The organism is Streptomyces sp. NPDC056373 (genome assembly GCF_042262425.1).
Lineage (GTDB): Bacteria > Actinomycetota > Actinomycetes > Streptomycetales > Streptomycetaceae > Streptomyces.
In genome coordinates this window covers 263,289-319,447 of sequence record NZ_JBHJPX010000011.1, presented here as the reverse complement: position 1 = coordinate 319,447, position 56,159 = coordinate 263,289, and the positions used below count along the sequence as shown (strand labels likewise).

50 protein-coding genes, 1 tRNA gene and 3 pseudogenes are annotated in these 56,159 nt (G+C 71.4%); 19 read left to right on the top strand and 35 right to left on the bottom strand.

The genetic code is table 11. From position 1 onward, the window contains the following. Positions 1–81: 81 nt before the first annotated feature. Positions 82–915, top strand: a complete 834-nt coding sequence (locus tag ACFCXS_RS25000) for an HAD family hydrolase (protein WP_376645551.1) — start codon at positions 82–84, stop codon at positions 913–915. Positions 916–1,248: 333 nt separating this feature from the next. Here the strand turns inward: ACFCXS_RS25000 and ACFCXS_RS24995 are convergent, their stop codons facing one another. Together ACFCXS_RS24995 and ACFCXS_RS24990 are read right to left on the bottom strand one after the other, a co-directional pair. Continuing rightward, on the bottom strand, positions 1,249–2,073 hold the full coding sequence (locus ACFCXS_RS24995; protein ID WP_376645550.1) for an oxidoreductase: 825 nt from the start codon (positions 2,071–2,073) through the stop codon (positions 1,249–1,251). A gap of 176 nt (positions 2,074–2,249) precedes the next feature. Next, the gene (locus ACFCXS_RS24990; RefSeq protein WP_376645549.1) at positions 2,250–3,515 is read right to left on the bottom strand and encodes a hypothetical protein; all 1,266 of its coding nucleotides are present in this window, start codon (positions 3,513–3,515) and stop codon (positions 2,250–2,252) included. Between the two features lie 291 nt (positions 3,516–3,806). On the opposite strand from ACFCXS_RS24990, the gene ACFCXS_RS24985 reads away from it, so the two are divergent. From ACFCXS_RS24985 to ACFCXS_RS24960, 6 genes are all read left to right on the top strand, one after another. After that, positions 3,807–6,176, top strand: a complete 2,370-nt coding sequence (locus ACFCXS_RS24985; protein ID WP_376645548.1) for a SulP family inorganic anion transporter — start codon at positions 3,807–3,809, stop codon at positions 6,174–6,176. Positions 6,177–6,589: 413 nt separating this feature from the next. Beyond that, positions 6,590–8,545: an acetate--CoA ligase gene (gene acs / locus ACFCXS_RS24980; protein WP_376645547.1), complete on the top strand. Its 1,956-nt coding sequence runs from the start codon at positions 6,590–6,592 to the stop codon at positions 8,543–8,545. Between the two features lie 222 nt (positions 8,546–8,767). Further along, complete coding sequence (gene nhaA, locus ACFCXS_RS24975) at positions 8,768–10,204, top strand: Na+/H+ antiporter NhaA (protein WP_376645546.1); 1,437 nt, start codon at positions 8,768–8,770, stop codon at positions 10,202–10,204. A 120-nt stretch (positions 10,205–10,324) separates the two neighbouring features. Beyond that, positions 10,325–10,813: a phage holin family protein gene (locus ACFCXS_RS24970; RefSeq protein ID WP_376645545.1), complete on the top strand. Its 489-nt coding sequence runs from the start codon at positions 10,325–10,327 to the stop codon at positions 10,811–10,813. Next, on the top strand, positions 10,810–11,748 hold the full coding sequence (locus ACFCXS_RS24965; protein ID WP_376645544.1) for an alpha/beta fold hydrolase: 939 nt from the start codon (positions 10,810–10,812) through the stop codon (positions 11,746–11,748). Before ACFCXS_RS24970 ends, ACFCXS_RS24965 begins: the two co-directional genes overlap by 4 nt. A gap of 127 nt (positions 11,749–11,875) precedes the next feature. Beyond that, positions 11,876–12,058 (top strand): hypothetical protein, encoded by a 183-nt coding sequence (locus ACFCXS_RS24960; protein ID WP_376645543.1) that lies wholly within the window; start codon positions 11,876–11,878, stop codon positions 12,056–12,058. Positions 12,059–12,112: 54 nt separating this feature from the next. On the opposite strand, the gene ACFCXS_RS24955 is transcribed toward ACFCXS_RS24960, so the two are convergent. The 3 genes from ACFCXS_RS24955 to nth all read right to left on the bottom strand — a co-directional run bounded on the left by ACFCXS_RS24955 (position 12,113) and on the right by nth (position 15,366). Continuing rightward, entirely contained in the window at positions 12,113–13,312 is a 1,200-nt protein-coding gene (locus tag ACFCXS_RS24955; protein WP_376645542.1) for a MarP family serine protease, read from the bottom strand. Between the two features lie 13 nt (positions 13,313–13,325). Next, positions 13,326–14,021: an NUDIX hydrolase gene (locus tag ACFCXS_RS24950; protein ID WP_376645541.1), complete on the bottom strand. Its 696-nt coding sequence runs from the start codon at positions 14,019–14,021 to the stop codon at positions 13,326–13,328. A gap of 211 nt (positions 14,022–14,232) precedes the next feature. Next, positions 14,233–15,366, bottom strand: coding sequence for an endonuclease III (gene nth / locus ACFCXS_RS24945; protein WP_376645584.1), 1,134 nt, complete (start codon positions 15,364–15,366; stop codon positions 14,233–14,235). 380 nt (positions 15,367–15,746) lie between these two features. Here nth and ACFCXS_RS24940 point away from each other — a divergent pair, with 380 nt between their 5' ends. Then, complete coding sequence (locus tag ACFCXS_RS24940) at positions 15,747–16,421, top strand: Crp/Fnr family transcriptional regulator (protein WP_010031945.1); 675 nt, start codon at positions 15,747–15,749, stop codon at positions 16,419–16,421. A 107-nt stretch (positions 16,422–16,528) separates the two neighbouring features. Here ACFCXS_RS24940 and ACFCXS_RS24935 read toward each other — a convergent pair whose 3' ends face one another. From ACFCXS_RS24935 to ACFCXS_RS24920, 4 genes are all read right to left on the bottom strand, one after another. Next, complete coding sequence (locus tag ACFCXS_RS24935) at positions 16,529–17,359, bottom strand: MBL fold metallo-hydrolase (protein WP_376645540.1); 831 nt, start codon at positions 17,357–17,359, stop codon at positions 16,529–16,531. Continuing rightward, complete coding sequence (locus tag ACFCXS_RS24930; protein ID WP_376645539.1) at positions 17,356–18,225, bottom strand: NUDIX hydrolase; 870 nt, start codon at positions 18,223–18,225, stop codon at positions 17,356–17,358. The genes ACFCXS_RS24935 and ACFCXS_RS24930 overlap by 4 nt, the downstream gene beginning before the upstream one ends. Positions 18,226–18,340: 115 nt before the next feature. Beyond that, positions 18,341–18,802 carry a RidA family protein gene (locus ACFCXS_RS24925; protein ID WP_053669671.1) on the bottom strand — a complete coding sequence of 154 codons (462 nt, stop codon included), beginning with the start codon at positions 18,800–18,802 and terminating at the stop codon, positions 18,341–18,343. Then, a complete protein-coding gene (locus tag ACFCXS_RS24920) occupies positions 18,802–18,960 on the bottom strand; it encodes a DUF4177 domain-containing protein (RefSeq protein ID WP_097218487.1) in 159 nt (52 codons plus the stop codon). Before ACFCXS_RS24920 ends, ACFCXS_RS24925 begins: the two co-directional genes overlap by 1 nt. Positions 18,961–19,066: 106 nt before the next feature. Here ACFCXS_RS24920 and ACFCXS_RS24915 point away from each other — a divergent pair, with 106 nt between their 5' ends. After that, on the top strand, positions 19,067–20,044 hold the full coding sequence (locus ACFCXS_RS24915; protein ID WP_376645538.1) for an ArsA family ATPase: 978 nt from the start codon (positions 19,067–19,069) through the stop codon (positions 20,042–20,044). Between the two features lie 165 nt (positions 20,045–20,209). Further along, positions 20,210–21,640 carry an ArsA family ATPase gene (locus ACFCXS_RS24910; RefSeq protein ID WP_376645537.1) on the top strand — a complete coding sequence of 477 codons (1,431 nt, stop codon included), beginning with the start codon at positions 20,210–20,212 and terminating at the stop codon, positions 21,638–21,640. A 96-nt stretch (positions 21,641–21,736) separates the two neighbouring features. Here ACFCXS_RS24910 and wblA read toward each other — a convergent pair whose 3' ends face one another. Beyond that, positions 21,737–22,075, bottom strand: coding sequence for a transcriptional regulator WblA (wblA, locus tag ACFCXS_RS24905; RefSeq protein ID WP_376645536.1), 339 nt, complete (start codon positions 22,073–22,075; stop codon positions 21,737–21,739). 408 nt (positions 22,076–22,483) lie between these two features. On the opposite strand from wblA, the gene ACFCXS_RS24900 reads away from it, so the two are divergent. After that, complete coding sequence (locus ACFCXS_RS24900) at positions 22,484–24,775, top strand: transglycosylase domain-containing protein (protein ID WP_376645535.1); 2,292 nt, start codon at positions 22,484–22,486, stop codon at positions 24,773–24,775. Positions 24,776–25,093: 318 nt separating this feature from the next. Here the strand turns inward: ACFCXS_RS24900 and ACFCXS_RS24895 are convergent, their stop codons facing one another. Next, positions 25,094–25,558, bottom strand: a complete 465-nt coding sequence (locus ACFCXS_RS24895) for a GatB/YqeY domain-containing protein (protein WP_376645534.1) — start codon at positions 25,556–25,558, stop codon at positions 25,094–25,096. Between the two features lie 133 nt (positions 25,559–25,691). Here ACFCXS_RS24895 and ACFCXS_RS24890 point away from each other — a divergent pair, with 133 nt between their 5' ends. The 3 genes from ACFCXS_RS24890 (at position 25,692) to ACFCXS_RS24880 (ending at position 27,657) form a co-directional block, all read left to right on the top strand. Next, on the top strand, positions 25,692–26,630 hold the full coding sequence (locus tag ACFCXS_RS24890) for a metallophosphoesterase (protein ID WP_376645533.1): 939 nt from the start codon (positions 25,692–25,694) through the stop codon (positions 26,628–26,630). 135 nt (positions 26,631–26,765) lie between these two features. Then, positions 26,766–27,536: a Pr6Pr family membrane protein gene (locus ACFCXS_RS24885; RefSeq protein ID WP_376645532.1), complete on the top strand. Its 771-nt coding sequence runs from the start codon at positions 26,766–26,768 to the stop codon at positions 27,534–27,536. 47 nt (positions 27,537–27,583) lie between these two features. Continuing rightward, a tRNA-Pro gene (locus ACFCXS_RS24880) sits at positions 27,584–27,657 on the top strand. A gap of 349 nt (positions 27,658–28,006) precedes the next feature. Here ACFCXS_RS24880 and ACFCXS_RS24875 read toward each other — a convergent pair. Continuing rightward, positions 28,007–28,369 (bottom strand): hypothetical protein, encoded by a 363-nt coding sequence (locus ACFCXS_RS24875; RefSeq protein ID WP_027734931.1) that lies wholly within the window; start codon positions 28,367–28,369, stop codon positions 28,007–28,009. Positions 28,370–28,420: 51 nt separating this feature from the next. Next, positions 28,421–29,143, bottom strand: a pseudogene (locus ACFCXS_RS24870) (hypothetical protein); the annotation flags it as partial. 8 nt (positions 29,144–29,151) lie between these two features. Between ACFCXS_RS24870 and ACFCXS_RS24865 the strand changes: the two are divergent. The 4 genes from ACFCXS_RS24865 to ACFCXS_RS24850 all read left to right on the top strand — a co-directional run bounded on the left by ACFCXS_RS24865 (position 29,152) and on the right by ACFCXS_RS24850 (position 31,464). After that, the gene (locus tag ACFCXS_RS24865) at positions 29,152–30,045 is read left to right on the top strand and encodes a phosphorothioated DNA-binding restriction endonuclease (RefSeq protein ID WP_376645531.1); all 894 of its coding nucleotides are present in this window, start codon (positions 29,152–29,154) and stop codon (positions 30,043–30,045) included. A gap of 64 nt (positions 30,046–30,109) precedes the next feature. Then, positions 30,110–30,388: a CopG family transcriptional regulator gene (locus ACFCXS_RS24860; RefSeq protein ID WP_376645530.1), complete on the top strand. Its 279-nt coding sequence runs from the start codon at positions 30,110–30,112 to the stop codon at positions 30,386–30,388. Continuing rightward, a complete protein-coding gene (locus ACFCXS_RS24855; RefSeq protein ID WP_376645529.1) occupies positions 30,385–30,810 on the top strand; it encodes a PIN domain-containing protein in 426 nt (141 codons plus the stop codon). Before ACFCXS_RS24860 ends, ACFCXS_RS24855 begins: the two co-directional genes overlap by 4 nt. 360 nt (positions 30,811–31,170) lie before the next feature. Continuing rightward, entirely contained in the window at positions 31,171–31,464 is a 294-nt protein-coding gene (locus ACFCXS_RS24850; RefSeq protein ID WP_376645528.1) for a hypothetical protein, read from the top strand. Between the two features lie 22 nt (positions 31,465–31,486). On the opposite strand, the gene ACFCXS_RS24845 is transcribed toward ACFCXS_RS24850, so the two are convergent. The 17 genes and pseudogenes from ACFCXS_RS24845 to ACFCXS_RS24765 all read right to left on the bottom strand — a co-directional run bounded on the left by ACFCXS_RS24845 (position 31,487) and on the right by ACFCXS_RS24765 (position 47,055). Next, on the bottom strand, positions 31,487–33,007 hold the full coding sequence (locus ACFCXS_RS24845) for a peptide MFS transporter (protein WP_376645527.1): 1,521 nt from the start codon (positions 33,005–33,007) through the stop codon (positions 31,487–31,489). Between the two features lie 6 nt (positions 33,008–33,013). Next, the gene (locus ACFCXS_RS24840) at positions 33,014–33,853 is read right to left on the bottom strand and encodes an SAM-dependent methyltransferase (RefSeq protein WP_376645526.1); all 840 of its coding nucleotides are present in this window, start codon (positions 33,851–33,853) and stop codon (positions 33,014–33,016) included. 38 nt (positions 33,854–33,891) lie between these two features. After that, the gene (locus ACFCXS_RS24835; protein WP_376645525.1) at positions 33,892–35,163 is read right to left on the bottom strand and encodes a cytochrome P450; all 1,272 of its coding nucleotides are present in this window, start codon (positions 35,161–35,163) and stop codon (positions 33,892–33,894) included. A 2-nt stretch (positions 35,164–35,165) separates the two neighbouring features. Further along, complete coding sequence (locus tag ACFCXS_RS24830; protein WP_376645524.1) at positions 35,166–35,849, bottom strand: antibiotic biosynthesis monooxygenase family protein; 684 nt, start codon at positions 35,847–35,849, stop codon at positions 35,166–35,168. Continuing rightward, positions 35,846–36,172: an antibiotic biosynthesis monooxygenase family protein gene (locus ACFCXS_RS24825; RefSeq protein WP_376645523.1), complete on the bottom strand. Its 327-nt coding sequence runs from the start codon at positions 36,170–36,172 to the stop codon at positions 35,846–35,848. Before ACFCXS_RS24825 ends, ACFCXS_RS24830 begins: the two co-directional genes overlap by 4 nt. Position 36,173: 1 nt before the next feature. Further along, positions 36,174–36,923, bottom strand: a complete 750-nt coding sequence (locus tag ACFCXS_RS24820; RefSeq protein WP_376645522.1) for an SDR family NAD(P)-dependent oxidoreductase — start codon at positions 36,921–36,923, stop codon at positions 36,174–36,176. 30 nt (positions 36,924–36,953) lie between these two features. Beyond that, positions 36,954–37,667 (bottom strand): annotated as a pseudogene (locus tag ACFCXS_RS24815) (SDR family NAD(P)-dependent oxidoreductase); the annotation flags it as partial. Positions 37,668–37,694: 27 nt separating this feature from the next. Next, positions 37,695–38,150 (bottom strand): annotated as a pseudogene (locus tag ACFCXS_RS24810) (SRPBCC family protein); the annotation flags it as partial. Next, positions 38,150–38,413 (bottom strand): acyl carrier protein, encoded by a 264-nt coding sequence (locus ACFCXS_RS24805; RefSeq protein WP_376645521.1) that lies wholly within the window; start codon positions 38,411–38,413, stop codon positions 38,150–38,152. The gene ACFCXS_RS24805 and the pseudogene ACFCXS_RS24810, both read right to left, overlap by 1 nt. 38 nt (positions 38,414–38,451) lie before the next feature. Continuing rightward, entirely contained in the window at positions 38,452–39,720 is a 1,269-nt protein-coding gene (locus tag ACFCXS_RS24800) for a ketosynthase chain-length factor (RefSeq protein WP_376645520.1), read from the bottom strand. Next, positions 39,717–41,003 (bottom strand): beta-ketoacyl-[acyl-carrier-protein] synthase family protein, encoded by a 1,287-nt coding sequence (locus ACFCXS_RS24795; RefSeq protein WP_376645519.1) that lies wholly within the window; start codon positions 41,001–41,003, stop codon positions 39,717–39,719. The genes ACFCXS_RS24800 and ACFCXS_RS24795 overlap by 4 nt, the downstream gene beginning before the upstream one ends. Next, complete coding sequence (locus tag ACFCXS_RS24790; protein ID WP_376645518.1) at positions 41,000–41,431, bottom strand: cupin domain-containing protein; 432 nt, start codon at positions 41,429–41,431, stop codon at positions 41,000–41,002. Before ACFCXS_RS24790 ends, ACFCXS_RS24795 begins: the two co-directional genes overlap by 4 nt. After that, entirely contained in the window at positions 41,428–41,799 is a 372-nt protein-coding gene (locus ACFCXS_RS24785) for a TcmI family type II polyketide cyclase (protein WP_376645517.1), read from the bottom strand. Before ACFCXS_RS24785 ends, ACFCXS_RS24790 begins: the two co-directional genes overlap by 4 nt. A gap of 160 nt (positions 41,800–41,959) precedes the next feature. Beyond that, a complete protein-coding gene (locus ACFCXS_RS24780) occupies positions 41,960–43,900 on the bottom strand; it encodes a BTAD domain-containing putative transcriptional regulator (RefSeq protein WP_376645516.1) in 1,941 nt (646 codons plus the stop codon). Between the two features lie 307 nt (positions 43,901–44,207). Beyond that, complete coding sequence (gene asnB / locus ACFCXS_RS24775) at positions 44,208–46,079, bottom strand: asparagine synthase (glutamine-hydrolyzing) (protein WP_376645515.1); 1,872 nt, start codon at positions 46,077–46,079, stop codon at positions 44,208–44,210. Continuing rightward, the gene (locus ACFCXS_RS24770; protein WP_376645514.1) at positions 46,076–46,609 is read right to left on the bottom strand and encodes a hypothetical protein; all 534 of its coding nucleotides are present in this window, start codon (positions 46,607–46,609) and stop codon (positions 46,076–46,078) included. The genes asnB and ACFCXS_RS24770 overlap by 4 nt, the downstream gene beginning before the upstream one ends. Further along, positions 46,606–47,055 carry a DUF1772 domain-containing protein gene (locus ACFCXS_RS24765; protein ID WP_376645513.1) on the bottom strand — a complete coding sequence of 150 codons (450 nt, stop codon included), beginning with the start codon at positions 47,053–47,055 and terminating at the stop codon, positions 46,606–46,608. The genes ACFCXS_RS24770 and ACFCXS_RS24765 overlap by 4 nt, the downstream gene beginning before the upstream one ends. 294 nt (positions 47,056–47,349) lie before the next feature. Here ACFCXS_RS24765 and ACFCXS_RS24760 point away from each other — a divergent pair, with 294 nt between their 5' ends. Then, the gene (locus ACFCXS_RS24760; protein ID WP_376645512.1) at positions 47,350–48,927 is read left to right on the top strand and encodes an FAD-dependent monooxygenase; all 1,578 of its coding nucleotides are present in this window, start codon (positions 47,350–47,352) and stop codon (positions 48,925–48,927) included. Between the two features lie 322 nt (positions 48,928–49,249). On the opposite strand, the gene ACFCXS_RS24755 is transcribed toward ACFCXS_RS24760, so the two are convergent. The 5 genes from ACFCXS_RS24755 to ACFCXS_RS24735 form a co-directional block, all read right to left on the bottom strand. Further along, complete coding sequence (locus tag ACFCXS_RS24755) at positions 49,250–50,875, bottom strand: FAD-dependent oxidoreductase (RefSeq protein WP_376645511.1); 1,626 nt, start codon at positions 50,873–50,875, stop codon at positions 49,250–49,252. Then, positions 50,872–51,912 carry a methyltransferase gene (locus ACFCXS_RS24750; protein WP_376645510.1) on the bottom strand — a complete coding sequence of 347 codons (1,041 nt, stop codon included), beginning with the start codon at positions 51,910–51,912 and terminating at the stop codon, positions 50,872–50,874. The genes ACFCXS_RS24755 and ACFCXS_RS24750 overlap by 4 nt, the downstream gene beginning before the upstream one ends. A 195-nt stretch (positions 51,913–52,107) precedes the next feature. Then, positions 52,108–53,685, bottom strand: coding sequence for an MDR family MFS transporter (locus tag ACFCXS_RS24745; protein WP_376645509.1), 1,578 nt, complete (start codon positions 53,683–53,685; stop codon positions 52,108–52,110). A gap of 212 nt (positions 53,686–53,897) precedes the next feature. Then, positions 53,898–54,875 (bottom strand): zinc-binding alcohol dehydrogenase family protein, encoded by a 978-nt coding sequence (locus ACFCXS_RS24740; protein WP_376645508.1) that lies wholly within the window; start codon positions 54,873–54,875, stop codon positions 53,898–53,900. 155 nt (positions 54,876–55,030) lie between these two features. Beyond that, a complete protein-coding gene (locus ACFCXS_RS24735) occupies positions 55,031–56,008 on the bottom strand; it encodes a zinc-binding alcohol dehydrogenase family protein (RefSeq protein WP_376645507.1) in 978 nt (325 codons plus the stop codon). Between the last annotated feature and the right edge of the window lie 151 nt (positions 56,009–56,159).

Below are 56,159 nucleotides of genomic sequence, written 5' to 3'. Positions count from 1 at the left end.
GATCCGTGACTTCCATGGTGTACCCGAGAGCCTTCTCAGGCAAACCCACGCGCCCCACCTTACGCCGAATGGGCTGCCCCTATGCTCTGGGGCGTGGAAAACCACTCGTTGCCCCGCACAGCCGCCTTCTTTGACCTGGACAAGACGGTCATTGCGAAGTCGAGCACGCTCACGTTCAGCAAGTCGTTCTACCAAGGCGGTCTGATCAACCGCAGGGCCGTCTTGCGTACCGCATATGCCCAGTTCGTCTTCCTCGCCGGCGGCGCCGACCACGACCAGATGGAGCGCATGCGCGCATATCTGTCCGCCCTGTGCCGCGGCTGGAACGTGCAGCAGGTCAAGGAGATCGTCGCCGAGACGCTGCACGACCTGATCGACCCGATCATCTACGACGAGGCCGCCTCCCTCATCGAGGAGCACCACACCGCCGGCCGCGACGTGGTGATCGTGTCCACGTCCGGCGCGGAGGTGGTCGAACCGATCGGCGAGCTGCTGGGCGCGGACCGCGTGGTCGCCACCCGCATGGTCGTGGGCGACGACGGCTGCTTCACCGGCGAGGTGGAGTACTACGCGTACGGCCCGACCAAGGCGGAGGCGGTGAGGGAGCTCGCCGAATCCGAGGGGTACGACCTCAGCCGCTGCTACGCCTACAGCGACTCGGCGACCGATGTGCCGATGCTGGAGTCCGTGGGCAACCCGCACGCCGTGAACCCGGACAGGGCACTGCGCCGCGAGGCCCTCGCGCGCGGATGGCCGATCCTGGACTTCCACCGCCCGGTCCGGCTCAAGCAGCGCATCCCCGCGTTCTCCGTACCGCCGCGCCCGGCGCTCGTCGCGGTCGCCGCGATAGGCGCCGCCGCGGCCACCGCGGGACTCGTCTGGTATGCGAACCGGCGCCGGGCTTCAGTCGCTTGACCTGTGACGATTGCCTTTCCCGCATGGACCCGAAAGTAAAGAAGTAGGACCTGGACTTCCGCTTGCTGCGGGGCAGGAGTACAAAGGATTCAACGGCCCGCGAGACCAAGGACATCCGAGAGGATCACCTTTTTTACGCATTTGGCCCCACGGACCGAGCATGAACACCGGGCACCCACGCGACGTCGACCCGTCGAATACGGGCCAGCCACACCAGGGGACGGGCAAAGCTCCCGACCTGATGGGCACATATCGAGGACGCTTGGTAACCCGATGCTCATGCCAGCGGCGGTACGAGAACTCGTACCGCCGCATTTATGTGGACCGGCGGTGTCAGGCCGCTCCGCGCTGCAGCGCCTCGCACACCGCCATCGACTCGCGCGCCCCCAGTTCGACCGCCCTGCCGCAGTGGGCGATCCAGGCCGCGACACCCTCCGGGGTACCGGAGACGTATCCGGCGAGGGCCTCCAGGTAGGCGTCGCGTCCCAGTTCGGCGTGACCGACCTCGGCCGCGCAGACCGACTTCGGGTCCAGCCCGCTGCCGACCAGGACGATGCGCTCGGCCGTGCGGGCGACCAGGCCGTTGTGGGACGTGAAGGGACGCAGCGCGAGGAGCTCGCCGTGCACGACGGCGGCCGTCACCAGCGCCGGAGCCGAGCCGCCCGCGATGATCAGCCCGGCCAGTCCGTCCAGCCTGCCGTGCGTTTCGGTGGCGCTCGGCAGCGGCAGCCCGACGAGCGGCTCGTCTACCGGCTCGCCCTCCTTGCGCGGCCGTCCCACCTGGTCACCCTTGTCCGCGGCGGCCACCAGGTGCAGCCGGGCCAGCACCCGAAGGGGTGACTGACGCCAGATCGACAGCAGCTGGCCCGCCTCCGCGGTGAGCCGCAGTGCGGCACCCACGGTGCGGGCCTCGTCGTCACCGCTGAAGTCCGTACGCCGCCGCACCTCCTCCAGGGCCCAGTCCGCGCCGGACAGTGCGGCCGAACCGCGGGCGCCGCGCAGCGCGGCCTCGGAGGTGATCGCGTTGCTGCGCCGCCGCATGACCCGGTGTCCGTAGACCCGGTCCACGGCCTTGCGCACGGACTCCACGGAATCGGCCACTCCGGGCAGCGCCCCCAGGGCCGCGAGGGGGTCGGCGGTCGCGCCTGCTGTACTCATGAGTACGACCCTACGCACCCCGGGGCCCCGTCCCACCGGGGAGTGGCCTTCTTCACGCGCGCGTGCACCACACGACATCCGATCCACGCGCGCGTGCGCCACACGACATCTGATTCACGCGCGCGTGCGCCACACGGCGTCCGACCGAAGGACTGCCCAGTGGACTACCGACAGGACTACCTACCGGCCGCCGGAGCCCCGGGCACGCCCTTGGGCGCGGGGGCGGGCCGGTCCGACAGGAAGGACGCCCAGCCCGCCTCGGGCGCCTGGCCGACCGGCAGGGTGTGCAGCTTCTCCAGCGTCTTCGGGTCCTGCGCGTCGAGCCAGTCCACGAGCTGCCGGAACGAGACGCAGCGCACCTCCTCCTTGGTGCACACCGTCTCGATGACCTCCTCGACGGCCCGCATGTAGGTGCCGCCGTTCCAGGACTCGAAGTGGTTGCCGATGATCAGGGGCGCGCGGTTGCCCTTGTAGGCCCGTGAGAAGCCCCTGAGCAGGCCGTCCCGCATCTGGTCGCCCCAGAAGTCGAACTTGGCGGGATTGCCCTGGGTGGTGGTGCCGGACTGGTTGACCATGAAGTTGTAGTCCATGGTGAGCTGCTCGAAGGAGTGGCCGGGGAACGGCACGAGCTGCATGGAGACGTCCCACAGGCCCAGCTTCTTCTTCGGCCAGACCTGGTCGTTCACGCCGCTGGTGTCATAGCGGAAGCCCATGTCGCGGGCCGCCCTCATGAAGTTGCGCTGGCCCTCCAGGCAGGGTGTGCGGGCGCCGATGAGCTCCTTGTCGTAGTCGAAGGGCAGCGGGGAAGCGCCTTTCAGGCCGGCGTTGGTCTTCCAGGTCTTGACGAACTGCTTGGCCTGGGAGATCTCGTCCTTCCAGTCCCGCACCGACCACTCGCCGACGCCGCCGCCGCTGCCGCAGAAGTGGCCGTTGAAGTGGGTGCCGATCTCGTTGCCCTCCAGCCATGCAAGGCGCAGTTGCTTCGCGGTGGCGGCGATGCCGCGGCGGTCGTTGAAGCCGATGTCGGAGCGGCCCGGGGAGTGCTGCGGGGGCCGGTACCGGTCGCGCTTGTCCTCCGGCAGCATGTACACGCCGCTCAGGAAGTACGTCATGGTCGCGTTGTTCTTCCTGGCGACCTCGCGGAAGTGGGAGAACAGCTTCTGGCTGTCCTCGCCCGCGCCGTCCCAGGAGAAGACGACGAACTGCGGGGGCTTCTGGCCGGGTCGCAGGCGTTCGGGCCGGGGCAGGTGCGGCTGGGCCCCGGTGTAGGCGGTGGAGCCGTCTCCGATCAGCCGGACCGCGCTCTTCGGCGCCTGTGCGGGCGTCGCCTTCTGCGGTTCCGGAGTCTTGGGCGGGGGGGTGTCGGTCGCGCAGCCGGCGAGCGATGCGGCGCAGACCGCTGCGATCACGGAACCCGCGGCGATCCTGTGGGTGGCGGCCATGTTCCGTCCACCTTCTTCCTTCTCTCGGGTGCGGACAGCGCCGCCAAATTCGCACGAGACCGAGAAGGAATTAGTAGGACAAGCCGATCAAATGGCCACTTCACTCTTCAGAGTGATCCATTCGCCCATTTGCCCGTAAAGTCCATGCTTGCCCTTTACTCTGCATTACGATTCGTTTACCGAGCGTTGATTCATCCCGCCGATTTACGCCGTGACCGCCGCGACCGATACCCCGCCCCGAGCGGCCCCCCAGTCATGCGACCGCGCAGCCCCGGAGGAGACGGGAAAGACATGTCAGCCTGCGTCCCCACACGCGTCACCGACCCGAACCGAACCGAACGCACCCATCCGCCCCACAGTCCGCCGCCGGCCGGGCCCCGCCGATTCCGGATCGCGGGTGCCGACGTGTCGGCCTCGATCGCGGTCTTCCTGATCGCACTGCCCCTGTCCCTGGGCATCGCCCTGGCCACCGGCGCCCCCCTCCAGGCCGGACTCGTGGCCGCCGCCGTGGGCGGGCTGGTCGCCGGGCGGCTCGGCGGCTCAGCGCTCCAGGTGAGCGGACCGGCCGCCGGACTCACCGTCGTCACCGCCGACCTCATCCATCGGTACGGCTGGCGGACCACCTGCGCCATCACCGTCCTCGCAGGCATCGCCCAACTGGGCCTCGGCTGCCTGCGCGTGGCCCGTGGCGCCCTCGCCGTCAGCCCCGCGATCGTGCACGGCATGCTCGCCGGGATCGGCGTCACCATCGCCGTCGCCCAGCTGCACATCGTGCTCGGCGGCACACCGCAGAGCTCCGTGCCGGACAACCTCCGTGCTCTGCCCGCCCAGTTGGCGCACATGCGCCCCGCGGCGGTGTCGGTCAGCGTGCTGACCCTGGCACTGCTGCTGCTCTGGCCGCGACTGCCCGGCCGCGCCGGACGCCTGCTGCGCACGGTCCCGGCGGCGCTCGTCGCCGTCGCCGGAGCCACCTCGGCCGCCGCCCTCGCCGGGCTCCGCCTGCCCAAGGTCGACCTGCCGTCCTGGAGCAACCACGCCCTGGCCTCTCTGCCGGAGGGCCCCGTGCTCGGCCTGGTCGCCGCCGTGCTCACCACCACGCTGGTGTGCAGCGTGCAGTCGCTGCTCGGTGCGGTCGCCGTGGACAAGCTGGTGGCCGGCCGCCCCGGCCTCTCGCCCCGCGTCGGACGCTCGAACCTCGACCGCGAACTGCTCGGGCAGGGAGCGGCCAACATCGTCTCCGGCTCGCTCGGCGGACTGCCCATCGCCGGTGTGGCCGTGCGAAGTTCGGCGAATGTGCACGCGGGCGCGGTCAGCCGGAACTCCACGATGCTGCACGGCGTTCTCGTAGTGATCGCCACGCTGCTGATGGTCCCGATCCTGGAGTTCATCCCGCTCGCCTCGCTCGCCGCCCTGGTGATGGCCGTCGGCATCCAGATGGTCTCCCTGAACCACATCCGCACGGTGACCCGCCACCGTGAAGTGTGGGTCTACGCCGTCACCACCCTCGGCGTGGTCTCCCTCGGCGTCCTGGAGGGCGTGGCGCTCGGCATCGCCACAGCCGTCGGCGTCGCCCTGCACCGCCTCACCCGCACCCGCATCACGCACGAAGAGTCGGAAGGAGCCCATCACGTACACGTCAGAGGACAGTTGACGTTCCTCGCCGTGCCGCGGCTCAGCCGGGCCCTGCATCTCGTGCCCCACGGTGCCGACGCCGTCGTCGAGCTGGACGGGTCGTTCATGGACCACGCGGCGTACGAGACGCTGCAGGACTGGCAGAAGACACACACCGCGCAGGGCGGCACCGTCGAGATCACCGGCCGTCATCCCGGCACCCGTATCTCCGAGCCCCAAACCTCCGGCGACTGCCGCTGCCGGCCCTGGACGCCCTGGCGCAACCACCAGTGCGACGGTCCCCGGTCCGTACCCCCTGCCGAGAAGAAGGCGGACGGGCCGGACCGCTCCGACCCGGATCCGGCGGGCACCGGCGGAGCCAGCGGGCACGAACTGGCGCGTGGCATCAGCGCGTTCCAGCGCAACACCGCACCGCTGGTGCGCAGCGAGCTGGCACGGCTGGCGAGAGAGGGGCAGCAGCCTTCGCAGCTGTTCCTGACCTGCGCCGACTCCCGGCTGGTCACCTCGATGATCACCTCCAGCGGTCCGGGTGACCTGTTCGTCGTGCGCAACGTGGGCAACCTCGTCCCACGCCCGGGCGAAGAGAGCGGTGACGACTCGGTGGCGGCGGCGATCGAGTACGCCGTGGACGTGCTCCAGGTGCGCTCCATCACGGTGTGCGGGCACTCGGGTTGCGGCGCCATGCAGGCGCTGCTCGCATCCGAGCCCAGGGGCGCCCGGAGCCCGCTGAAGCGGTGGCTGCGGCACGGGCTGCCCAGCCTGGAGCGCATGGCCGACGACAGTCTGCCCGGGGGCAGGCTGGCCGGGCGTTCCCCCGCGGACACGGTCGAACAGCTCTGCCTGACCAACGTGGTCCAGCAGCTGGAGCACCTGCGCGCCCACGACTCGGTGGCCCGGGCCATCGAAGAGGGCAGCCTGGAGCTGCACGGGATGTACTTCCACGTGGGCGAGGCGGAGGCGTACCTGCTCACCGAGACGAACGCCGGTGGCGTCTTCGACCGGGTCCGGGAGTCGGACCTGACGACATGAGCCCGGTGCCGGGCCGGGGCGCCCCCGGCCCGGCCCTCGCCCCGGCCGCTGCCGCCACCCCCACCGCCACCGCAGCCCCCGCCGCGCCGGCGCCACCGCCGCTGCAACCCCCGCCACCGCCGGCGCCAGCACCGTTGCAACCCCACGACGCCGCCGGAGACCCGGTCACCGGCGGCCGTCGAGGTCTTCTCGACCATCGGCGCTGCCCCCTCGGCTCCCTCACGACACATGTGGCGGGCAGCACACGCACTGAACTTTCCCTGGTCGGCGTCCGTGGGTACGGATGACCCCGGTCCCCGACAGCACCGCCCAACAGGTCTAAACCAATCGGCGGTCGGCCCTTGTCATCGCACCCCCGGGTCTGATGAGCTGTGGCCTGGGACACAACGGACACCCTGGGAAAGGCAGATGCCGTGAGCAATGAAAGCCTGGCCAACCTCTTGAAGGAGGAGCGACGCTTCGCGCCCCCCGCCGACCTGGCCGCGAACGCCAACGTCACCGCGGAGGCGTATGAACAGGCCAAGGCTGACAGGCTCGGCTTCTGGGCCGAGCAGGCCTGCCGGCTGACCTGGGCCAAGGAGCCCACCGAGACCCTCGACTGGTCGAACCCGCCGTTCGCCAAGTGGTTCAAGGACGGCGAGCTCAACGTCGCCTACAACTGCGTCGACCGCCATGTGGAGGCCGGGCACGGAGACCGGGTCGCCATCCACTTCGAGGGCGAGCCGGGCGACAGTCGCGCGATCACCTACGCCGAGCTCAAGGACGAGGTCTCCAAGGCGGCCAACGCCCTGCTGGAGCTGGGAGTCCAGGCGGGCGACCGGGTTGCCGTCTACATGCCGATGATCCCCGAGACGGCGATCGCGATGCTGGCCTGTGCCCGGATCGGCGCCGCCCACTCGGTGGTCTTCGGCGGGTTCTCCTCGGACGCGCTCGCCACGCGTATCCAGGACGCCGACGCGCGCGTGATCATCACCTCCGACGGCGGTTACCGGCGGGGCAAGCCGTCCGCGCTCAAGCCGGCCGTGGACGAGGCCGTCGAGAGGGCCGGCATCGTCGAACACGTCCTGGTCGTGCGCCGCACGGGCCAGGAGGTCGCCTTCACCGAGGGCCGCGACGTGTGGTGGCACGACGTGGTGGGACGCCAGAGCGCGGAGCACACCCCGCAGGCGTTCGACGCGGAGCACCCGCTGTTCATCCTGTACACCTCGGGCACCACGGGTAAGCCGAAGGGCATCCTGCACACCTCCGGCGGCTACCTCACGCAGACCGCCTACACGCACCACGCCGTCTTCGACCTCAAGCCGGAGACCGACGTCTACTGGTGCACCGCCGACGTCGGCTGGGTGACCGGCCACTCGTACATCGTCTACGGCCCGCTGGCGAACGGCGCGACGCAGGTCATGTACGAGGGCACGCCCGACACCCCGCACCAGGGCCGCTTCTGGGAGATCGTGCAGAAGTACGGCGTGACGATCCTCTACACCGCGCCGACCGCGATCCGCACGTTCATGAAGTGGGGCGACGACATCCCCGCCAAGTTCGACCTGTCGAGCCTGCGGGTGCTGGGCTCGGTGGGCGAGCCGATCAACCCCGAGGCGTGGGTCTGGTACCGCAAGAACATCGGCGGCGACCGCACCCCGGTCGTCGACACCTGGTGGCAGACCGAGACCGGCTCGATGATGATCACCCCGCTGCCGGGCGTGACCGCGACGAAGCCCGGCTCGGCGCAGACGCCGCTGCCCGGCATCGCCGCGACGGTCGTCGACGACGAGGCGAACGAGGTGGGCAACGGCGGTGGCGGCTACCTGGTGCTGACCGAGCCGTGGCCGTCGATGCTGCGCACCATCTGGGGCGACGACCAGCGCTTCATCGACACCTACTGGTCGCGCTTCGAGGGCAAGTACTTCGCCGGTGACGGCGCCAAGAAGGACGACGACGGCGACATCTGGCTGCTCGGCCGGGTCGACGACGTCATGCTCGTCTCGGGGCACAACATCTCCACCACGGAGGTCGAGTCGGCCCTCGTCTCCCACCCCTCGGTCGCCGAGGCGGCCGTGGTCGGCGCCGCGGACGAGACGACCGGGCAGGCGATCGTCGCGTTCGTGATCCTGCGTGGTACGGCCGCGGAGACCGAGGACCTGGTCGCCGAGCTGCGCAACCACGTGGGCAACACCCTCGGCCCGATCGCCAAGCCCAAGCGGGTCCTGCCGGTGGCGGAGCTGCCCAAGACCCGCTCCGGCAAGATCATGCGCCGGCTGCTGCGGGACGTCGCCGAGAACCGCCAGCTGGGTGACGTCACCACACTGACCGACTCCACGGTCATGGACCTCATCCAGTCCAAGCTGCCCGCCGCGCCCAGCGAGGACTGAGCACGGCACCGGCATGACGGCGCCGGCGGAGGGCACCCAGGTCCGGGTGCCCTCCGTCAGGGCGCTCCGGCGGCGAAGACCGCCGGATGCGTACAGCCGTACGTTTACCTAAACTAAGCAACACAACTGCTCCGTCATGCGAGCAGAACAAGTGCTCCATGGTGCGCCGGGAAGTCTGGTCGGCATGTGTTCCGTCCTGCCCACCGACCGGAGGTCTCCCTCGTGACCGCGCCCCGCCCCACCACTCCCCGCAAGGTCCTCGGCCGGCTGTCGCTGCCCGAGCGGAACTATGTTGCGGACGCGCTGCGCACCGAGACCGTCGGTGGGGTGCTGCTCCTCGCCGCCGCGGTCACCGCGCTGCTCTGGGCGAACATCCCCGCCCTGCACGACAGCTACGAGAGCGTCTCCCACTATCACCTGGGCCCCGCCGCCCTCGGCCTCGACCTGTCCGTCGCGCACTGGGCCGCCGACGGGCTGCTGGCGATCTTCTTCTTCGTCGCCGGGATCGAGCTCAAGCGGGAACTCGTGGCGGGAGACCTGCGCGACCCGAGGGCCGCCGCGCTGCCGGTCGTCGCCGCGCTGTGCGGCATGGCGGTACCGGCCCTCGTCTACACGCTCACCACCGTCACCGGCGGCGGCTCCCTGGACGGCTGGGCCGTGCCGACGGCGACCGACATCGCGTTCGCGCTCGCCGTGCTCGCCGTGATCGGCACCTCCCTGCCGAGCGCGCTGCGGGCCTTCCTGCTCACGCTCGCCGTCGTCGACGACCTCTTCGCGATCCTGATCATCGCGGTGTTCTTCACCGCCGACCTGAACTTCGCCGCGCTCGGCGGTGCCGTCGCGGGCCTGGTGCTCTTCTGGCTGCTGCTGCGGACGGGGCTGCGCGGCTGGTACGTGTACGTGCCGTTGGGCCTCGTCGTCTGGGCGCTGATGTACAACAGCGGCATCCACGCCACCGTCGCCGGTGTCGCCATGGGCCTGATGCTGCGCTGCCACCGGTACGAGGGTGAGGACCGCTCCCCAGGCGAGCGCATCGAGCACCTCGTACGGCCTCTGTCGGCGGGCCTCGCGGTGCCGCTGTTCGCGCTGTTCAGTGCGGGCGTCGCGGTGTCCGGCGGAGCGCTCGCCGACGTGTTCACCAAGCCGGAGACCCTCGGTGTGGTCCTCGGTCTCGTCGTCGGCAAGGCGCTCGGCATCTTCGGCGGGACATGGCTGACGGCCCGTTTCACGAGGGCCTCGCTCAGCGACGACCTCGCCTGGGCGGACGTGTTCGCGGTGGCGACCCTCGCCGGCATCGGCTTCACCGTGTCGCTGCTCATCGGCGAACTCGCCTTCGACGGCGACGCGACGATGACGAACGAGGTGAAGGCGGCCGTCCTGCTGGGTTCGCTCATCGCCGCGACACTCGCGACCGTCCTGCTGAAGATCCGCAACGCCAAGTACCGACGACTGTGGGAGGACGAGGAGCGCGACGAGGACGCCGACGGCATCCCGGACGTGTACGAGCAGGACGATCCGGCGTACCACCTGCGGCTCGCCGCCGTCTACGAGCGCAAGGCAGCCGAACACCGCAGGATCGCCCAGGAGAAGGCAGCGGCGCGCCACGGGCTTGCCGAAGTACCGGGCGGGGCAGGCGATGACCACCACCGTCCGGCATGATCTGACGAGACGGTACAAAGACGGGACCGTACGCAGTCGGGCCGTACCCAGTCGGACGACTGCGGCGGGTCAGGAACAAGACGCGGAAAACGGACCGTACGCAGAAGAGGGAGACCCGCGATGAGCGCACCCGACGGCAGCCCGGTCGGCGCCGAACGCAGCATCGGCCAGCTGTTCGCCTCGGCGACGGCGGAAATGTCGGCGCTGGTGCACGACGAGATCGCGCTGGCGAAGGCTCAGCTCAAGCAGGACGTGAAGCGCGGCGCGACCAGCGGCGGCGCCTTCTCGGCGGCCGGCGCGGTGCTGATCTTCTCCCTGCCGATGCTGAACTTCGCGCTGGCGTACGGCATCCGCACCTGGAGCGACTGGAACCTCGCGGTCTGCTTCCTGCTGTCGTTCGCGGCGAACGTGCTGGTCGCCGGGGTGCTCGCGCTGATCGGCGTGGCCTTCGCGAAGAAGGCCAAGAAGAGCAAGGGCCCGCAGAAGGTCGCCGCGTCGATGAAGGAGACCGCGGTCGTGCTGCAGAAGGCCAAGCCGCACCCGCGGCCGGAGCTCGCGCAGGACCGGGTCCCCGAGGCCATCGAGGCTGTGGCACGCTCGTCGTCATGACGGACCCCGCCCCGCCCCCTGCTCAACCGGCTTCGGCCGTCCTCCTGGACGGCCCCTGGAGCCATCGCGACGTCGCCGCCAACGGCGCCCGCTTCCACATCGCCGAGCTGGGCGACGGGCCGCTGGTGCTGCTGCTGCACGGCTTCCCGCAGTTCTGGTGGACCTGGCGGCACCAGCTGGTGGCACTCGCCGACGCGGGCTTCCGGGCCGTCGCCATGGACCTCAGGGGCGTCGGAGGCAGCGACCGCACGCCGCGCGGCTACGACCCCGCCAACCTCGCGCTCGACGTCACCGGCGTCATCCGCTCCCTCGGCGAGCCCGATGCCGCGCTGGTCGGCCACGACCTGGGCGGATACCTCGCCTGGACGGCGGCGGCGATGCGCCCCAAGCTGGTGCGGCGCCTGGCGGTCGCGTCCATGCCGCACCCGCGGCGCTGGCGCTCGGCCATGCTGCGGGACGTCAAGCAGACCCGCGCCGGTTCACACATCTGGGGGTTCCAGCGGCCCTGGATCCCGGAGCGGCAGCTCACCGCCGACGACGGGGCGCTCGTGGCGGAGCTGATCCAGGAGTGGTCCGGGCCGCGCCCGCCCGAGGACGACGCGCTGCAGACGTACCGCCGCGCCATGTGCATCCCCTCCGCGGCGCACTGCGCGGTCGAGCCGTATCGCTGGATGGTGCGCTCCCTGGCCCGCCCGGACGGCATCCAGTTCAACCGCCGGATGAAGCGGCCGGTGCGGGTGCCGACGCTGCATCTGCACGGCTCGCTCGATCCCGTGATGCGCACCCGCAGCGCGGCCGGCTCCGGCGAGTACGTCGAAGCCCCCTACCGCTGGCGTCTGTTCGACGGCCTCGGGCACTTCCCGCACGAGGAGGACCCGGTCGCCTTCTCCTCGGAACTCATCAACTGGCTGCGGGATCCCGAACCCGACCGGTGACCGGCCGACCGCACCCGGTACCGGCTGGTGAACGCCTGTCCTACGAACGGCCAATTGCCTGGCGCATAGGCCAATTGGAGGCCCCGGGAGCGGTTATCGACCATGGGGCGGGGGCACACGTCGGGGTATGGGCTGGACGCACGACTACAGTGACGCAACCCGCAATCGCCGCTCGGCAGGCGGTGCGAACCCCCACCATCGAAGCGGCACACCGCAGATGGCGACCGCGGACCCCCGGGTCGGGATTCCGCGCATCCTCCGCCGCCGCGCCCGCTGGGTCTCCGTACGTCTTCGCCACACACGCGACTGAGGCATCACTCGCGCGAGTGACACCCCGACACCTGCCGCTCCGGGGCCACCGCTCCTAGAGGGCGCAGCTGTCGCTGCTCACCTGCCGGACGGCGGTGCGCCCCTTGGTGATGTCCTGCCGGATCTCGTCCATGGTCAGCGCGTAGCCCGTCGCGGCGTCGTCCAGCGACTTGGCGAAGACGACGCCGTAGACCTTGCCGTCGGGTGTGAGCAGGGGGCCGCCGGAGTTGCCCTGACGGACGGTCGCGTAGAGGGAGTAGACGTCGCGGCGGACCGTGCCGCGGTGGTAGATGTCCGGGCCGTTGGCCGTGATACGGCCGCGCACCCGGGCGGCGCGCACGTCGTACGCGCCGTTCTCCGGGAAGCCCGCGACGATCGCGCTGTCGCCGCTGCTCGCGTCCTTCTCGGTGAACCGCAGCACGGGCGCCTTCAGGTCCGGCACGTCGAGGACGGCGATGTCGCGCCGCCAGTCGTAGAGCACGACCTTGGCGTCGTACTTCCTGCCCTCTCCGCCTATCTGCACGGTCGGCTCGTCGACCCCGCCCACCACGTGCGCGTTGGTCATCACGCGCCGGTCGGAGAAGACGAAGCCGGTGCCCTCCAGGACCTTGCCGCAGCTCGGGGCCGTGCCCATGACCTTGACGATGGAGCGCTGGGCGCGGTCGGCCACGGGGCTGTTCGCGAGGGCCGGGTCGGGCGGCCGGACGTCGGTGATCGGCTCGTTCGAGAAGGGGCTGAAGACCTGCGGGAAGCCGTTCTGCGCGAGGACGGAGGAGAAGTCCGCGAACCAGGTGGCCGCCTGGTCCGGCAGGGCCTGCGAGACGCCGAGCAGGACCTTGGAGCTGCGGACCTCCTTGCCGACGGTCGGCAGCGTGGTGCCCGCGAGGGCGGAACCGATCAGCCAGGCGACCAGGAGCATCGCCACGACGTTGACCAGGGCGCCGCCGGTGGCGTCCAGGGCGCGGGCCGGGGACCAGGTGATGTACCGGCGCAGCTTGTTGCCGAGGTGGGTGGTGAGGGCCTGGCCGACGGATGCGCAGACGATGACGACGACGACCGCGACGACGGCGGCGGTCGTGCTCACCTCCGCGTTGTCGGTCAGCGCGTCCCAGATGACGGGCAGCACGTAGACCGCGACGAGGCCGCCACCCAGGAAGCCGATCACCGACAGGATGCCGACGACGAACCCCTGGCGGTACCCCACGACCGCGAACCACACGGCGGCGACCAGCAACAAGATGTCCAGCACGTTCACGGAGGCCACCCTGTCATGCGCGCCAGTCGAGGGGGACCTGCTTCTCGTGGTCCCAGGGCCGCTCCCAGCCCGCGAAGTGCAGCAGCCGGTCGATGATTCCGGCCGTGAAACCCCAGACAAGGGCTGATTCGACCAGAAATGCCGGACCCCGGTGGCCGCTGGGGTGGACGGTGGTCGCCCGGTTGGCCGGATCCGTGAGATCCGCCACGGGGACGGTGAAGACCCTGGCGGTCTCGTTCGGGTCGACGACTCCGACCGGGCTCGGCTCGCGCCACCAGCCCAGCACGGGCGTGACGACGAAGCCGCTGACCGGGATGTAGAGCCGCGGCAGGACGCCGAAGAGCTGGACGCCGGAAGGATCGAGGCCGGTCTCCTCCTCGGCCTCGCGCAGGGCGGCCCGCAGCGGGCCGTCGCCGCCGGGGTCGCCGTCCTCGGGGTCGAGGGCGCCACCCGGGAAGGAGGGCTGCCCGGCGTGCGAGCGCAGCGAGCTGGCGCGCTCCATGAGCAGCAGCTCCGGGCCGTGTGCGCCCTCGCCGAAGAGGACCAGCACGGCGGACTGCCGGCCCGCCCCGTCCTCCGGCGGCAGGAACCGGCTCAGCTGCCCCGGACGGACCGTCTCCACGGCGTGCACCACGGGGCCCAGCCAGCCGGGCAGCCCGTCCTTGCTCAGCGTCACCGGGCCACCCTGTGTGTCGCTCGCGCGCGTCATCGCCACCCCCGTCGTCCTGCCGCGTCCAACGCGCAACCGGCCTGAGATCGTTCCGCGAACCCCCGGGATCCCCTGAACGGGCGGCGCGCCCTGCCCGCCGGGGGGTGCGCCGGACGGCGCGGACGGCGCGCTGGACGGCTCGGGTGGTGCGCCGGTCGGTTCGGGTGGTGCGCCGGTCGGTTCGGGCGGCTCACCGGACGGTTCGGGCGGCTCATCCGGCCCCCAGTGGCGGCGCCGGTTTGCCACCCGCGTCCAGGTAGGCCTGTGGGGGGTTCAGACGCTGCCCGGGGAAGCCGCCCTTCTCGTACTTGAGGAGCTTCTTCGCCTTCTCCGGGTCGGTCTCGCCCTCGCCGTACGCCGGGCAGAGCGGAGCGATCGGGCAGGCGCCGCACGCGGGCTTGCGGGCGTGACAGATACGGCGGCCGTGCCAGATCACGTGGTGCGAGAGATCCGTCCAGTCGCTCTTCGGGAAGAGCGCGCCGACGGCGGCCTCGATCTTGTCGGGGTCGGTCTCGCCGGTCCACTGCCAGCGGCGCACCAGGCGCTGGAAGTGGGTGTCCACGGTGATACCGGGGCGGCCGAAGGCGTTGCCGAGCACGACGAACGCGGTCTTGCGTCCGACGCCGGGCAGCTTGACCAGGTCCTCCAGCCGGCCGGGAACCTCCCCGCCGAACTCCTCGACCAGGGCCTTCGACAGCCCTATGACCGACTTGGTCTTGGCCCGGAAGAAGCCGGTCGGGCGCAGGATCTCCTCGACCTCCTCGGGGTTGGCGGCGGCCAGGTCCTCCGGGGTGGGGTACGTGGCGAAGAGGGCGGGGGTCGTCTGATTGACGCGCAGGTCGGTCGTCTGGGCGGACAGGACCGTGGCGACGACCAGTTGGAAGGGGTCGGCGAAGTCCAGCTCGGGGTGCGCGTACGGAAAGACCTCCGCGAGCTCGCGGTTGATCCGGCGGGCCCGGCGGACCAGGGCGGTGGGCGACTCGTCGCCCGGCGGGTGGACGACGGCCTTGGCGGGGGCGGTGCCCTTGACGCGGGCCGTGGCCTTCTTCGGCGCGACCACCACCTTCTTGGCGGCGGGCGCCTTCCTCACGCCGGCACTCTTGGAAGCCCCCTTCGCGGCCTTCCCGGCGGCGGCCTTCCCGGCGGCGGACGTCCTGGACGCGGCCTTCTTCGCGGAGGCCGCCTTCTTCGCAGGGGCGGCCTTCTTCGCGGAGGCCGCCTTCTTCGCGGAGGCCGCCTTCTTCGCAGGGGCGGCCTTCTTCGCGGAGGCCGCCTTCTTCGCGGAGGCCGCCTTCTTCGCGGAGGCCGCCTTCTTCGCGGAGGCCGCCTTCTTGGTGGACCCCACCTTCTTCCCGGGCCCGGCCTGCTCCCCGGACGCCGCCTTCCTCACCGGTTCCGTCTTGTTCTCTTTCGCCGTTTTCCTACCGCCATCGGGGCTCTGTTCGCCCACAGCGGAATCGCGACGTACAACCACCCGCGCAGCCCCCTCGGCCTGTGCTCTCACCGGCGATTTGGACACCCGGCCAGCCTAAGGCCCGGCACCGACATCCGGCCCGGCCCCTGAAGATCGGCGCCCAATTGGACCCCTGCCGCGTACCCCGGGACACGTGTGCGGCATCCTTGTGACAGATCACACTGTTTGGACCGCCCGACAAAATGGGCACCACGGTCCCTCGGTACACGGGGGAGCAAGATCCCCTGAGCAGGTCGACAAGGAGAGAACTCGTGGACGACGTTCTGCGGCGCAATCCGCTCTTCGCGGCGCTCGATGACGAGCAGGCCGCGGAGCTCCGCGCCTCCATGAGTGAGGTGACCCTCGCCCGCGGTGACTCGCTGTTCCATGAGGGCGACCCCGGTGACCGCCTGTACGTGGTCACGGAGGGCAAGGTGAAGCTCCACCGCACGTCCCCCGACGGCCGCGAGAACATGCTGGCCGTGGTCGGCCCCGGTGAGCTCATCGGTGAGCTCTCGCTGTTCGACCCGGGCCCGCGCACCGCGACGGCCACGGCACTGACCGAGGTCAAGCTGCTCGGCCTCGGCCACGGCGACCTCCAGCCCTGGCTGAACGCCCGCCCGGAGGTGGCCACCGCGCTCCTGCGCGCCGTCGCGCGCCGACTGCGCAAGACCAACGACGCGATGTCCGACCTCGTCTTCTCGGACGTCCCGGGCCGCGTCGCCCGCGCTCTGCTCGACCTGTCGCGCCGGTTCGGCGTGCAGTCCGAGGAGGGCATCCACGTCGTGCACGACCTCACGCAGGAGGAGCTGGCCCAGTTGGTCGGCGCGTCCCGCGAGACGGTCAACAAGGCCCTCGCGGACTTCGCCCAGCGCGGCTGGCTCCGCCTGGAGGCCCGCGCGGTGATCCTCCTGGACGTGGAGCGCCTCGCCAAGCGCTCCCGCTGACGCGCACCCTGCCCTACGACGTCGGGCCCCGTCTCCTCACGAGACGGGGCCCGACGTCGTCAGAAGGGGAACCTGCCGCGCTGCCGGCTCTCCTGTCGCAGCGGGCTCTAGATGAGCCCGTGTTCCTCCAGGTAGTCCATCTGCGCCCGTACCGACAGTTCCGCCGCCGGCCACAGGGAGCGGTCCACGTCGGCGTAGACGTGGGCGACGACCTGCGCGGGGGTGCGGTAGCCGTCCTCCACGGCCGTCTCGACCTGGGCGAGGCGGGTGGCGCGGTGCGCGAGGTAGTACTCGACGACGCCCTGTGCGTCCTCCAGGACCGGGCCGTGGCCCGGCAGGACCGTCTGGACGCCGTCGTCGACCGACAGGGAGCGCAGCCGGCGCAGGGAGTCCAGGTAGTCGCCGAGGCGGCCGTCGGGGTGGGCCACGACCGTCGTGCCGCGGCCGAGGACCGTGTCGCCGGTGAGGACCGCCCGGTCGGCCGGGAGGTGGAAGGAGAGGGAGTCCGCGGTGTGGCCGGGGGTCGGTACGACACGCAGTTCCAGCCCGCCGGTGGTGATCACGTCTCCGGCGGCCAGACCCTCGTCGCCCAGGCGCAGGGCCGGGTCGAGGGCACGCACGCGCGTGCCGGTCAGTTCGGCGAACCGGGCGGCGCCCTCCGCGTGGTCGGGGTGGCCGTGGGTCAGCAGGGTGAGGGCGACGCGCTTGCCGGCCTGCTCGGCCGTGGCGACGACCCGGCGCAGGTGCGCGTCGTCCAGCGGCCCCGGGTCGACCACCACGGCCAGGTCCGAATCCGGCTCGGAGACGATCCAGGTGTTGGTGCCGTCCAGCGTCATGGCCGACGCGTTGGGGGCCAGCACGTTGACGGCCCGCGCGGTGGCGGGCCCCGAGAGGACCCCGCCGCGGGGCTGGCCGGGAAGGGCGCTTGCGTCCGTCATGCGGTGGCTCCACCGGTCGGGATGTGCTTGGTGAACTCGTCGTGGCCCGGCCAGGAGAGCACGAGCTCCCCGTCCACCAGGCGGGCGGTGGCCAGGACCGGCGTGAGGTCACGCCCCTGGGCCGCGTCGAGTGCCCCGGCGGCCGTGTCGTACGCCGTCAGCTGGCGCAGGGTCGCGATCGTCGGCGGCATCATCAGCAGCTCGCCCTTGTCGTACCCGGCCGCGGCCTCGCTCGGGGCGATCCACACCGTGCGGTCGGCCTCCGTGGAGGCGTTGCGGGTGCGCTGTCCCTCGGGGAGCGCGGCCACGAAGAACCAGGTGTCGTAGCGGCGGGCCTCGAACTCCGGGGTGATCCAGCGGGTCCAGGCGCCCAGCAGGTCGGAGCGCAGGACCAGGCCGCGGCGGTCCAGGAACTCCGCGAAGGACAGGTCCCGGGCGACCAGGGCGGCCCGGTCGGCCTCCCAGCCGGCTCCCGTGGTGTCAGTGACGACCGAGTCGTGGGCCGGCCCGGCGAGCAGCACGCCCGCCTCCTCGTACGTCTCGCGCACGGCCGCGCAGACGATCGCCTGGGCCGCCGTCTCGTCGACGCCGAGCCGGTCGGCCCACCACGCGCGCGTGGGGCCCGCCCAGCGGACCTGGTGGTCGTCGTCGCGCGGGTCGACACCGCCGCCCGGATACGCGTACGCGCCTCCGGCGAAGGCCATGGAGGCGCGTCTGCGCAGCATGTGGACGGCGGGGCCGCTGCCGGTGTCCTTCAGGAGCATGACGGTGGCCGCGCGCTTGGGAGTCACCGGGGTGAGGGTGCCGGCCGCGAGTGCGCGGATGCGGTCCGGCCACTCCGGGGGGTACCACTGACCGTTCGCCATGGGCGCGAGGCTATCCCGTGACGGGCGGATGTTCGAGTGGCCCCCGGGGACGGATTCCGCAGCTGGGACCCGCTGAAGAGCCCGCTGAAGGGCCCGCTGACGCGCCCGAGGGGAGTTACGCGAGTTCCACCTGGATCTCGACCTCGACCGGCGCGTCCAGCGGCAGCACCGCGACGCCCACGGCACTGCGCGCGTGCACGCCCTTGTCGCCGAGGACCTCGCCGAGCAGCTCGCTCGCGCCGTTCAGCACCGCGGGCTGGCCCGTGAAGTCCGAGGCCGAGGCCACGAAACCGACGACCTTCACCACGCGCGCGATGCGGTCCAGGTCACCGGCGACGGACTTGACGGCGGCCAGGGCGTTCAGAGCGCACGTGCGTGCCAGCTCCTTGGCCTCCTCCGCCGTGACCTCCGCACCGACCTTGCCGGTGACCGGAAGCTTGCCCTCCACCATCGGGAGCTGCCCGGCGGTGTAGACGTACGGGCCGGACTGCACGGCCGGCTGGTAGGCGGCGAGCGGCGGGACCACGTCGGGCAGGCTCAGGCCGAGCTCGGCGAGCTTCGCCTCGACGGCGCCCACTACTGCTTCTCCCGCTTCAGGTAGGCCACGAGCTGCTCGGGGTTGTTCGGCCCGGGCACGACCTGGACGAGCTCCCAGCCGTCCTCGCCCCAGGTGTCCAGAATCTGCTTCGTGGCGTGGACGAGCAGCGGCACAGTCGAGTATTCCCACTTGGTCATGCGGCCGACTCTAGCCCCTGGCGGGCGGGGGCCACGCGGCCACCACCGCACCGGTTGTCCACAGCCTCCCGCGTAGCCCGGGCGCGGACTGGTTAGGCTCGAATACGTGAGCAGGCTCCAGGTCGTCAGCGGCAAGGGCGGTACCGGCAAGACCACGGTGGCCGCGGCCCTAGCGCTGGCCCTGGCCACGGAGGGGAAGCGGACGCTTCTCGTCGAGGTCGAGGGCCGTCAGGGCATCGCGCAGCTCTTCGAAACGGAGGCGCTGCCTTATGAGGAACGGAAAATCGCGGTAGCACCCGGGGGCGGGGAGGTGTATGCCCTCGCCATCGACCCCGAACTGGCCCTTCTGGACTACCTCCAGATGTTCTACAAGCTGGGCAGCGCAGGACGGGCCCTGAAGAAGCTCGGCGCGATCGACTTCGCCACCACCATCGCGCCCGGCCTCAGGGACGTCCTCCTGACCGGCAAGGCGTGCGAGGCGGTGCGCCGCAAGGAGCGCAGCGGGCGGTTCGTCTACGACTACGTCGTCATGGACGCCCCGCCGACCGGCCGGATCACGCGCTTTCTGAACGTGAACGACGAGGTCGCCGGCCTCGCCAAGATCGGCCCGATACACAATCAGGCGCAGGCCGTGATGCGGGTGCTGAAGTCGCCGGAGACGGCGGTGCACCTGGTGACGCTGCTGGAGGAGATGCCCGTCCAGGAGACCGTGGACGGCATCGCCGAGCTGCGGTCGGCCCGGCTGCCGGTGGGGCGGATCATCGTGAACATGGTCCGGCCGGAGGTGCTGGACGAGACGGACCTGGAACTCCTGCGGACGGTCCCGCGTTCCACTGTCGCGCGGTCCCTGTCGTCCGCGGGCCTCGGCGGGGCGCGGCGCGGCGGGCACGCCGAGCGGCTGGTGGCCCCGCTGCTCACGCAGGCCGAGGAGTACGCCGAGCGGTACACGCTGGAGCACGAGCAGCGAGCGGTCCTGTCCGAGCTGGGCCTGCAGCTGCACGAACTGCCGCTGTTCGCCGAGGGCATGGACCTGGCGGGGCTGTACGAGCTGGCCCGCGAGCTGCGCGAGCAGGGCGTGTCATGAGCCGGCGCGGGCAGGCACGTGAGCGGGGCGTGTCATGAGCCGGCACGGACGGGGCACGCGAGCAGCGCGCGTCACGCGCCAGGCCGGACGGGGCACGCGTGCGGCGCGCGTCACGCGCCAGGACAGACAGGCAAGGCCCGTCATGAGTCGGAAGCAGGGGATGTCATGAGTCGTCCGGACCCGGCCCACACCCACGATCCGGCCCGCCCGCACCTCGCCCCCGCGCGCCTGCTCGACGTCGACCCGTTGCTGGAGGACCCGAAGACCCGGATCGTGGTGTGCTGCGGTTCGGGCGGGGTCGGCAAGACGACGACCGCGGCGGCGCTGGGGCTGCGCGCGGCCGAGCGGGGCCGCAAGGTGGTCGTCCTGACCATCGACCCGGCCCGCAGGCTGGCCCAGTCCATGGGCATCGACTCCCTGGACAACACCCCGCGCCGGGTGAAGGGCATCGACGACGCGGCGGGCGGCGAGCTGCACGCGATGATGCTCGACATGAAGCGCACCTTCGACGAGATCGTCGAGGCGCACGCGGACCCCGAGCGGGCGGCCGCCATCCTGGGCAACCCCTTCTACCAGTCGCTCTCGGCGGGCTTCGCGGGCACGCAGGAGTACATGGCGATGGAGAAGCTCGGGCAGCTGCGTGCCCGGGACGCATGGGACCTGATCGTCGTCGACACCCCGCCGTCCCGTTCGGCGCTGGACTTCCTGGACGCGCCCAAGCGGCTCGGCTCGTTCCTGGACGGCCGGCTGATCCGGCTGCTGACCGCGCCCGCGAAGCTGGGCGGCCGGGCCGGGATGAAGTTCCTGAACGTCGGGATGTCGATGATGACCGGCACCCTCGGCAAGCTGCTCGGCGGTCAGCTCCTCAAGGACGTCCAGACGTTCGTGTCCGCGATGGACACCACCTTCGGCGGCTTCCGCACCCGCGCGGACGCGACGTACAAGCTGCTCCAGGCGCCCGGCACGGCGTTCCTCGTGGTCGCCGCCCCGGAGCGGGACGCGCTGCGCGAGGCGGCCTACTTCGTGGAGCGGCTGGCCGCGGAGGACATGCCGCTGGCGGGCCTGGTGCTCAACCGGGTCCACGGCAGCGGCGCCGACGGGCTGTCGGCCGAGCGGGCGCTCGCCGCTGCGGAAAATCTTGAAGAGCCCCGCATTGTGGATCAGGAGGACGGGAAAGCACTACTTCGTAACTCCCAAGACGCACAGGACAGTTCAGACTCTCCCACGCCCGGAACACCAGCTCGTGCAACGGCTCCCGAAGGTGGCTCCCCCACCGATGACGTCGAGGACACCGAGCAGACCGGGGACAACGGGGACGCGGAGCACACGGAAGACCCCGAGCGGTCCGTCGAGCAGCTCACGGCAGGCCTGCTGAGGCTGCACGCCGACCGCATGCAGCTGCTCTCCCGTGAGCAGCGCACGCGTGACCGCTTCACCGCGCTCCACCCCGAGGTGGCCGTGACGGAAGTGGCCGCGCTGCCCGGGGACGTGCACGACCTCGCGGGACTGCGCGAGATCGGCGACCGGCTCGCGGCCGACGAGCGTGAGCTTCCCGATCCCGCCGACCTTCCGGAACCGCCCGAGGCGAGTGCCTGAGCGGGCGGGTCAGCCGGCTGCGGGACTCGTCGGCCCCGGCGGCGAGGGTTCGTGCCAGGGCCCGGGAGTCCCCGAGGGGAACTCCGTGGGAATTCCTCAGCTCACCGCAGCGAAGTTCTCGTAGATCTCGTCGTCGTCGAGGGGCAGCACACCGCACCCCCGCTCGTACTCCGTGCGCGCCGTCTCCAGCAGCCGGCGCCAGGAGGTCACCGTGGGACGCCTGCGCAGCAGTGCGCGGCGCTCCCGCTCCGTCATGCCTCCCCACACACCGAACTCGACGCGGTTGTCGAGCGCGTCGGCCAGGCACTCCGTGCGCACCGGGCAGCCGGTGCACACCGCCTTGGCCCTGTTCTGCGCTGCTCCTTGAACGAACAGTTCATCCGGATCGGTAGTGCGGCAGGCCGCCTGCGCACTCCAGTCGACTACCCAGCCCATACCGGCGCCGTCCTCTCCCGAATCGAGGCTCCCCCACGGCGGCAGCGGCATATTCACCGCCGCCAGTTGAGGACGTTACGGAAGGCGGGCACAGCGCAACACCCCCAGCGGGCCCAATCTTGAATGGCCCGAACGGACTATGGGTAAGCGGCAGATCACCCGGAGGAGTGAGCTGGCGACATACGTAACTTTCCCGGCAAACCAGGACAGTTCAGTTGCGTCACAACGGACGCCGTATGACACACAAGGCGGATTCGGACACGACCCCGACAAAAAAGTCGGGGAACACCCAGAACGATTCGGGGTCGCCGGACGTATTGATACGTGGCCTCACTGCTGTGACAGTTGAGAGCAGCTTAGGCCAAGGCCTATACGCCTGTCCGGCGAATGAGAACGTAGGCTGCCCTCATGCCAAAGAAGCGCTCGGGCGGTGGTCTGTCTCCCACGCAGCAGGCCGCCAAGTTCCTCGGTGTCAGTGTCCTCGCGGGAGCCGTGCTGGCCGGCATCGCACTGCCCGCCGTGGGCGCGCTGGGCCTGGCGGCCAAGGGATCGGTCGAGAGCTTCGACGAGCTCCCGGTCAGCATGAAGACCCCGCCGCTGAGTCAGCGCACCACGATCCTCGACGCCGACGGCGGCCAGATCGCCACGGTCTACTCGCGCGACCGCACGGTGGTCCCCCTCAAGGACATCTCGCCGTACATGCAGAAGGCGATCGTCGCCATCGAGGACTCGCGCTTCTACCAGCACGGCGCCGTCGACCTGAAGGGCGTCCTGCGCGCCCTCGACAAGAACGCGCGCAGCGGTGAGGTCTCCCAGGGCGCCTCGACGCTGACGCAGCAGTACGTGAAGAACGTCTTCGTCGAGGAGGCGGGCGACGACCCGACGAAGGTCGCGCAGGCCACCCAGCAGACCATCGGCCGCAAGATCCGCGAGCTCAAGTACGCGATCCAGGTCGAGGAGGAGCTGGGCAAGAAGAAGATCCTCGAGAACTACCTGAACATCACGTTCTTCGGCCAGCAGGCCTACGGCGTCGAGGCCGCCGCCCAGCGCTACTTCTCCAAGTCCGCCAAGGACCTCACCCTGGCGCAGTCGGCCCTGCTCGCCGGCATCGTCCAGTCGCCCAGCCGGTACGACCCGGTCAACGACGAGACGGAGGCCACCAAGCGCCGCAACACCGTGCTCCAGCGCATGGCCGCCGTCGGCGACATCTCCTCCGCGCAGGCCGCCGACGCCATGAAGGCACCGCTCGGCCTCAAGGTCAGCAAGCCCAAGAACGGCTGCATCACCGCCGTCAAGGGCGCGGGTTTCTTCTGCGACTACGTGCGCGAGGTCTTCCTGACCGACCCGGTCTTCGGCAAGACCAAGGAGCAGCGCGCGAAGATCTGGAACCAGGGCGGCCTCACCATCCGCACGACGCTGGACCCGCAGTCGCAGAACGCCGCACAGCGGTCCATCAAGAGGCACGTCTACAAGAGCGACGAGGTGGCCACCGCCGCCACGATCGTCAAGCCCGGCACCGGCAAGATCCTCGCCATGGGCCAGTCGCGTCCGTACGGCTTCAAGAAGAACGAGACGCAGATCAACCTCTCCGTCGACCAGTCGATGGGCGGCGGCATGGGCTACCAGCCCGGTTCGACGTTCAAGCCGATCGTGGCGGCGGCGGCCCTCGAGGACGGCATGCCGGCGAACAAGGTGTACTCCTCGCCCTACCGGATGGCGTACCCGAGCCCGGTCTCGGCCTGCGACGGCAAGCGGTGGGTGAACGACCCCAACGACCCGGCGAAGCTGCAGAACGAGAACTCCTCCGAGGTCGGCCCGTACGACATGCGGGAGGCGACCGCCAAGTCGGTCAACACCTACTACGTGCAGATGATCAGCGACATCGGCATCTGCCCGGTGACGACGATGGCGAAGAAGATGGGCGTCGTGCGGGCCGACGGCGACAAGATGCCGCAGGTGCCCTCGATCGCCCTCGGCACCCAGGAGATGTCGCCGCTGACCATGGCGAACGCGTACGCGACCTTCGCCTCGCGGGGCATGTACTGCACGCCGGTCGCCATCGAGTCGGTCAGCCGCCGGGTCGGTGACAAGACGACGTCGCTCGAGGTGCCGAAGTCGACATGCTCGCGCGCGATGTCGGAGAACACTGCCGACACCATCAACGCGCTGCTGAAGGGCGTCGTCGAGGACGGTACGGGCAAGAAGGCCGGTCTCGGCAGCCGACCCAGCGCCGGCAAGACCGGTACGACGGACGAGCGCTACGCGGCCTGGTTCGTGGGTTACACGCCGAACATGGCCGGTGCGGTCTGGGTCGGCGACCCGGCGCACAAGCGCAAGATGTCCGGCATCACCATCGGCGGCCGGTCGTACGGCAAGGTGTTCGGTGGCGAGGTCCCCGGTCCGATCTGGGGCGACATGATGTCCGGCGCGCTGGAGGGCAGGCCCGTCGAGGACTTCAACACCGTGCACATCCCCGACAGCAAGCCGCGGGACCGCGGTGACGGGGACGAGAACGGCGGCGGCCGTGGCGACGGCGGCAACGGTGGCGACGACGGCTTCATCGGCGGTCTGGTCGGCGGCAACAACAACGGCGGAGGCGGCGGCGAGACCTTCCCGACGCCCTCGTTCTCCATCCCGGAGGGCTTCTTCCGGGGGCAGGGCAACGGCGGCGGCAACGGAAACGGCGGCAGGTTCGGCTGAGCCGGCGGTGTGACGGAACGGGGACGGCCCCTTCTTACCCGGGTGGGTGGGAGGGGCCGTCTGCGTTGCGTGGTGCGTGGTGCGTGGTCCGGCGTCGTCTGTGGCCCTCGTCGTCTGTGGCCCTCGTCGTCCGTGGGCCGGTCAGCCGGTCAGCCGGTCAGCCGGTCAGCCGGTCAGCCGGTCAGCCGGTCAGCCGGTCAGCCGGTCAGCCGGTCAGCCGGTCAAATGGTCAGCCGGTTCAGCCGGTCGCAGCACGGTGGCCGCTGGGCGCCGGCTCCGCGGCGGAGGAGGCCGGGGGCCTCGGGGCCGATGAGCAGGTCAGCCGGCCAGCAGCTTCTTCACCGCGGCGGCGACGCGGCCGCCCTCGGCCTGTCCGGCCACCTTCGGGTTCACGATCTTCATGACCGCGCCCATGGCCCGCGGCCCCTCGGCACCGGCGGCCTTCGCCTCCTCGACCGCCTGGGTGACGATCTGCTGGAGCTGCTCGTCCGACAGCTGCTGCGGCAGGTACGTGGCGAGGACCTCGCCCTCCGCCTTCTCCCGCTCGGCCTGCTCGGCGCGACCGCCCTGGGCGAAGGCGTCGGCCGCCTCACGCCGCTTCTTCGCCTCCCGGGTGATCACCTTCTGGACCTCGTCGTCGGAGAGCTCGCGCTTCTCCTTGCCCGCGACCTCCTCCTTGGTGATCGCGGCGAGCGTCAGCCGGAGCGTCGAGGAGCGCAGCTCGTCGCGCTCCTTGATCGCAACGTTGAGGTCATCCTGCAGCTTCGACTTGAGCGTGGTCATGCGGTCGATTGTCGCAGGTCCGCAAGGAACGGCGCCCTCGATTTAGGGGGCCGTGTCCGAAGGGCCGGTGCGATCAGGGGATTTCGGGCACCGCCCGGCACGGACCACGGCCGGGGTCTGACACGATGGTCGTATGCGCGCGCGATACGGAGTCCCCCTGGGAATCGCGGCGGCTGGCGCCGCCGGTCTGGTGTACGCGGCGGGCTTCGAGGCCCGCTCCTTCCGCCTCCGCCGGGTCACCGTCCCGGTTCTGCCGCCGGGAATGCGCCCCCTGCGCGTGCTCCAGGTCTCCGACATCCACATGGTCGGCGGCCAGCGCAAGAAGCAGCGCTGGCTGCGGTCCCTGGCGGGTCTGCGCCCCGACTTCGTGATCAACACGGGCGACAACCTCTCCGACCCGGAGGGCGTCCCGGAGGTACTGGACGCGCTCGGCCCCCTGATGGAGTTCCCCGGCGCGTACGTCTTCGGCTCCAACGACTACTACGGCCCGAAGCTGCGCAATCCCGGCCGCTACCTGCTCGAGAAGGCCCAGGGCCGCCACGGGCTCAACGGCAACGCGCCGGCCGAGGGCGTGGTGCACAACCCGTGGGAGGACCTGCGGGACGGTTTCGACGCGGCGGGCTGGCTCAACCTGACCAACACGCGCGGCGAGCTCAAGCTCGAGGGCGGTTCGGTGGAGCTCACGGGCCTGGACGACCCGCACATCAAGCGGGACCGCTACGCGCAGGTGGCGGGCGGTCCGTCCGAGTCGGCGGACTTCTCGATGGGCGTGGTCCACGCCCCCTACCTGCGCAGTCTGGACGCCTTCACGGCCGACGCCTACCCCCTCGTCCTGGCCGGCCACACCCACGGCGGTCAGCTGTGCATCCCCTTCTACGGCGCCCTGGTCACCAACTGCGACCTGGACACGGAGCGGGTGAAGGGCCTGTCCACGCACACGGCGGAGGGCCGTACGTCGTACCTGCACGTGTCGGCGGGCTGCGGCACGAACCGCTACACACCGGTACGGTTCGCGTGCCCGCCGGAGGCGACGTTGCTGACGCTGGTCGGGCGCGAGGCGGCCGGGAGGTAGGGCCCGGCAGGGGAGGTGCCGGGACGGGGGCGGCATCGTCCCGGGTGGGGCTGACCCCGCCCCGTCCCGGGTGGGGGTAACCCGCACAGCCCCGCCCACATCGCCCCCTATGTCCGTTTCTGCCAGCGTGGGGGCATGACCGCCCCGATACCCCGGGACATCCCGGACCTCCCAGCGATACCGTCCCCGCCGGCGCTGAAGCCCGCTCCCGTTCCCGCCACGGCCGTCGTCACGCCGGTCCGCCGCCCCGCGGCCGCGGCCTTCCGCCTGCTGGTCGCCCTCGTGGCGACCGGGGGCGTGGCACTGGAACTCCTCCTCGGCGACCCGTCCCGGGCCCTGAGCTACTTCGTGATCCAGAGCAACCTGCTGTTGGCCCTGGTCATGACCCTCTCGGCCCGCCGCGCCTGGACGGCCAGACGTCCCCTGCCGGGTGCGGTGACGGGCGCGACGCTGCTCTACGTCGTGATCGCCGCTCTGGTGCACCACCTGCTGCTGGCGAACGAGGCGAGCCCGTTCTCCCTCACGGGCGAGGCGGCCACGCCGAAGGGCTGGCATGCCCTCTCCCACGGCGTCCTGAACACGGTGACGCCGATCGCGGCAGTAGTGGACTGGCTCCTGCTCACGTCCCCCGGCCGCATGCACCTCCGCCAGGCCAGCACCTGGCTCCTCTATCCGATGGCCTACCTGGCCTTCTGCCTCACCCGGGGCGAGCTGCTCCTCCCGGGCACCCCCGACCGCTACCTCTACCCCTTCCTGGACGTCGGCCAGGACGGCTTCAAGCGGGTGCTCGGCAACGCCCTCCTCCTGGGCCTCTCCTTCTACGCCCTGGCCGTCCTCCTCGTGGCCCTCGACCACGCCCGCCCGAACCCCATCCGCCACCGCGGCAAAACCGGATTTCGTCTCTAGCCACGGGTGGGCTAAAGTAAACGTCGTCGCCGCGAGAGCAGCGACATCGGGGTGTAGCGCAGCTTGGCAGCGCGCTTCGTTCGGGACGAAGAGGTCGTGGGTTCAAATCCCGCCACCCCGACAGTGAAGTACCAGGTCAGTGGCCTGATCCGCATCGCGGGTCGGGCCCCTGAGTGGTTCCGGGGGTCGTTTTGGGAGCCGTTTGGGAGCCAAGTTCGGGATCCGGCTCCCCGGCGGCTCCCGGATTCCTTGCGCCGAGCCCATCGACCGGCTGCGGCCGTCGAACTCCTCCGACATCCTCTGCCAGTCGCCAGTTCTTCTGTCGCTCAGCCTCCCGGTGGGTCCGGAGGGGTGTGCTCAAACGCATGCCGTCGGCCCTGCGATCTCGGCAACCATCAGCAGCAAGAGTCAGATCTTGGGCTGCATGCGAGGCCACGTCGGCAGTACTCCGACAGCGACGTCGATACCGATCAACGCTCGCGATAGCGCGCGAAGACGCGAGAGCGCTCCTGTTCCCAGGTCCACTCCGCGGCCGTCCGATAGAACGGCGCCCCTTTGGCCAACTCGAAGAACTGGCCGGCGGGCCTGCCGGTTGCCTTGAGGATCACGATGGACGAGAGCATCGGCTCAAGCCCCTGACTGTCTCGGCGGCAGGCGTCACCCAGCAAGAGGCTGATGATCAGGCCGCGGTAATGGACATTGTGCCCCTTGGCCTTCAGTTCTTCGCTAAGGGACTTGTACCAGCCGTCGGTACGACCCTCTCGTGCCCAGCGCCGAAGGATTTCCATCGTCCCGTCCAGCGCAGACAGGTACTCGGCATCGCCCTGCTTCATCCGAACCCCCACCCCCTCTCGGCAACTCCCCCACAGTATCCGGGACATGTGCACCAGCTCGCCGTTGTCCAGCTCGTACAGCTGCCACTCGACACGGAACGTACCAGGTCGGACGAACTCCGTTTCGAGGCCGACGATTTCGCCCCAGCGCTTGCCCGTGTAGCCCTAGAGGACCACGGCAACGAACTCGTTGTCGCGGCCGGACAGCAGGGCCGCTCGCTCGGCGGTCAGGAGGATGCCGAGCGCGTCGGTGACGACCTTCTCCGGACCACGGTCCCGCGAGCGGCCGGCGCGCTTGCCGCGCCCACGCCGCCTGGCGGCCGGGTTGGAGATGATCAGGCCCTCGTCGATCGCGTCCTCGAAGATCAAGTGGAGCGTCGAGCGCCAGATCTTGACGCTGGAGGCCGCGTAGACCGCCTTCTCCTTCTTCTCCCACAGGTCGACGTCCGTGCGGAGGATGCCGGCGAGTGCCTTGTCCTCGAACTCGGGGAGCAGGTGCTCCTCGATGTGGCGCTTGCAGTTCTGCATGGTGGAGGCGGCCAGATCCTGGGCCTCGTACCAGCGGTTCGCGTACTCGCCGAAGGTCTCCTGGCCGAGTGCCGGGTCGCGCCAGTCGCCGCGCCGGTACTTGTTTTCTGCCTCGGCACGTCTCGTTGGGCCGCAACAGGCAACGTCGGCACGAAGCCATTGACCCCACCGTGTCCGGGCGCCATCTGGGAGTCGACCCGCTCCCCATGCCCCCTCGAAATCACCGCACCTCAACGCCACTACGATCGCCGGTCATGGACTGGCTGGAGCGTGCCGCGAAGCTGAGGCAGTGGAGCAGAAGCGGGACCCGCGCTCCGCACAAGCCGCTGCTGTTCCTGTACGCGCTCGGGCGTTTCCAGCGGGACGCCGACGGTGAACTGCGGTACAGCGCGGTGGAGGACGACCTCGGACGGCTGCTGGCCGAGTACGGTCCGCCCAACAGAACGACACCCGCCTACCCGTTCCACCATCTGGTGAGCGATGGCGTGTGGGAGGTGCGCACCGATCGCGGACCGGGCAGCCCCGGCAGTCGCGTGAAGGAGCTGCGGGAGATCGGAGCCGCAGGGCGGCTGACGCCGGAACTACGGGCGGCGCTGCGGCGCGAGCCGTCGTTGCTCGGCCGGATGGCACGGGTCCTGCTCGACCTGAACTTCCCGCCCTCGCTCCACGGCGACCTGTGCGAAGCCGTCGGCCTGGAGCTGGAGCCGACGGAGAGCGAACAGTTCTCGGCCGTGCGCGGGCGGCGGGATCCCCGGATGCGGGAGCAGGTCCTGACGGCATACGAGTACCAGTGCGCCTTCTGCGGCTACGACGGCAGGATCGGCGCGGTGCCGGTCGGGCTGGAGGCCGCGCATGTGCGCTGGTGGGCGTTCGACGGCCCTGACGACGTCGACAACGGCCTGTGCCTGTGCTCGCTTCACCACAAGCTCTTCGACAAGGGCGTCCTCGGCATCGGTGACAGTCACCGCATCCTGGTCTCGCAGCGCTTCGTCGGCCACAGCCCCGCCGCCCGCGAGCACGTCATGGCGCTCGCCGGCCGCCCGCTCATCGGACCTCAACCGGGTGCCAGGCCCGTCGCGGCGGTCCACCGCTCCTGGCACACCAGCCAGGTCTTCCACGGCAGCCCACGCCCCGCCCCGGCCGCCTGATCGCCGAGCGCCTATCACGTGACCCGCTGGTAAGGAGTGCGATACCGGGAGTATGGTCCCTTGTATGGCAACGAAGAAGGTAACCGTGACGATTCCCGAGGATCTCCTGGACGAGATCCGCGCGGACGCGGCAGAGCGGGGCCTGTCGGCGTATGTCGCCGAGGCGCTGCGCTTCAAGCGTGACCGGGACCGGCTCCTGGAACTGGTCGACTGGTTGCAGGAAGAGCACGGCCGCATCACCAAGGACGAGCATGGGGCAGCGCTCGTCGAGCTGGACGAACTCGACGCCGAACACGAGCGGCGTAGAACCGCCGGAAAGCACAACGGCGGAGAGGCTGCGTGAAGAAGCGAGCCGGTGAGCACGGACAGCGACCCCTCCGCGTCTTCGTACTGGACTGTGAAGCCCTGTCCCTTGCGGTGCGCGGCGACCGGAAGATGATCGCCTGGCTCGACCTCGCGGCACGCGGGGAGGCCGAAGTGGTGACGTCCCCGATGACACTGGTCGAGGCGTACGACGGCAGAACGACCGAGCAGCGCTGGGACTGGGTACTGTCCCGGCTCCAGGTCGTCGACATCGGGAAGGACGAGGCCCGCGAGGCGCGTCGACTTCTGGCCGGCGCCAAGTTGCACGGCCACAAGTACGCGATCGATGCCGTGCTCGCCGTCATCGCGCGACAGCAGAGGGGACAGGTCACCGTCTTCACCTCGGACGTCGACGACCTGGAGAAGCTGGTCCCGGACACGATCGTCGTCAAGAAAGTGTGATCCGACCCGCGCCTCTCCAGCGCCCGCGAAGCCATCGCGTATTTTGTCCGGACCGCATCGGCAGTCGCCGACGCCAGGCAGCGGACGGCGAATGAGTGGCCGACTCGACTTCCTGGCACTGGTGGCCGGTGGATTGCCTCCGGGTCGCAGGGCTGGCTCTCCAGCACCATCCAGGCAGGAAAGCTCATTGACCGCTTCAGGGCCGGCGGTCGACGAGTCGATCACGGCGAGCAGTTGCGGTCCATGGCGTCCGGGTCGTTCGCCTGTAGGAGTTGCGTCGCCGAATTCATATTTGACAATGCGACCCCCATCGAAAAGAAGACGTTCCGGTGGGGGGACATCGACGAGGGTCCGTGCTTGATGGCGGACATCGCCTGGGAACTCCAGTCCAATGGCCACGCTTCGTTCGAAGCCAAGGGCAGCCATGACGTGTACAACCAGTCGCGCACCTGGGTGCTCGAAAGAGTAGCGCTCCTCAACAAGACCCGGGTTGTCGAGGATTCCGTGGACAACTGGGCATCTCCTGGGCGGCCGTATCTTCTCGATATGCCGTCCCGCAACACCCAGTACTCCCTGCACGGCAGCGGGCTGTTCGATCCGAAGGTCTTCGATCGAGTCGTCGCCATGCAAATGGTCGTGAGATGGACGGCGTAAAGGCCGGCGCTTCTCGTTCTCGTTAATCGGACCGGAAGGTGCCGGGAGCGGCCGGCAGGGCGAGGAGGCGGCGGAGGCGGGGTGTGCCGAGGGCGACCGCCGTGCCGGTCGTCAGCACGAAGCCGCCGAGCAGCAGGAAGTACACCGTCGGCGACAGCACCGTGGTCAGGCGGAAGAGCTGGCCTCCCACCACCACCCCGACCGCGCCGAACAGGCCGTTCACCGCGAGCAGGCGGCTGGTGCTGCCGGGTGGGGCCACCGCGGCGGCCAGGGCAAGGCCTGCGGGGGCCAGTGCGACCTCGCCGCAGGAGTAGAGCAGGTAGACCAGCAGCAGCCACTGCGGGCCGACCGGGCCGTGTTCGGAGAGCCTGGCCGCCATCGCCATCAGGAGGAAGCTGACGCCCGCCGCGATCAGCGCGCCCGCGAACTTGACCGGTACGTCCACCCGCGGTGCCCTGAGCCGGAGCCGGGCGAAGAGCGGGGCGACCAGCAGGACGAAGAGCGGGTGCACGGACTGGAACCAGCTGGCGGGGACCTGGAAGCCCAGCACGTCCCGGTCGGTGTGACGCTCGGCGAAGAGGCTGAGCACCGAACCGCTCTGCGCGAAGATCATCCAGAAGGCGGCCGAGGCTGCCATCAGCACCGTGAAGCCGGCCAGGCGGTGTCGGTGGACCGTGCCCCGTGCGTGGGTCCGGCTCAGTGAGCGCAGGTACCAGAACGGCAGGGTGACCGTGGTGAGGCCGAGGACGGCGAGCACCGCGGGCAGCGGCAGCAGCCCGCAGGCCGCCGGCACCACCACGAGCGCGCCCACCGCCCCCGTGACCCACGCGGCGCGCCGCAGCATCACGGCGGCCTCGGAGCGCCGCACCGGGTGGGGCGGACGCGCGCCCACGTCGCCGAACCGGCGCAGACCGAGGGCGAACTGGGTCAGTCCCGCCGTCATGCCGACGGCGGCCGCCGCGAAGCCCAGGTGCCAGGCGACGCGTTCGGCCAGCAGGCCGGTGACGACGGGGGCGATGAGCGCGCTGACCTGGATGCACATGTAGAAGAGCGAGAAGGCCGCCTCGCGGCGGCCCTTCCCGTCCCCGCCGACCCCCGCGACCATGGCCGCCATGGCCGGTTTGACCAGGCCGGTCCCCGCGACGACCAGCAGCAGACCGACGTAGAGCGAGCCCGTCAGCGGCAGGGCGAGCACCGCGTGGCCGCAGGTGATCAGCGTGCCGCCGAGCAGTACGGCCCGGCGCGCGCCCAGCACACGGTCGGCGATCCATCCTCCGGGCAGCCCGGCCATGAAGCTGAGGGACATGTACGCCGCGAAGATCGCCGTGGCCGTCTGCGGCGCCATGCCCATGCCGCCGCGCGCGGGCGAGGCGGTCAGGTAGAGGACCAGGATCGCCGCCATGCCGAAGAAGCTGAACCGCTCCCACAGGTCGACCGCGAGCAGCGTGCCGAAGCCGGGCCTGCGGTCACCGGCGGGCCTCGGTACGGCGGCAGCGGTGGCGGACGCCGACGAGGAGTCCTGCGGGGTGAGGGAGGTGTCCACCGGAGGTCACCGGGCCGGTTTGAGCGCCACTCCGGCCAGCATCGCGAGCGCCGGGTCGGGGGTCTCGGCGGGTTCCGGGCGCCACAGCGGGGCCCGCACCACGCCGGGCTCCACCAGCTCGAAGTCCTCGAACAGCGCGGCGAGTTCCCGGTTGTCGCGCCAGATCACCCGGCTCACGGCGCCCCGGTACTGCTCGGCCGCCTCCGGTGCCGTCGTCGGGACCTCCTCCGCCCCGGCGTGCGAGATCACCAGGGCGCTGCCGGGGGCCAGTCGCTCGGTGTACTGGCGCACCAGGGCGAGCGGATCGTCGGCGTCCGGGACGAAGTGCAGTACGGCGGCGAGGATCAGCGCGACCGGCCGGTCGAAGTCGATCAGCCGGCGGGTGTCCTCCGCCTCCAGGATCTCCCGGGACTTGTACAGGTCGCCCTGGAAGACGGCCGCCCGGGGTTCGTCGGCGAGCAGGGCCCGGCCGTGCGCGACGGCCACCGGGTCGATGTCGACGTAGACGACCTTGCTGTCGGGGTGGGCGGCGAGGGCGACGTCGTGCACGTTGCCCTCGGCCGGGATGCCGGAGCCGATGTCGAGGAACTGCCGTATGCCGAGCGCGGACAGTTCGCGTACCGCGCGGCGCAGGAAGGCGCGGTTGGCCTTGAGGGTGGCCGGGAGGTCGGGGTTGCCGGCCGCGACCTTGCGGGCGAGTTCCCGGTCCACGGGGAAGTTGTGGGTGCCGCCGATCCAGTGGTCGTAGACCCGGGCGATGCTCGGGGTGTCGATGTCGACCTCCGGCGGGGCCCAGGAGGGGCGTTCGGTGGCCCGGGGTGCCGATCCGGTGTCCTGACGTTCCACGGGTGTCTCCTTCAACGGGTGCGGGGCGGGTTCGGCGGTCACGCCGTGAACACCGGGAGTTCTTCGAGGCCGCGCATCATGAGGCTGCTGCGCCAGCGCAGTTCGCCCTCGTCCACGGCGAGTCGCAGTCCGGGCAGGCGCGTGAACAGACGGCTGAGGACGATCTGTCCCTCCAGCCGGGCGAGCGGGGCGCCCAGGCAGTGGTGGATGCCGTGGCCGAAGGCGACCGAGGCGGTGTGGGCGCGGGTGATGTCGAGGCGGTCCGGGTCGGGGTAGCGACCCGGGTCCCGGCCGGCGGCGCCGAGCGAGATGGTCACGAACTCGCCCTCGGGGATGGTGACCGAGCCGACCTCGACGGGCTCGGTGGTGAACCGCCAGGTGGCGTTGGTGACCGGACCGTCGTAGCGGAGGAACTCCTCGACGGCCGAGGGCCACAGCGACGCGTCCGCGGCGAGCTGCCCCCGCACGTCGGGGTGGGTGAGCAGGGCGAGGGTGCCGTTGCCGATGAGGTTGACCGTGGTCTCGTGGCCGGCCACCAGCAGCAGGAACGCCATGGAGATCAGTTCGTCGGACGAGAGCTGGTCGCCGGCGTCCTGGGCGTGCACCAGGTCGGTGAGCATGTCGTCGGCCGGCCGGGCCCGCTTCGCCTCGATCAGGGCCTTCAGGTACGCGATCATCGACGCGCTGGCTTCGCGCACCTCGTCGGTGCCCGCGCCCGAGACGAGCAGGTTGGACCAGCGGCGGAAGGCGGCCCGGTCGTCCGGGGGCACGCCGAGCAGCCAGCAGATGACCGTGAACGGCACGGGGAAGGCCAGGGCCTCCATGAGGTCCAGCCGCTCGTGGCGGGCCATGGCGTCGAGCAGTTCGTCGGTGAGCTCGGTGACGCGCGGCCGCAGGGACTCGACCCGGCGTGCGGTGAAGGCCCGGCCGACGAGCCGGCGCAGCCGGGTGTGGTCCGGCGGGTCGCTGTCCAGCATGTGCACGCTGAGGACGTGCGGGAACTGGCTGCGCTCCCCCGATTCGGCGAGGAACTGCCGCTGCTTGTCGGGGTCGGTGAAGTTGCGCGGGATGAGGTCCCGGCCGACCCGCATGTCCTTGCTGAGCCGGGGGTCGGCGAGCAGGGCCCGGGCGTGCTCGTATCCGGTGACCAGCCAGGTGCGCAGGCCGTTCGGAGTCGTCACGGGTACGGCGGGCGCGGTCTGTCGCAGGCCGGCCAGCGCCTCGTGCGGGTTCTGGTGGAAGGCGGGGGTGAACAGGTCGGTGGGCGGGCCGGCCGGTGGGGCCGTGTGCGGGGCGTCCGTGCGGGCCATGCTCAGACTCCCTCCGTTTCCTTGACGTCGGCGGCTTCCGTGGCGGGGGCGGCCCCCGTGGCATGGGCGACTTCGGTGGTGTGGGCGGCTTCCGTGGCGAGGGCGGCCCCCGTAGCATCGGCGGCCCCCGCGGCGAGGGCGGCCCCCGTGGCATCGGCGGCCCCCGCGGCGAGGGCGGCCCCCGTAGCATCGGCGGCCCCCGCGGCGAGGGCGGCCCCCGTAGCATCGGCGGCCCCCGCGGCGAGGGCGGCCTCCGTGGCATCGGCGGCCCCCGCGGCGTCGGCGGCCCCCGTAGCATCGGCGACCCCCGAGGCGTGCGCTGCTTCCCTGACGTCGGCGGCTTCCCTGACGTCGGCGACCGGGGTGGCCGCCCGGTCCCCCGCGTAGGCGGCGAGTTCCCGGTAGATCTCGAAGGGCCGGTCCCGGCCGGTGTCGCGCAGCGGCCGCAGCGGGGCGGTCTGGTCCTTGTGGGCGGAGCCGCTCTCCCAGGCCGTGAACGCCTCCCAGTCCGCCCAGCGGCTGACCACGACGTAGGAGCGCGGGTCGCCGAGGGCGTGCAGCAGCTTGTTGCCGAGCAGCCCGGCGGTGCCCGCCATCCGGCGGCTGGCCTCGTGGTAGGCGGGCAGCACCCGGTCCGGGGCGTCGCTCAGGTGGTAGAGCACCACCTCGACGGCGCCGCCGGTCACGCCGCGGCGCCGGACAGGGCGGCGACGACGTGCATGGTCGTCATGGAGCCGCCGCTGCGGTACGGGTGCAGTTTCTGACGGTGCTCCAGATGCCGGTCGCTGGTCTCGAACGCACGGAACAGCGGCTCGTTCACCCAGTCGCTGACGATGTAGTAGACGCCCTCCTCCTCGGCGCTGCGGGAGAGCCACTGGCCGAGGTTGGCGGGGTGGGTGGTGACCGAGTCGCCGACCTCCAGCCACACCTTCTCGAACTCGTCCTCCATGCCGGGCTTGATCTGCATGCGCAGCGTGACCCGGAAGACCTGCTCGGCGGGCCCGGGCACGTCAGATCCCCCCGTCGACGTTGAGGGTCTCGCCGGTGATGTAGGCGGCGGCGTCGGAGAGCAGGAACAGCACCGGTCCGGCGAGTTCCTCGACGGTGCCCAGGCGGGCCAGCGCGGTCTTCTGGGCGTAGGTGGCACGCAGTCCCTCCGCACGCTCGGCGGGCATGGCGGCGAAGGCCTCGGTCTCGATGACGCCGGGGGCGACCACGTTGACGCGGATGCCCTTGGGGCCGAGTTCCTTGGCGAGCGAGCGGGTCAGTCCGATCATGGCGGCCTTGGCGGCGGTGTAGTGGGCGCGCAGCGGTATGCCCGCGGCGGCTCCGCGCGAGCCGATGTTGACGACCGAGGAGCCGGCGCCGAGCAGCGGCAGCGCCTGGTGGATGATCCGGTAAGCCGCGGTGAGGTTGGTGTCGAGGATGCGCGACCACTCGTCGGCCGGCAGTTCCCCGAACGGGATGTGGCTGATCACGCCCGCGTTGTTGACGACGCCGTCGAGGCGTCCGAAGCGGTCCTTGGCCTCGCCCACGAGGCGGTCGACCTCGGCGGTGTCACCGACGTCCGCGCGGATCACGTGGTGGTCGCCGGCGGTCTCCTTCAGCGTTGCGGTCAGGCTGTCGACAGCCTCGCCCTCCTGCCGGTAGCAGGTGAGGACGTCGGCGCCCGCCCGGGCAGCGGCGAGGACGATGCCCCGCCCGATGCCCCGGGTGCCGCCGGTGACGAGCAGTTTCCTGCCGTGCAGTGCGAGTTCCATGGGGATTCCCTTCATGGCTGGGAGCGCTGCTCAGACGCAGCCGTCGACGTGGATGTTCTGGCCGGTGACGTAGCCGGCGTGGTCGCTGACGAGGAACAGCACGGCCTGGGCGATGTCGTCGACGGTGCCGAGCCGGCCGAGCGCGGTGAAGGAGGCGAAGGTGGCGCGCTGCCGCTCGGCCTCCTCGGCGGGCAGTTCGTCGAGCGCCTCGGTGGCGATGCGGCCGGGTGAGACGGTGTTGACGCGGATGCCGCGCGGTCCGAGCTCCCGGGCCAGCGAGCGGGTCATGCCGACCAGTGCGGACTTGACGGCGGTGTAGTGGACACCGCCGGCCATGCCGATGAAGGCGACCGTGGAGCCGATGTTGATCACCGAGGAGCCCGCGGAGAGCAGCGGCAGGGTGCGCCGGGTGACCAGGTGGGTGGCGGTGAGGTTGCCCTGGAGGGTGGCGGCCCACTCGGCGGGGGTGAGGTCGGCGTACGGCTGGGGGCGGAACGACCCGGCGTTGTTGACGACGGCGTCCAGTCCGCCGGGGCTCGCCTCGCACGCGGTGACCAGTCGGTCCACGTCCGTCTCGTCGGCGGCGTCGGCCCGCAGCACCTGGTGCTTGCCGGGGGTGCCGGCGAGTTCCTCCTCCAGGGTGGCGACGGCCTCGCCGGGGGTGCGGTAGCAGGTGACGACGTCGGCCCCGGCACGGGCGGCGGCGAGGACGACGCCCCGGCCGATGCCCCGGGTGCCGCCGGTCACCAGGAGGCGCTTGCCCTGGAGTTGGCGGCCGGACCGGGCCGCGGTCTCCACCTTGGCCTTGATCAGCCGCATCTGGACGGCGGTGTTGCGGTTGAGCCGGGCGGTCATCCCGGCGTCGTCGATCGGGGCGTCGGGCTTCATCGCGAAGTCCTGGATCCAGCGCATCCGTACGCCGCCGGGCACCTCCTCGTACTCCCAGCGGATGTTCATGTACGCGAAGGGGCCGGTCTCGACCCGGCGGGCCACGACGGTGCGGGTGGCCGGGTCGGGGGTGCGCTCGGAGACCCAGCTCCAGACCGTGCCGTTCTCGTCGGGGTACAGGGCGAGGCGGAAGGTGACGGTGTCGCCGTCCCGGCCGAGGATCTCGGCGGAGGCGTACTCGCTGAACAGCCGCGGCCAGGCGGCCACGTCGTTGGTCATCGTCCACACCAGGTCCATCGGTGCCTCGACGACGATCGCGTTGTCGGTGTGTCCTGCCATCAGACGCGGGCCTCCGTGAGCCGGGCGTGGACGTAGGTCAGGGCCTCGCGCGGGGTCTGGGTGTGCGCCAGGTCGCCGTCGGGGATCCGGATGTCGTACTCGCGCTCGATGCGGTTGACGAGTTCCAGCAGGGCCAGGGAGTCGTAGCCGAGGTCGGCGAACGAGGTGTCGGCGAAGTGCTCGCCGTCCAGGTCGGTCTGCTCGTCGACTCCGCCGCTGGCTCGGAGGATGCGGCGTATGTCGTCGAGGGTGAACTCCGCCATGGGGAGCCGCCTTTCGTACGTCGTGGGTGGTGGGCCGGTCACTTGCCGGGGGCGCCGCGGTCGCCCGCGCCGAGGACCAGGGCGGAGGTGAAGCCGCCGTGCCCGCGGGCCAGGACCAGGGCGGTGCGCGGGTCGGTCTGGCGGGGGCGGTCCAGGACGAGGTCGATCTCGCAGCCGGGGGCCGGGCGGCCGAGCCCCGCGGTGTGCGGGACGACTCCGGCGTTCAGGGCGAGCAGCGCGGTCGCGACGTCCAGTGCGGCGCCGCCCGCGTAGAGGCGCCCGGTGAGGGTCTTCGGGGCGGTCACCGGCACCCCGCCGGGCCCGAAGACCTCGGTGATCGCGCCGGCCTCGGCGAGGTCCTCGGCGGGAGTGCCGGAGGCGTCGGCGAACACCATGTCGACGTCGCCCGGGGCGAGCCCGGCGTCGGCGAGGGCCCGCCGCACGACGGACACCAGCACGCGGGGGCGCGCGGTGGTGCCGTCCGCGGTGGGGTCGAAGCCGGCCGCGTAGCCGAGGAGTTCGCCGTACGAGGGGACCCCCCGGGCCTGTGCCGCGTCGGCGCTCTCGACGACGAGGATGGCGCCGCCCTCGCCGGGGACGAAGCCGGAGGCGGCCGCGTCGAAGGGCAGGTAGGCGCGGGCCGGGTCGTCCTCGGTGGACAGCCGGCCGGTGGACAGCTGCGCCACCAGGCCGTACGGGCACAGCGAGGCGTCGGTGCCGCCGCTGAGCACCAGCCGGGAGCCAGTGTCCAGCAGCCGCCGGGACTGGCCGAGGGCGTCGAGACCGCCGGCCTGTTCGCCGCAGATGACCCCGCAGGGGCCGCGCATGCCGTGCCGGATGGAGACCTGGCCGGTGGTGGCCGCGTAGAACCAGGCGATGGACTGGTAGGCGCCGACCCAGGAGGAGCCCTTCTGGTAGAGGTTCTCCATCTCGTGCTGTCCGAACTCGGTGCCGCCCGAGGAGCCGGCGGTGACCACCGCCATCTCGTACTCCGGCAGGGTCGCCGGGTCGGCGGCGGCGTCCGCGAGGGCGTCCTCGGCGGCGGCCAGCGCGAAGTGGGTGAAGCGGTCGGTCTGCGGGACGAGCCGTCCCGGGACCTGTTCGGCGGCGCGGAATCCGGGGACCTCGCCCGCCACCCGGACGGGGTAGCCGGTCGGGTCGAAGCGGGTGATCCGGCCGAGGCCGCTCTTGCCCGAGAGAACCGACTCCCAGTGCCGGGCGGCGCCGATCCCGGTGGGGGCGACGACGCCGAGCCCGGTGACCACGGACCGGCCGCGCCGGCCGGGGCGTATGCCGGAGGCGCTCATGCCGCCTCCCCGTGTGCGAGCCCGGGACGGCCCAGGACCATCGCGGTCTGGAAGCCGCCGAAGCCGCTGCCGACGCTGAGCACCCGGTCCATGCGGTGCTCGCGGGCCGTGACCGGCACGTAGTCGAGGTCGCACTCGGGGTCGGGCGTGGACAGGTTGGCCGTCGGCGGGACGATCTGGTGGCGCAGGGCGAGGGCGCAGGCGGCGATCTCCAGGGAGCCGATGGCGCCGAGCGAGTGCCCGATCATCGACTTGATGGAGCTGACCGGCACCTCGTGGGCCCGCTGCCCGAGACTGCGCTTGAAGGCGGCGGTCTCGTGCCGGTCGTTCTGCTTGGTGCCCGAGCCGTGGGCGTTGATGTAGTCGATGGCACCGGGGTCGAGCCGCGCCCGGTCCAGGGCGACCCGGACGGCCTCGGCCATCTCCCGTCCGTCGGGCTTGAGTCCGGTCATGTGGAAGGCGTTGCTGCGGCCGGCGAAGCCGAGGATCTCGGCGTACACGGTGGCGCCGCGGCGTCTGGCCGACTCCCGCTCCTCGATCACCATGACGGCGGAGCCCTCGCCCAGGACGAAGCCGTCACGCTGCCCGTCGAAGGGCCGGGAGGCGTGCTGGGGGTCGTCGTTGTTGGCGGTGGTGGCCTTGATGGCGTCGAAGCAGGCGGAGGTGATCGGCGACAGCGGGGCGTCGGTGGCACCGGCGAGCACGATGTCGGCCGTGCCCTCCTCGATCAGCTGGACGCCGTGCCCGATGGCGTCAAGACCCGAGGTGCAGCCGGTGGAGATCAGCGCGACCGGCCCCTCGGCACCTGCCTGCCGGGCCACCTCGACGGCGAGGGTGCTGGGCACCATGTAGCCGTACAGGTGGGGGACGCCGTAGCTGTGGTCGACCAGCCAGTCGCGGCCGCCGTCGGAGAGGACGGCGTACTCCTCCTCCAGGCCCATGGTGCAGCCGACGGCGCTGCCGATGCTGACGCCGACGCGTTCGGGGTCGGTGCCGGGCAGGTCGATCCCGCTGTCGGTGACGGCCTCCCGGGCGGCGACGACCGCGAACTGGGCGGCCCGGTCCATCCGTCGGACCTCCTGGGGGGTGAGCCCCGCGGCCATCGGATCGAAGTCGCACTCGGCGGCGACCTGCGAGCGGAACCCCGCCGGGTCGAACAGGCTGATACGGCGGGTGGCGGTGCGTCCGGACGTGAGCAGGTCCCAGTAGGCGTCCCGCCCGATCCCGCCGGGCGCGACGGCTCCCACTCCGGTGATCACCGCGCGCCGGTGTCCGGACGTCATCGGGCCGCTCCCACATCGGGGTTGCCCGCGGACGCGTCCAGCGGCTGTTCGGTGTCGACGTGGCCGAGTTCGGGGCGGGGGGCGAGCGGGGAGAGGTGGAAGACCGCCTCGGCCGGCACGGACCCGGTGTTCACCAGGCGGTGGCGGACCCCGATGGGCACCAGCAGCGAGTCGCCGGGGCCGAGCGCGACCGGGGTGCCGCCGTCCAGCGTCATCTCCAGCCGGCCCTGGACGACGTGCAGGAACTCCTCGGAGTACGGGTGGAGGTGCTCGGTGACGTGGTGGCCGGGGGCCAGCCGCAGCACTCCGCCGAAGCCCGAGGTGCAGCCCACGGTCTTGGGGCTGAGGGTGACGCGGATGTCGCCGCCGCGCTTGGTGTTGGCGGCGACCTCGTTCGCGGCGACCTTGGTGGTGGCGGGGGCGCTCATCGGGCACCGCCCAGGTTCGCCGAGCGCGGGGCGCTGGTCCGCGGGCCGTCCTCGGGTGTCCAGGAGTAGAAGGGGACGGCCATGGCGTCCTTGGGCTCGCGCCAGTCGGGGTCGTACGGCGAGATGAACCGGCCGAGCCGGGTGTTGATCTCCTCGTAGAGCGGGTGGCTGCGCGCCTTGTACAGGTTCGGCGCGATGTCCTGGTCGGCCTCCACCAGGTGGAAGTACAGGTTGTGGAACGCGAACAGCGTCCGCCTCGACACCCCCACCAGATGCGGCAGTTCGGTGCTGTCCGAATCGGCGAAGACCTGCGCGACGCCCTCGGCGTCGGCGAGGTCCATCCTCGCCACGATCAGCGTTCGGTGCACGATGTCCTCCCGGCTTGTCGGTGCTGTGTTCACCCTGGTCGGCGAGGGTCGAGACGCTCTCGAAGGCGCCTGGAGAACCGCTGACGGACCCGGTGCGGTGTGCGGGGAGACAGCACGACGGCCCGCCGCACCTGGGGTGCGGCGGGCCGTGAGGGACTTGCTACCGGCGGATGTCGGCCTTCATCAGGGTGACGCCGCTGCCGCCGGCGACACCGGCGCCGACCATCCGGCCGTTCGGTACGTCGCCCGCGGGCGCGCCCCGGGACAGCAGGATCAGGGCCTGCCGGATGAGCCGGGGCACGGAGTACAGCAGCTCGGCGTCCGGGGTCAGGTGCTCCTGTACGAGGTGGACGTCGACGAGGTATTCGAGGAGTGTCTCGGCGTCTCCGGCGCCGGGGGGCAGTCGGGTCACCACCTCGTCCAGGCTCCAGCGGCGCTCCCGCTGGAGCAGCAGACGCAGCAACTCACTTGAACGGGCGGGCAGATGCCGGTGACTCGCGGCCACCGTGGTCATCAGGGACTGGGTGCCGTCGGGGAGTTCGAGCAGCATCCGGGGGTTGCCGCGCAGCCGCAGCGCCAGCCGGGCCGCCGACCAGCCGGGCCGCGCGGTGAGGCGGCCGGCCACCGCCCTGATCGCCAGGGGCAGTCCCTCGCACAGCCCCGTCAGCTCCTGCACCGCCGTGGGGTCCTCCTGCCGGGAGCGCTCCCCGGCGACCCGGTCGTAGAGCTGGAGGGACTCGTCCGGGGACAGGGCGGGGAGCACGATCTTGCGGCCGGTGGACAGGCTGTGCGCCCGGTAGCGGTTGGTGGCGATCACCGCGCAGCCCGAGCCGCCCGGCAGGACGGCACGGATCTGGGAGGCGGTGAGCGCGTCGTCGATCACGACGAGCACCCTGCGGTCGGCGGTCCAGGTACGGAAGAGCCTGCTGAGCTCGTCGAGCCCGCTGGGCTGTTTCTCGCGCTGGATGCCGCAGGCGGTGAGGCAGGCCGAGAGCACGTCGGCGAGCTGCTGGGAGCCTTCGCCCACGGCGGACAGGTCGATGAACAGCTGCCCGTCCGGGAAGCGCGGGCGCAGCCGGTGTGCGGCACGCACGGCGAAGGCGCTCTTTCCGACACCGGGCGGGCCGTGCACCTCCACCACCCGCATGCCGGTGCTGGGCCGGTCCGCGCCGAGGAAGGTCTCCAGCTGGTCCATCTCGCGTTCGCGTCCGACGAAGTCGCCCACGTCCGCGGGGAGTTGGGCCGGGCCCGGTACGAGGCGGCGCCCGGCGGGCGCGGTCTCGCCCTTCGCGGGGGCCGGCCCCCTGAGGTGGCCGCGGTCGGCGAGCACCTCCTGGTGGAGCCGCTGGAGCTGCGCGGAGGGCTCCAGTCCGAGTTCCTCGACGAGATGGCCGCGCAGGGTGCGGAAGGTGTTGAGGGCGTCGGGGCGGCGGCCGCAGCGGTGCAGGGCCCTCATCAGCTGCCCGGCGAAGGCCTCGTGGGTGGGGTGGGCGCGGAAGGCCTCGGACAGCTCGTCCAGGACGGCGTGGTGGCGGCCGAGTTCGAGCTCCAAGGAGAAACGTTGCTCCTGGACGCTCTTACGGCGTTCCTCCAGCTGGGTCGACCAGGCCGACAGCCGGCGTCCGGTACTGATGTCGACGAGGGCTCCGCCGTGCCACAGGGAAAGTGCCCTCTTGAGGGTGGAGGCCGCCTCCTCCTCCCCCGCGCCGGTGCGCAGTTGGGCCATGCCCCGCTCGGTGAGCTGGTCGAACCGGTAGGCGTCCACCGACTGCTTGTCGTCGAGTCGCAGTTCGTAGCCGCCCACCCTGGTCAGGATCGCCGGGCAGCCGTGCGGCGGACGGGAGCCGAAAGCCGCACCGTGCTGCCCGGTGGCCAGCAGCAGTCTGCGACGCAGTTGATAAATGTAGGTTTGCAAGGTGGTCAGCGCGCTGAGCGGTGGGTGGTCCTCCCACAGTTCCTCGCACAGCTGGTCCACGCTGACCAGCGCATTGGCATTGAGCACCAGCAGGGCGAGCACCTGACGCAGCTTGGGGGCCGACGGTGTGACGTCCTCCCCGTTCCTGCGTATTCGCATCGAGCCCAGCAGACCGATCTCTATCACTGCATTCCCCCTGAGTGAGCCGCCTCTGTGGGGTGGCGGCCATCGGTTATTCACCTTTCTGCGTCACTCATTTTTGGGCGAAACATCAAACGCTCGGAAGGCCTGAAAAATTGCCTGCCCTTTACTCGGGAAATTGCGCTTCGCCAAAAAGAAGTTGAAACCATCAATATCCCTGCGCGCACCGGCGACCGGAATGGAAACCGATTACCGCATTCCCGGTCTTCGCCTTCTCGCATCCTATGCTTCGCACACATGGATGACAAGGAGCACATTTCTGCGCGGAGGGGTGGTGCGGCGGCGGGCACCCTCACGTGCGCAGTTCGACCCCGTAGTCGGCGAGCCACGTGTTCAGCTGGAGCACCATCTCCATGCTCGCCCGTTCCACCCACGCGAAGGCGCCGCTGGGGGCCGCCGTCGCGCCCAGCGCCACCCGGGTCGCCTCGGCGTCCAGCAGCGGGGCGACCGGCGCCGCCGGGTCCGCGGCCACGTCCCCGAAGCGGTGGCGTACGAACTCGCCGTACGCCGCCTCCTGGACGGTCGGGTAGGCGCTCTTGGGCCGGTTGAGCACCCGCTCCGGCAGCAGATCGGCGACCGCGGCCCGCAGCAGGCTCTTCTCCTGGCCGTTCACCCGCTTCAGCTCGGCCGGCACGTTGTAGACGTACTCCACCAGCGCCCGGTCACAGAACGGCGGGCGCAGCTGCACGCCGTGCGCCATGCTCATCCGGTCGGCGCGGTCCAGATGGGTCGGGGCCCACCGGGTCAGCGCCAGATAGGTGACCTCACGCGCCCTGCGTTCGGCCGGGCTCTCCCCGGCCACCTGCGGGACCTCGGTGAGCGCGTCGCGGTAGTGCTGGTCGGCGTACTCCATGAAGTCCAGCTCCTTGCGGAGCGTGCGGTCCACCAGCGAGCAGCCGAGACCGCCGGCGGCCGCGTCGTGCCCGCGCTCGAAGGAGACCCACGGGAAGGTGGTGGAGTTGCTGTGGGCCAGGTCGTACGCCCAGAAGTAGCCGTTGAACACCTCGTCCGCGGTCTCCCCGGAGAGCACCGCGGTGATCCCCGCGCCGCGCAGCGCCTCGAAGAACAGCAGCAGCGAGACGTCCATGTCGCCGAGCGGCGAGGGCGCGTCCTGGCTGCGCAGCGCTGCGGCGTGCGTCTCCGGATCGGCGAGGGCCGCCGTGTCCAGCAGGATCTCGGTGTGCTCGGTTCCGATGTGTTCGGCCGCGAGGGCCGCGTAGGGGGCGTCCGGAGTGGCGCGCATGGTCGGGTGCGGCTCGAAGTTCTCCGCGTAGCCGGAGAAGTTCACCGAGAACGACCGCAGGACGCCCCCCTCCGCACGCCTGCGGCGGGCCGCGAGCGCGGTCAGCGCGCTGGAGTCGATCCCCCCGGACAGCATCGCGCCGACCGGCACGTCCGCGCGCAGATGCGTGGCGACCGCCTCCTCCAGCAGCCGGCGCACCGTGGCCACGGTGGTGTCGAGACCGTCGGTGTGCGGGCGGGCGGGCAGCGACCAGTAGCGACGGTGCCCGGTGCCCGGCGCCCGCACGGTCATCGTGTGACCGGGCAGCACCTCGCGCGTGCCCCGGAACACCCCGGTGCCCGGCTTGCGGCTGTGCGCGAACAACTCCCGCAGCCCGTCGGCGTCGACCACCGGCCGCACCGCCGGATGCGCCAGCAGCGCCTTGGGCTCGGAGCCGAAGACCACACCGGACGGTGTCAGGAAGTAGCACAGCGGCTTCACCCCCAGCCGGTCGCGGACCAGCAGCAGTTCCTGCCGCCGCACGTCCCACACGGCCAGGGCGAACAGGCCCTCCAGCCGCTCCGGGAACGCGGCACCCCACTCCAGGTAGGCGTGCAGCGCCACCTCCGCTTCGTCGTCACCGGTGAACCGGTGCCCCTTCGCGGCCAGTTCACGGCGCAGCTCCACCTGGTTGGTGACGCTGCCGTCCAGGGTCAGTACGGCCACCGGGCGGCCGGCCTCCGTCTCCACGAGGGCCGGCCCGCCCGTGCGTCCGGAGCCGGTCAGGGCGAGGTGCCGGTGGGCCAGCGCGGCATGGCCCTCGATCCACTCGCCGGAGCCGTCCGGGCCGCGGTGCGCGAGAGCCGCCGCCATCGCCCGTACGGTGGGCGCCTGCGCTGTCAGGTCCCGCTCGAAGTCCACCCAGCCGGCGATTCCGCTCATCGTGGCGTCCTTTCGCTCTCTGCGTCTGATGGGGATGCGCTGTTCTCCGCCGGGGCGTGGGTGAGGAGGGTGACCTCCACCAGGGAGAGCCCGTGCCGGGCGACCGCCTCCCGGAACTCGCCGAGTCCGGGCGCCCCTTCGCCGAGCACCGCGATTCCGAGCCGCCGCGGGGCTTCCTCCCCGTAGCGGTGGTACAGCTCCTGATAGCCGCGCGCGCCGCGCTCCGCGTCGTCGACCAGCGCGAACCGCACCGGCCGCCGCTGCCCGCGCCAGGTCAGCTCGCCCGGCGCGCCGCCCGCGAAGTTGTGCCGCCAGCCGCTGCCGGTCGCCACCACCAGCGCGCCACCGAGGGTGTGCACCCCGGCGGGCACGGTGTACGGCCGTCCGCTGCGCCGTCCCGTGAAGTGCAGCAGCGCGAGCCGCTCGGCCACCGGGCCGGGCCCGGGGCGGGACAGCAGCTCCCGCATCCGGGCATCGGCCGCCGCCCGCTCCGGCCCCTGAGGCAGATGACGTACGACGACGGGGCTCATGACAGCACCACCGCGGCGGCGGTCAGCGCGCAGCCCGCGATCGCGAGGCAGGTACGCACCAGGTGCCAGCCGCGCCAGGCCGGGCGGGGGTCCCGCCAGCCGGGTCCGAGGTCCTCGGGCCGGGTCCGCTTGACCGTCCGGTTGATCGGCACGTTGCGGGTCTGCGACACCACGGCCACCCCCGCCATGCACAGCGCGGCGGCCGCGAACAGCACCCGGGGGCCGCCCGACGCCCGGATCGCGAACCCCACGTCCACGGCGGTGGAGCCGGTGACGATGAAGGGCATGATCCGGTCGTAGCGTCTGCCCAGCAGGATGTGCGTGGACACGTACCGTTCCGGGGACATCGCGACCAGCGCGGGCATCACGCTCACCGCGACCGCGAAGAGCACCCCCGCCACCAGGCCGGTGCCTGTCAGCACCAGCACACTCAAAGCCTCCACCACCGCTTCCGCCCTCCTTCGAGCCTTGCGCAGCCCTACGGGGCCTTGCGCCGTCCTTCCGGCCTTGCGCCGCCCTTCGGGCCCGTCCTTCGGGCCTCGCGCCGTCCTTCCGGCCTCGGCAGTCCTTCCGGGCTCGCCCGAACCTGTCAGCCGCCCCTCGCACGACACTCGAATCCGCCTGGGAGGGCACCGCCGCGCACCGGTTGCGCTCGCCCGCGCCGCGAGCCCGGTTCGAGGCGCCCGGTGTTGCATCGGCCCGCCGGACCGAACGCGATCCACACCCTTGGAGGAGCCGGTATGGCGGACGAGACGACCGAAGTACTCATCGTGGGCGGCAGCATGGTGGGGCTCGCCCAGGCCCTGTTCCTGGCCCGGCAGGGCATACGGACGTTGCTGGTGGAGCGGCACGCGGAGATCTCGGCGCACCCCCGGGCCCAGGCCGCGAGCCCGCGGACCATGGAACTGCTGCGCGCGCTGGGCCTGGAGGACGCGGTACGGGCACGGGAGAACCCGCACGCCCAGTACGGCGACATCCTCCAGGCCGAGTCCCTCACCGGGGCCGAACTCGGGCGCTTCGACGGGCCGTTCCGCTTCGACCGGCACGAGGTCGGCACCACCGGCTGGACCCTGATCGGGCAGGACCGTCTGGAGCCCGTGCTGCGGGAGCGGGCCGAGGAGCTCGGCGCGGACATCCGGTTCGCCACCGAGATGACGGGGTTCACCCAGGACGCGGACGGCGTCACGGCGGTGCTGCGCGGCGCGGGCGGCGGTGCTGAACGGACCGTGCGCGCACGGTACTTGGTCGCCGCCGACGGCTCACGGGCGCCGATCCGTACCTCGCTCGGCATCGGCCATCACGGGCCGGGGGTGTTCGGCCGGCAGATGAACATCGTCTTCCACGCGGACCTCGACCCGTACGTGGCGGGGCGCACCTTCTTCCTCTGCTTCGTCAGCAACCCGGTCGTCAAGGGTGTGCTCGGCAAGCTCGGCGGCGCGGACTCCGACCGCTGGGTGCTCGCGCCGAGCCTGCCGCCCGGGTCCGACCACCGCGTCTTCGACACCGAGGACTGCGTGGAGCTGGTACGGGCCGCGGTGGGTGTGTCCGGTCTGCCGGTCACCGTGGAGTCCGCGACGAGCTGGGAGATCGCCGCCTGGGTCGCGGACCGTTTCCGCTCCGGACGGGTGCTGCTGGCGGGCGACTGCGCGCACGTCATGCCGCCCACCGGGGGCTTCGGCGGCAACATGGGCATCCAGGACGCGCACAACCTGGCGTGGAAGCTCGCGCGGGTGCTGCGGGGTCAGGCGGGGCCGGGGCTGCTGGACACCTACGAGCAGGAGCGGGCACCGGTCGCCGAGTTCACCGTCGACCAGGGCGTCATCCGCTACCTCCAGCGCAGCGGCCTCGACGAGGAGGCGGCGGCTCGGCACCGGCCCGAGACCACGGTGCTGTTCGGGCATGTGTACCGGTCGGAGGCGGTTCTGCGGGAGGCCGGGGACGACGACGGGGCCGTCGTCGAGGACCCGACGGCCCCCACGGGGCGCCCCGGCACCCGTGCTCCGCACCTTGCCCTGGTCCGTGAGGGCAAGGACGTCGCCCTGCACGATCTCCTCGACGGCGACTTCTGGCTCCTCGCCGGCCCCGGCGGCACGGCCTGGCAGGGGCCTGCGGCCGCGCTCGGTCTGTCCTTCCACCGGGTGGGTGCGGAGGAGTCCGCCGAGGTCGTCGAGCGTTTCCTCAGCCGCTACGGCGTGCGGGAGGCCGGTGCGGTGCTGGTCCGGCCGGACGGGTTCATCGCGTGGCGTTCCGGTGGGGCGGTAGGGGAGCCGGCCGGGTCGCTGAGGGCGGTGCTGGGCGCGGTGCTGCGGCGTACGTGAGCCTACGGGGGGTGCCGTGGTGGGCCGTCGGGCGGCTGCGGCACCGTCGTGGCTGGTCGCGCAGTTCCCCGCGCCCCTATCGGTGCGCTGCGCGCTCTCTTCGGTGCCCCAGTGGGCCGTCGGGCGGCTGCGGCACCATCGTGGCTGGTCGCGCAGTTCCCCGCGCCCCTATCGGTGCGCTGCGCGTCCCATGAAGCGGCCGCGGTGCTCCTTGGCGGGGCGTCGCGGCCGTCCGATGCGCGCGAAGCGCGTTCCAAAGGGGCGCGGGGAACTGCGCGACCAGCCACCGCCGGCCCGCAGCCACCCCGCGCTCACATCCCGCCTAGGCCCGGTGCAGAATGCCCCGCAGTGCGGCGGTAGCCGCCTGGTCGATCGGTCCGCTGCGGCCGGCAGTCGTGCGCCACCCCACGAAACCGTCGGGGCGTACCAGGACCGCGCCGCCGGCCAGCAGCCCGTAGCGTCGGCGGAAGGATCCGTCCTGGTCCCACAGCCGCGTCCCCCGCCCGATCCGCACGACCTTCAGGCCGACCCCCAGCCGCGCGGCCTCCCGCTCCACCGCCCCGGTCCACCGGCCCGCCGCCTCGTCCACGAGCAGGGTGAACCCGTCGCCGTACAGGTCGGTGACCGGCACCGGGCCCTCGGGCCCGTCGAGCCGGATGTGCGGGGCCCGCGCTCCGGGCCGGGCGCCGGGGTGTTCGGGGTCCTCGAGGATCGCGTCGGGCGCCCCCTCCTCCGCGGCGAAGGCCCCGGACCGGTAGCAGTACCCGAACGTCATGGTCGTCTCGTCGACCAGCTCCGCGGCGACCTCCTGGTACTGCTTGCCCTCCCGCACCGCGAACCGCAGCATCGCCTGCCGTACGGTCTCCTCGGCCACCGGCCGCCGCTCGGCGTCGTAACTCTCCAGCAGCCCCGGGCCCGCCGTGCCGGACAGCACCAGTGCCACCTTCCAGGCCAGGTTGTACGCGTCCTGGATGCCGGTGCTGGCACCGAACGCCCCGGTCGGCGGCATCACGTGGGCGGCGTCCCCGGCGACGAACACCCGGCGCGTCGCGAACGTGTCCGCCACGCGCGCGGAGATGTCCCACGCGGGCATGTCCACCGACTCGATCTTCAACGGCAGGTCGGGCACCCCGACCGCGGCGCGCACCAGGGCGGTGCACCGTTCCTCGGTGAAGTCCTCGGCGCGCTGGCCCTGTTCGGGGAAGAAGGAGACGTTGATGACCCAGCGGCGGTCGTTGTCGATGGGGATGATCGTGCCGCGCACCTCGGCGTTGTTGACGTACGCCGCGATGATCCGGCGGCCGCGCAGCGCCTCGGTCAGGTCGGCCTCGAAGAAGAAGCTGACGAGATTGGTGATGGTGCCGCGGCCGTGCGCCCCGATGCCCAGCATCTCGCGCAGCGGGCTGCGGCTGCCGTCGGCCGCGATCACGTACTGCGCGTGGATCCGTGAACTCTCCCCGGTGGACAGGTCGGTGACGTGGGCCAGCACGCCGCCCCCCTCCTCCCCGTCTTCCTCGTACTCCTCCAGCGCGTCGACCCGGGTGGAGAAGCGGACGTCCGCCCCGGCCTCCACGGCCCGCTCCCGCAGGATCGGCTCCAGCTGGTTCTGGTCGATCAGCGTCCACTGGGTGGGGCTGATCCGGCCGATGTCCTCCGGTGAGGCACTGGGCATCCGGACGCGTTCCTTGCCGGCGAGGCTCTCGACGTGCACCAGGTCGGTGTTGCCGGAGATGGGGGAACGCCCGGCCCGGACCCGCTCCTCCATGCCGACCGCCCGGTACAGCTCCATCGTCCGCGGGTTGATGGCCCGGGCCTTGGGGTGGGTGGAGGTGTCCGGGTGGCGTTCGACGAGGGTGGCGGTGACGCCGTGGTGGGCGAGGAAGACGGCCGCGGACAGTCCGGTCAGTCCGCCCCCGACGATGAGAACGGGGGTCCGGTGCGACGTCATGCTGCCTCCTTGTGGGCGGTGACCAGGGTGTGGGTGCCGAGCAGGGGCTGTGCGTCGCCGTCGGTGAAGCCGGCCCCCCGCAGCCAGGCCCGGCAGTCCGCGATCCGGTACTCGGAGCCGTCGGGGCTGACCAGCCGCATGTGCAGGCTGCTGAGCAGCCGCTCCGGGTCGCTGCGGTCGTCGTCGATCATGCGGTCGTAGACGAGGACCGTGCCGCCGGGCCGCACCGCCTCGAAGACCCGGCCGAGCAGCTCGCGCCGCCGGGCGGTGTCGAACCCGTGCAGGATGTGGCCGAGGACGACGACGTCGGCCGGCGGGATCGGGTCGGTGAAGAAGTCGCCGCCGGCGAAGGCGACCCGGCCGGTCAGGCCCAGTGCCTGGATGTGCTCGGTGAACAGGGGACGGGTCCGCTCCAGGTCGAAGCAGGTCGCCTTCAGGTGCGGGTGCTCCCGTACCAGGACGGCCGCGAGGTTACCGCGGGCGCCGCCGAGGTCGACGAAGGAGCCGTGGCGGTCCCAGTCGAGGCGCCGGGCGAGTTCGGCGCCCATCCGGTCGCTGTACGCGTCGAGTCCCGCCAGGAAGCGCTTCATCTTGGCGGGGTCCTTGTGCCGGTCCCCGACGAAGCCGCCCTTGTCCGGGTCGAGGTGCTGCGGTTCGCCGGAGCGCATCGCCTCGGTGAGCCGGCCCCAGGTGCCGTACAGGGTCTCGTTGGTGAGCTCGACGAAGCCGCCGAGGTACGAGGAGGAGCCGGGCACCAGATAGGCCTGTGCCAGCGGGGAGTTGCGGTATCCGCTCTCGGTGCGCTCCAGCAGACCGAGCCCGGTCAGCGCGTCCAGGAAGTCCGGGACCATCCGGTGGTGCGTCCCGGTGCGCCGGGCCAGTTCGGCGGCGTCGGCGGGGCTTTCGGCCAGCGCGCCGAACACGCCGAGGGTGACGGCGCTGTGCAGCACCTTGGCGGCGCAGTCGGCGATGGTCAGCCGGATCAGCGGTCCGGGGTCGACCGCCGGAGCCGTCTGCGGGTCTTCGGTCGTTGTCACACGAGCCTCCTGGTCTGCCTCTGCCGGTTCGTCGGCCTGCGTCCTGCGTCCTACGGCTGTGCAGTGCCGACGATGGTCGCGAGCCGTCGATTCGGGCTCGAAGGGCGCTGAAGGGCGGCCCGGGCGCGGCGGGCCGACGCAAGGGAGCCGCCGTCCCGTGCGGGGCGGCGGCTCTCGACCGGTGGGTGCGGACGCTCAGTTCTCCTCGGCGGCCATCTCGTGATCCTGGTGCGCCTCGCCCTGGTGCTCACCGCGCAAGGGGAGGTTCTTCATCGTCAGCGCGGCCAGCAGCCCCAGCACGAGGACGGGTACGGCGGTGAGGAACACGGGGGTGAGCGCGGCGGCGTACGCCTGTTCCACGGCGTTGCGCACGGGCTGGGTGAGCCGGTCCAGTGTCTCGGTCGAGCTCAGCGCGTCGTGGTCGATGCCGCGCAGGGCGCCCGGGGAAGTCCGGTCGGCGATCTCCTCGGTGAGCCGGTTGTAGAAGATCGAGGCGAACAGGGAGATGCCCACGGTGCTGCCCAGCTGCCGGGCGAAGGACACGGTGGCGTGGACGGCGCCGATGTCGTCGCGGGGCGCGGTGTTCTGCGCGGCCATGGTGAGGACCTGCATGTTCAGTCCGGCGGCGACGCCGAAGACCAGCATGTAGGCGATGACCACGGCACGGGGGGTCGCGGTGTCCATGGTGGCCAGGAGCAGCACGCCCACGATGCCGACGGCCATGCTGAGCACGGGGTACCACTTGTAGCGCCCCGTCTTGGTGATCACCGCGCCGCTGACGACGGAGGAGGCGACCAGGCCGAACATCATGGGCAGCAGCACCACTCCGGACATGGTGGGGCTCGCGCCCGTGACCACCTGGATGTAGATCGCCAGGAAGTTGACCGAGCCGAGGAAGACGATGCCGGCCGCGACGCTCACCAGCACGCTGACGCTGAAGGTGGAGTCGCGGAAGAGGTGCAGCGGGATGACGGGTTCGGGGGCCCGGCGCTCGGCGGCGACGAACGCCACGGCGAGCAGCACCGCTCCCGCGGCGAGCCCGAGGATCCGCCAGTCCAGCCACTCGTACTTCACCCCGCCCCAGCTGGCGGCCAGGGTGAGGGCGACGATGGCGGAGCTGAGCAGGACGAAGCCGGTGTAGTCGATCCGCGCGGCGCGGTCGGCCCGGGGCAGGTGCAGGCAGGTGGAGACCAGCACCAGGATCACGATGCCGACGGGCAGGTTGATCAGGAAGACCCAGTGCCAGCTCAGCAGGTCGGTGAGAGCACCGCCGACCGCGGGCCCGGCGAGCGCCGCGAGGGCGAAGACGATGCCGAAGAGGTTGAAGTACTTGGCTGCCTCACGGGGGTTGAAGAGCTCCCCGATGATGGCGAGCACGGAGACGAAGAGGCCGCCGGCGCCGATGCCCTGCACGGTGCGGAACCAGATGAGCTGGTCCATGGACTGGGCGGCGCCGCTCAGCGCGGAGCCGATCAGGAACACCGTGACGGAGATCAGGAAGATCTTCTTGCGGCCGAAGAGATCGCCGAGCTTGCCGTAGACGGGTGTGGTGACGCCGGCGGCGATGATGTACGCGGTCGTCACCCAGGCGAAGACGTCGAGACCGCCGAGGTCCCCGACGATGCGGGGCAGCGCCGTGGCCACGATCTGCGAGTCCAGCATGGCCAGGAAGACGGCCAGCAGGCAGGCGGTGATGACGGGTTTGATCCGGGTCTGGGCAGGGGCGGCGACGGGCGTGAGCGGGCCGTCTGCCCCTGTGGTCCGGGAGGGCACGGTGATTCGCCTTTCGGGCTGGAGTGGGTGCCATCCCCGTCCCGCGGGCCGTGGCCGGCCGGCGTCGCTGCGGTGTGGGATCCGTCAGGGGATTGCTGTGGATTGCGCCGTACGGCACGAGGGTTCTCGTGCCGTACGGCGAGTGGCCGGTCCCGAACGGGGGAAGTCGTGACCGGCCACGTGGTCGGAGGCGGTGGGTCGCCTGCCCCGTGTCAGGGGACGAGGACGACCTTGCCGAGCTGGGCCCGGGCCTCCATGAGTTCGTGGGCCTTGACGGCCTCGTCGAGACCGAGCCGCTCGTGGACGATCGGGCGCACCTTGCCGGTGGCGATCATGTCGAGCAGGTCGCGCTGTCCCGCGGCGATGGCCTCGGGCTTGTTGTAGAGCATGGCGTAGAGGGCGAATCCGGCCACGGTCTTCATCCGGCTGAGCATCAGCGGGTGGATGGGCTGGATGTCGCCGCTGGCCGAGCCGTAGAAGACCAGCCGGCCGAACTGGGCGGTGAGGGCGATGGACTTGGTGAGGATGTCGCCGCCGACGGTCTCCAGGACGACGTCCACGCCCCGGCCGTCGGTCGCGGCCCGGACCTGGTCGTCCCAGTCGTCGTCGGTGTAGTTGACGGTGACGTCGGCACCGAGGTCGCGGACGAAGTCCAGCTTGGCCTGCGTACTGGCGGTGGCGATGACCTTGCCGGCGCCCATCGCCTTGGCGATCTGCACGGCGAGGTGGCCGACGCCCCCGGAGGCGGCGTCGATCAGGATCGACTCCCCCGCTCTGAGCTGGCCGGCTTCCTTGATGGCGTGGTACGCCGTCTGGGCCGGGCTGGGCAGCAGGGTGGCCTCGGCCGCGTCCATGGTGTCCGGGATGGTGATGGCCCAGGCGGCGTCGGCGGTCACGTAGTCGGCGTAGGCGCTGTGGTCGACGTCGACCACGACACGGTCCCCGACGCTCACGGTGGTGACGCCTTCGCCGAGGGCCTCGACGACGCCGGCGACATCGCCGCCGGGGGCGCCGGGCAGCGTGGCGTGGCCGCCGATCGGGATGCCCTGGCGGCGCTGGACCTCGGCGAACGTGACGCCGACGGCCTCGGAGCGGATCAGCACTTCGCCCGGTCCGGGCTGCGGCTTCTCCGCCTCTTCGACACGCAGCACCGAGGGGGCGCCGTGCTCGTAGTGGCGGACGATTCGCATGGTTTTCTCCCAACTAGGAGGTTTTGTCGAGCCGCGGAGGTCGTCGCGCGGCTCCGCCCAGGGATCCGGGTTACATGGTGTGGAACAATTACATGCGCTCATGCATGCACTTGTCAACCGCACATCACTGATTCGATGCACGGCCTGAGGGTGCGTCAGGGAACGAGCACCACACGGCCGAGCTGGGAGCGCGACTCCATCAGCTCGTGCGCGGCCGCGGCGTCCTTGAGCGGCAGCTCGGCGTGGACGACGGGGCGGACCGTGCCGGAGGTCACCATGTCCAGCAGCTCGCGGGCGCCCCGGGCCATGACGTCCGGCTTGGCGCGCATCACGCCCCACATGCTGAAGCCCATGACGATGCGGTTGTCGAAGATGTCGGCGACGTCGATGGCGGGCAGCTCGCCTCCGGCCGCGCCGTACACCACCGTCCGGCCGAACTGGGCGGTGAGGTTGACGGACTTGGTGAGGATGTCCCCGCCGACGGTCTCCAGGGCCACGTCCACGCCCTGGCCGCCGGTCGCGGCCCGCACCTTCTCGTCCCAGCCGTCCTCGCCGTAGTCGACGGTGACGTCGGCACCGAGCGAGGCGGCGAAGGACAGCTTCTCCGCCCCGCGGGCGGCGGCGATGACCGGGCCCGCGCCGAGCGCCTTGGCCATCTGGACCAGCAGATGGCCGATGCCGCCCGCGGCGGCGGTGATCAGCACGCTCTCACCGGGCTGGAGTTTCGCCGCCGTGACGATCACGTGGTAGGCGGTCTGGCCCGGGATGGGCAGCGAGGTGGCCTGGCCCGCGTCGATCCCCTCGGGGACGGCGAACAGCCAGTCGGCCTGGGTGACGACGTACTCGGCGTACCCGTCGGCGGCGACGCCGGTGACCACCCGGTCACCGACCTTCACCTGGTCGACGCCCTCGCCGAGCTGCTCCACGACACCCGCGACGTCACCACCGGGCGAGCCGGGAAGCGTGGCGGGACCGCCGACCGGGAAGCCCTGACGGCGCTGGCACTCGGCGAAGTTGACGCCGACCGCCTCGGAGCGGATCAGCACCTGGCCGGGGCCGGGGGTGGGCTTCTCGCCCTCTTCGAGCCGCAGCACCGAGGGGGCGCCGAACTCGTGGTGTCGGACGATACGCATGGACGTACTCCTTCTTTCTCGTTCGTTCGTGGGCGTGGGGGGGGCGGGGGGGGCCCCCCCCCCCCCCCCCGGGGGGGGGGGGGGGGGGGGGGGGGCGCGCCCGGCGCGGCCCCGCCGGGTTGACGCACAAACGCCCCCAGCCCCCGGGCGA

Excerpts from the sequence above, each read along its gene's own strand:
- ACFCXS_RS25000 (WP_376645551.1), top strand. The coding sequence starts at position 82 with ATGCTCTGGGGCGTGGAAAACCACTCGTTGCCCCGCACAGCCGCCTTC.
- ACFCXS_RS24995 (WP_376645550.1), bottom strand. The coding sequence starts at position 2,073 with ATGAGTACAGCAGGCGCGACCGCCGACCCCCTCGCGGCCCTGGGGGCG.
- ACFCXS_RS24990 (WP_376645549.1), bottom strand. The coding sequence starts at position 3,515 with ATGGCCGCCACCCACAGGATCGCCGCGGGTTCCGTGATCGCAGCGGTC.
- ACFCXS_RS24985 (WP_376645548.1), top strand. The coding sequence starts at position 3,807 with ATGTCAGCCTGCGTCCCCACACGCGTCACCGACCCGAACCGAACCGAA.
- ACFCXS_RS24970 (WP_376645545.1), top strand. The coding sequence starts at position 10,325 with ATGAGCGCACCCGACGGCAGCCCGGTCGGCGCCGAACGCAGCATCGGC.
- ACFCXS_RS24965 (WP_376645544.1), top strand. The coding sequence starts at position 10,810 with ATGACGGACCCCGCCCCGCCCCCTGCTCAACCGGCTTCGGCCGTCCTC.
- ACFCXS_RS24960 (WP_376645543.1), top strand. The coding sequence starts at position 11,876 with ATGGGCTGGACGCACGACTACAGTGACGCAACCCGCAATCGCCGCTCG.
- ACFCXS_RS24950 (WP_376645541.1), bottom strand. The coding sequence starts at position 14,021 with ATGACGCGCGCGAGCGACACACAGGGTGGCCCGGTGACGCTGAGCAAG.
- ACFCXS_RS24935 (WP_376645540.1), bottom strand. The coding sequence starts at position 17,359 with ATGACGGACGCAAGCGCCCTTCCCGGCCAGCCCCGCGGCGGGGTCCTC.
- ACFCXS_RS24930 (WP_376645539.1), bottom strand. The coding sequence starts at position 18,225 with ATGGCGAACGGTCAGTGGTACCCCCCGGAGTGGCCGGACCGCATCCGC.
- ACFCXS_RS24920 (WP_097218487.1), bottom strand. The coding sequence starts at position 18,960 with ATGACCAAGTGGGAATACTCGACTGTGCCGCTGCTCGTCCACGCCACG.
- ACFCXS_RS24910 (WP_376645537.1), top strand. The coding sequence starts at position 20,210 with ATGAGTCGTCCGGACCCGGCCCACACCCACGATCCGGCCCGCCCGCAC.
- wblA (WP_376645536.1), bottom strand. The coding sequence starts at position 22,075 with ATGGGCTGGGTAGTCGACTGGAGTGCGCAGGCGGCCTGCCGCACTACC.
- ACFCXS_RS24900 (WP_376645535.1), top strand. The coding sequence starts at position 22,484 with ATGCCAAAGAAGCGCTCGGGCGGTGGTCTGTCTCCCACGCAGCAGGCC.
- ACFCXS_RS24895 (WP_376645534.1), bottom strand. The coding sequence starts at position 25,558 with ATGACCACGCTCAAGTCGAAGCTGCAGGATGACCTCAACGTTGCGATC.
- ACFCXS_RS24890 (WP_376645533.1), top strand. The coding sequence starts at position 25,692 with ATGCGCGCGCGATACGGAGTCCCCCTGGGAATCGCGGCGGCTGGCGCC.
- ACFCXS_RS24885 (WP_376645532.1), top strand. The coding sequence starts at position 26,766 with ATGACCGCCCCGATACCCCGGGACATCCCGGACCTCCCAGCGATACCG.
- ACFCXS_RS24875 (WP_027734931.1), bottom strand. The coding sequence starts at position 28,369 with ATGAAGCAGGGCGATGCCGAGTACCTGTCTGCGCTGGACGGGACGATG.
- ACFCXS_RS24865 (WP_376645531.1), top strand. The coding sequence starts at position 29,152 with ATGGACTGGCTGGAGCGTGCCGCGAAGCTGAGGCAGTGGAGCAGAAGC.
- ACFCXS_RS24860 (WP_376645530.1), top strand. The coding sequence starts at position 30,110 with ATGGCAACGAAGAAGGTAACCGTGACGATTCCCGAGGATCTCCTGGAC.
- ACFCXS_RS24850 (WP_376645528.1), top strand. The coding sequence starts at position 31,171 with ATGGCGGACATCGCCTGGGAACTCCAGTCCAATGGCCACGCTTCGTTC.
- ACFCXS_RS24835 (WP_376645525.1), bottom strand. The coding sequence starts at position 35,163 with ATGGCCCGCACGGACGCCCCGCACACGGCCCCACCGGCCGGCCCGCCC.
- ACFCXS_RS24820 (WP_376645522.1), bottom strand. The coding sequence starts at position 36,923 with ATGGAACTCGCACTGCACGGCAGGAAACTGCTCGTCACCGGCGGCACC.
- ACFCXS_RS24805 (WP_376645521.1), bottom strand. The coding sequence starts at position 38,413 with ATGGCGGAGTTCACCCTCGACGACATACGCCGCATCCTCCGAGCCAGC.
- ACFCXS_RS24800 (WP_376645520.1), bottom strand. The coding sequence starts at position 39,720 with ATGAGCGCCTCCGGCATACGCCCCGGCCGGCGCGGCCGGTCCGTGGTC.
- ACFCXS_RS24795 (WP_376645519.1), bottom strand. The coding sequence starts at position 41,003 with ATGACGTCCGGACACCGGCGCGCGGTGATCACCGGAGTGGGAGCCGTC.
- ACFCXS_RS24790 (WP_376645518.1), bottom strand. The coding sequence starts at position 41,431 with ATGAGCGCCCCCGCCACCACCAAGGTCGCCGCGAACGAGGTCGCCGCC.
- asnB (WP_376645515.1), bottom strand. The coding sequence starts at position 46,079 with ATGAGCGGAATCGCCGGCTGGGTGGACTTCGAGCGGGACCTGACAGCG.
- ACFCXS_RS24770 (WP_376645514.1), bottom strand. The coding sequence starts at position 46,609 with ATGAGCCCCGTCGTCGTACGTCATCTGCCTCAGGGGCCGGAGCGGGCG.
- ACFCXS_RS24760 (WP_376645512.1), top strand. The coding sequence starts at position 47,350 with ATGGCGGACGAGACGACCGAAGTACTCATCGTGGGCGGCAGCATGGTG.
- ACFCXS_RS24755 (WP_376645511.1), bottom strand. The coding sequence starts at position 50,875 with ATGACGTCGCACCGGACCCCCGTTCTCATCGTCGGGGGCGGACTGACC.
- ACFCXS_RS24740 (WP_376645508.1), bottom strand. The coding sequence starts at position 54,875 with ATGCGAATCGTCCGCCACTACGAGCACGGCGCCCCCTCGGTGCTGCGT.
- ACFCXS_RS24735 (WP_376645507.1), bottom strand. The coding sequence starts at position 56,008 with ATGCGTATCGTCCGACACCACGAGTTCGGCGCCCCCTCGGTGCTGCGG.